Here is a 57,671-nt window from a genome sequence, read left to right as displayed (position 1 = left end):
GCTGCTGCTTTGGCCGATAACCATGCACGACATAGAGTGCGCCTAGCGCATTGTCCTGAAGTTTTAGAAACGCTTCCGATAGCGTTGCTTGTAAGCCGATAGGTGCCATTTCAAGCCGCTGCCCAGGGATCTCAAGCAAATCGATGAACTCGTCTTCTGGTGGGGCTTCGTCTTGCAGCGCTTCATCATGCTCCAGTAACCAGCGCGCAAGCTCAGCGGCCTTCAGCGCCAACACGGGTTTTTCTGCACTAGAGCGCTCAATAACCAGCCATACAGGATTCGTTTCCAATAGGCGCCGTGCCTGATCAGGCGTAATCATTCGATCTGTGCGCACTAAGTGGCGCTCCATTACCGCCGGCACCGATACCCGCGAAAGTGCCTGCATTAAAGGTTGCTGTAACGGATGTAAGCCGTAGCGCACCGTGCTAATAAAAAAGCCCTCGCAACCGGTAAGCTGACGAGATGTTAGGCAAGCAACCACCACAACGAGCATGCCAGGCAACATGACATGTGGCGAATGCGTTAGCTCAAGCAGCGCCATCAAGGCGGCAAGCGGTGCTTGCAATACAGCGCCCATCATTGCCGCCATGCCCAACATGGCATAAATACCGGGGTCTGCCGCTTTATCTGGCCATACCCAACCGCCCAGCATCCCCCCTAAAGCACCGGTGGCAGCGCCAACCACTAGCACGGGGCCGATAATGCCGATGGGAACACCACCTGCCACGGTGAATGCAGTAATCAATAACTTAGCAATCATCAATGCCAACAGTACGGTAATCGCTAGCTGATTATTCAACATAGCCGCAACGCTGTCGTAACCAATGCCTTGCACTTCAGGAAACCACCACGCAACAGCGCCTGTTATCACCCCAACAGCACCTAACCTAAGCCATAGCGGCCACTGCTGTAGGTACTGACTGCGCGAAATATGAATAAATAAGCCCGCCAGCAGGCCGATCACCAAACCAATAATAACCACCCAAGGCACGTTCATTAGCGAGCCAAGGGCAACTTCAGGAATGCGAAACGCCGGTTCATTGCCATACACCAATTGAGCGACCAATGCCCCCATGGTAGAGGCGAGTATCACCGGCATAAAGCTCATCAGGGTGTATTCCATCATCACCACTTCCATGGCGAAAATCACCCCTGCGATTGGCGTATTAAATGATGCGGATATACCTGCCGCCGTACCGCAAGCAACTAGCACCCGTAAACTGTTATTGGGCAAGCGAAGCTTGAGACCTAGACCACTGGATGCCGCTGCGCCCAGATGAATGGCAGGGCCTTCACGTCCTGCAGAGAGACCACCCAGTACAGACACAACGCCCACCCACCACTGGTTAAGCCAGTTGCGCATAGGGAAACGCCCCTGGTGATAGGTGAGACGCTCAATCACATGGCCAACACCTAACTTACGGGCGGCAGCCTTTTGGCGATAGAGCAGTGTGCCAATCAACGTCACCGCAATCATCGGCAACAGTGCACGAAGCCATGGTGCGAGTCCTTCAAAAGCCTCTGGGTTGCCTTCAGGCATATAAAGGGCAGCGCCGACCTCTAGCAATAAGCGAAAAGCCACCATCACCGCGCCTGTGATCACCCCTGACACTAACCCCAGCACACACAGCTGAGGCAGGGCATCAACATTCGCCAGTTGGCGACGAAAACTTTCTAAGGTGAAATCTGACCGGGAAAAACGTGCCACAACGTCCGTCCTTGCGCCTATTATTCGTTTTTACGCATCATGTTCGCATTAGTGAACATATGCCTGTTTCCCTATAGCGCTCTTACGCGCTTGCTCTCTTGTGTATCATAGCTAGCTACAGTTCAACAGCCTGAGGTATCTCATTAGGCTGTTAATTATTGTTGGGTCTGACTGTGCATAATGCGCAAGGAGTGGTTTGTGATTAAGGTTGGCATTGTAGGGGGTACCGGCTATACCGGCGTTGAGCTGTTACGGTTACTTGCCCAGCATCCTCATGTAAGCGTAGAAGCCATTACCTCGCGCTCGGAAGCAGGCGTGAAGGTATGCGACATGTATCCCAACCTGCGCGGCCACTATGACGCCCTCACGTTTAGCGAGCCAGATGCCAAGGCACTGGGTGCACTGGATGCGGTATTCTTTGCGACCCCCCATGGAGTCGCTCATGCACTAGCGGGCGAACTGCTCGACAATGGCACGCGAGTAATCGACTTATCGGCTGATTTTCGGCTGCGCGACGCCGCCGAATGGAGCCAGTGGTACGACCAACCTCATGGCGCCCCGGAACTGCTAAAAGAAGCCGTGTATGGCCTGCCAGAAATGCATCGAGAGAAAATCAAAAAGGCTCGCTTAATTGCCGTACCAGGCTGCTACCCAACGGCTGTTCAGCTGGGCTATCTGCCGCTTTTGGAAGCTGGTTTGATTGACCCAGGCCAGTTAATCGCTGACTGCAAATCAGGCGTTACCGGCGCAGGCCGCGGTGCCAAAGTTGCCTCGCTACTGGCCGAGGCCAGCGAATCGATGAAAGCCTACGGTGCGTCTGGACATCGCCATTTGCCTGAAATTCGTCAAGGCTTAAGCGATATGCAGCCAAACGCCGTGGGGCTTACCTTTGTGCCGCACTTAACGCCGATGATCCGCGGCATTCATGCCACGCTCTATAGTACGCTAACTGAAGAGCCAGGCGATTTACAGGCACTCTTTGAGCAGCGTTACGCCCACGAGCCGTTTGTTGACGTCATGCCAGCAGGCAGCCATCCGGAAACTCGCAGCGTCAAAGGCAATAATACCTGCCGTATCGCTGTTCACCGTCCTGGCAATGGCAATACTGTCGTCGTGCTCTCGGTCATTGATAACCTCGTTAAAGGCGCATCAGGCCAAGCGATTCAAAACCTCAACCTCATGTTTGGCTTTGACGAAAATATGGGTCTCAACGCCCCAGCGTTGATGCCTTGAATCACACCAAATACCAGCATGCAGAGGGCAGCTCAAAGAGGAGGTCATTTGCCAGGGAAGGCAAATGTAGCGTCCAAGGAAGGATTCAAAGCGCCTCCTCGGCGAGCTGCCCTCTGCTTGATACCCCAACACAATAGTTGACCATTTTGCTGGGAATTACCCATAATCACACTCCGATGCCGATTATTTGTTCTTAAAGCTCGCGGGAGGTACCCATGAGCGGTGCAGAAGCTTTTGTTCCAACGCCTCTATTATTGTCCGACAGTGCCCGGAAGCGTATTCAAGCACTCATGGCAGAAGAGGCTAACCCTGCGCTGAAACTCCGCGTTTATGTCACCGGTGGTGGCTGCTCGGGGTTCCAGTATGGGTTTGATTTTGCTGAAAACGTGGCCGAAGACGACACGTTAATTGAATTTGGCGATGCGATCCTCGTCGTCGATCCTCTCTCGTACCAATACCTGGTAGGTTCAACCATTGACTATGAAGAAGGGTTAGCAGGGGCCCGTTTTCGTGTTCAAAACCCCAATGCTACGACCACCTGCGGCTGTGGAGCTTCCTTCATGGTCTAACCAACGTTGGTAACAACCCCCTCCCCGTGACTTGACGCCTTGGTGGTTTCTCGCCAAGGTTAAAAGGTCAATAACGGTTGCAGACGGAATTTATAAGCGTAAATCTTCTATAAATCGCGTCGCTAACCAAATAAAACACGGGGAAACGAATGAATTACCTACTAAAAAAATCTGTGATTGCTACCACCCTTGCACTGGGGTTAGGCAGTACCACTGTCGCGTTTGCACAAACACCTTCTGTCAATGTGGCCACCGACCCAAGCTTTGTGCCGTTTGAAATGATGGATCCGGAAACCGGCGAAATGATCGGTTTTGACATGGATATCATCAACGCAATCGCCGAGCGCGCTGGCTTTGAAGTTAACCTCACCACGATGGAATTCGCCGGCATCATTCCCGCCGTCCAAACCGGTAGCCAGGAAATTGCCCTTGCAGGCATTACCATTACCGAAGAGCGCACCGAAGTTGTCGACTTCTCTGATCCCTACTACGACTCAGGTCTGCAAATTATCGTACGCGCCGACAACGAAGAAGTCTCTTCGCTTGAGGACCTAGCGGGGCTCACCGTTGCCACCAAAATCGGCTCTACCAGCTACGATTTCCTGCAACAGGAACTCGGTGAAGATGCCGACATTACTCCCTATCCAGGCACCGCCGATATGTACATGGCGCTGTTAGGGCGCAACGTGGATGCCGTACTGTACGATGCCCCTAACGTTGCCTACTTCTCACAGACCCGTGGCGAAGGCCGTACCAAAGTGGTTGGCCCGCTGTATGAAGGCCAGCAGTACGGCATCGTTTTCCATAAAGGTAGCGAGTGGGTAGAGCCTACCAACGAAGCACTTGCTTCCATGCGCGAAGACGGCACCTATGATGAAATCTATACCAAGTGGTTCGGCGAAGCTCCCAGCGCTGAATAACCTCGCTGTTCGCTATTGATAACGAACACTTTTCATCTCAGGGCCGGGCGGCTATTCCCCCCGGCCCTGTGTCGTTGTTTATTTTTCTGGAGATAACGCGTGGACGTTAACTTTCAGTTTGATTGGTCGGCCGCATTTGGGTCGATCCCCTATCTGTTACCAGGCATTCCTTGGACGCTGCTTATATCGTTCGGCGGCTTAGCAATCGGCTTCTTTATTGGCATATTCTTTGGCTTATTGCGTATTAGCCCAGTGCGCTGGCTACGCTGGCCAGCAGTTTTATACGTCGAAGTATTTCGTGGCACGCCCATTTTAGTGCAGGTTTTGTTTATCTTTTATGGCTTACCCCAATTGCTGGGAGGCCCGATCAACGCACTCGTTGCCGGCATTGCCGCGATCGCCATTAACTCAGGGGCTTATATCTCTGAAATTGTGCGCGGCGGCGTGCAGTCTATCGAACGTGGCCAGCGAGAAGCGTCACTTTCGCTAGGCTTATCTCGTACTCAAGCTTTTCGCTACGTAATTTGGCCCCAAGCCCTGCGGCGCATGATTCCTCCACTGGGTAACCAGGGCATCATCAGTATCAAAGATACCTCGCTATTTTCAGTCATCGGGGTCGGTGAATTAGTCCGCCAAGGGCAAATCTATATTGCCACTACCTTTACCGCACTTGAGGTCTATTTCATGGTGGCGCTGATGTACCTTGCCATCACCTGGACTCTCTCTTTGATTCTGCGCCAAATTGAGCGCAGAGGCCTCGCAGGACAATAAGGAACGTGCAATGACCTCTACCCAATCGCCAATTGTGCGTATGCAGCAGCTCAATAAGCATTTTGGCAGCCTGCACGTACTCAAAAATATTGATCTCGAAATTGTGCCTGGTGAAGTCGTCGTTATCATCGGTGCCAGTGGCTCAGGTAAATCAACGCTCATCCGCTGTATCAATGGCTTAGAAGAGTTTCAAGCTGGCTCTCTTGATGTTGATGGCAACCAATTACTGCCCAACGGTAAAAGTAGTAAGGCGCTGCAAACTATCCGTACTGAAGTCGGCATGGTGTTTCAGCAGTTCAACCTTTTTCCCCACTTGAGCGTGCGCGACAACGTTACTCTTGCCCCCATGAAAGTGCGGGGATGGAACCGTCAGGATGCCGAAGAGACCGCTGAACGACTGTTAGAGCGCGTTGGTATTGCCGACCAAGCAGCTAAGTACCCAAGCCAACTTTCAGGTGGGCAACAGCAGCGTGTGGCGTTAGCCCGGGCATTAGCCATGGAACCTCGTCTTATGCTGTTTGACGAGCCTACATCAGCGCTTGACCCTGAAATGATCGGCGAAGTACTGGACGCCATGCGTGAACTTGCCGAAGAAGGCATGACCATGGTGATTGTGACCCATGAAATGGGCTTTGCCCGCGAAGTGGCAGACCGTGTCATTTTTATCCATAAAGGCGAAATTACCGAACAAGGTCCCCCCGAGCAACTGTTCGATACGCCACAACATGAGCGAACACAATCCTTCCTTGCACGTGTTTTGAAGCATTAATGTCGCAATTAATCTGACTTTTTTGCTCATTTTTGCCCCGCTAAATGGCCTGTCACCGCGACAGGCCATTTTTTTTGCCTGTGGATACTATTTTTTACACGCTGGGGCATATCGCTCTACGATGCCTACCATGAGCGCTAATAAGGTCTTTTGAAGATACCAATCGCACTTGTTCACAGGTGCGGTAACAAACTCGGTATGGGCCGGTGGATAACCCGTTGTTTGCTATGCTTGTGTGTAAGTTGCACTTTCATCCACAGGAGTAACACCGTTTCTACGCAGGTACTCCGCCGTTTAATCATGTAAAAACTAACAATTTAAAAACCTGAAAAATAATGATTTATTACAGTTATCAACAGATTTTGTCCACACCAGTAGTTACAACATCAACAGAACTTCTCTTATATATTTTTATTTTGTTATTAATAATAGATGAATGCTTCGTTTAGGGTGTGGAAAAACCTGACGGTTACCCACAGGAGGTTTATACTGGCGGGCTTACTCAATCAGTGAACCAATACTGACTCACATCATCCGTGCCGAATGGCACAAGACGAGGTGCCTCTTGAACTACCCCGACCGCTTTGACGTGATTGTCATCGGCGGTGGCCATGCGGGAACTGAAGCCGCATTGGCCTCTGCTCGTATGGGTTGTCAAACCCTATTGCTAACCCACAACATCGAAACGCTCGGCCAAATGTCGTGCAATCCAGCGATTGGTGGGATTGGCAAAAGCCACCTGGTAAAAGAAATTGATGCACTCGGTGGTGCAATGGGGCTAGCCACGGACTTAGGCGGCATCCAGTTTCGGGTATTGAACGCTCGCAAAGGTCCAGCCGTTCGAGCAACACGTGCTCAGGCAGACCGAGTTCGCTATAAAGCTGCTATTCGGGGAATGTTGGAAAACCAACCAAACTTAACCATTTTTCAGCAAGCCGCTGGCGATCTGATTGTGGATAACAACACTGTTCGAGGCGTTGTGACCGAAACAGGCATCCGCTTCCATGCGGAGTCCGTTGTGCTGTCAACCGGTACGTTTTTGGGTGGCGTTATCCACATTGGGTTAGATCAAAGCCGCGGTGGCCGCGCCGGTGACCCGCCTTCCAACGCGCTAGCTGAACGCTTACGCGCACTGCCGTTTCGCGTTGATCGACTAAAAACCGGAACGCCTCCACGAATTGATGCCAAAACTGTTGATTTTACAGCGTTGGAAGAACAGCCAGGTGACACCCCCACGCCGGTCATGTCGTACCTTGGTTCACGGGAGATGCATCCACAGCAGGTGAGTTGCCACATAGCGCACACCAATGAGCGCACCCATGAAATCATCATGGCGAATCTTGATCGCTCGCCTATGTATTCCGGTGTGATCGAAGGCGTTGGTCCGCGATACTGCCCATCGATTGAGGACAAAGTTCACCGCTTTGCCGACAAATCAAGCCATCAGGTGTTTATCGAGCCTGAAGGATTGGATACCCATGAGCTCTATCCCAACGGAATCTCGACGTCGTTGCCTTTTGATGTTCAGCTACAAGTGGTTCGCTCAATTAAAGGCTTAGAAAACGCTCATATCACGCGGCCTGGTTACGCTATTGAGTACGACTTTTTTGACCCCCGAGATTTAAAACACTCCTTGGAAACTAAATTTATCCACAACCTGTTTTTCGCCGGACAAATAAACGGTACAACCGGCTACGAGGAGGCTGGAGCTCAAGGGCTGTTAGCAGGCTTGAATGCTGCTCGCCGCGCCAAACAGTTGGAAGCATGGCACCCTCGCCGTGATGAAGCTTATCTAGGCGTATTAGTGGATGATCTGATTACTATGGGCACCAAAGAGCCCTACCGCATGTTTACCTCGCGTGCGGAATACCGTCTGCTGCTACGCGAAGACAATGCTGATCTGCGCTTAACGGAAAAAGGGCGCGAGCTTGGCTTAGTTGATGACAAACGTTGGTCGTCATTTAGCCAGAAACGCGAAGCCATCGAGCGGGAAACAACACGCTTAGCTACTGTTTGGGTACAGCCCAATACGCCAGCTGCCGCTAAAATCGCTGAAAAAACCGGTCGGCCGCTTCCTCGAGAGTACTGTTTAAGTGACTTGTTGAAGCGCCCAGAGCTTAGCTATGCAGATATTACATCGCTGCCTGGTATCGAAAGCGGCGGTGTTGACGATGACGCAGTTGCTGAACAGGTACAAATTCAAGCGAAATACCAGGGGTATATCGACCGTCAACAGGATGAGATCGATAAGCTCAAACGCCATGAAGCGACACCGCTGCCAGCCGAACTGGATTATCAACGGGTAGAAGGGCTATCCAATGAGATCCGCCAAAAGCTCAGTGAAACGCGCCCCGAAACCCTGGCGCAAGCCGCTCGGATTTCCGGCGTGACCCCTGCAGCGGTCTCTATATTGCTAATACATTTGAAAAAACGTCGCTTAGTCAGTTCTAGCGAGGTCATTAACGGATGAGTCGATTAACGCCGTTGATCAACAGCTTGCCTGAAACCGTTGCTCCCCGACTGGAAGAAGGATTAGCAACATTAGGAGTCATTGTTACTCCCCAACAGCGCGAACAACTACTTGGTTTGCTCGCGCTGTTGCACAAGTGGAATCAGGCTTATAACCTCACCGCTGTACGCGATGTTGAAGAGATGGTTTCACGGCATGTATTAGATAGTGCTGCTGTTGCCCCTTATGTTCATGGACCACAGATCCTTGATGTAGGTGCTGGCCCCGGTTTGCCCGGCCTTGTGCTTGCTATCTTGAAGCCTGAACTGCAGGTAACGCTACTCGATAGCAATGGCAAAAAAGTTCGCTTCCAACGTCAAGCAGTGATGGAGTTAGCGCTGACAAACGTTACCCCTACCCAAGCACGTGTCGAGCAATTCAATGGCCAGACGTTTGATCAAGTGATTTCCCGAGCCTTTGCCAGCTTGGTAGACTTTATCTCGCTAACCCGAGCGCTACCGGCAGCTCATGGGCAGTGGCTTGCTATGAAAGGCCCTAGCGCTGATGATGAACTGCGGGAGTTGCCTAACTACGTTGAGCTCCAGGCGCGTCACCTACTGCGTGTTCCCTTCGAGACGGCCGAGCGGCAGCTGTTGATTCTGACCCCAAAAGGAGTTGAGTAGTGAGCCAGATCATTGCCCTGACCAACCAAAAAGGCGGTGTGGGCAAGTCCACTTCAGCCGTTAATCTCGCCGCCAGTTTGGCAGCACTTGACCGTCGTATCTTGCTGGTAGATTTAGACCCACAAGGGCATGCCAGCATGGGCAGTGGTATCGACAAGTACGCGCTTGAAAAAAGTGTACTTGATGTGCTGCTGGGAGAAACAACCGCAAGCGACGCCATCGTTAGCGATTTACCTGTAAAATATGACGTCCTTCCCGGTAATGGCGACTTAACAGCCGCGGAAGTAGAGCTGCTCGATAGTGACCAGCGCCAAAGTCGCTTGTCGTTAGCACTGCAGACGGTGGCAGATGACTATGATGTCGTCCTCATCGACTGCCCACCGTCGCTGAATATGCTTACCGTGAATGCGTTGACAGCCGCCAATGGGGTGCTTATTCCATTGCAGTGTGAATTCTATGCATTGGAAGGATTATCAGCGCTGCTGGATACCGTTGAGCAGATCAAACAGAGTGTTAATCCTGATCTAGCCGTTTCTGGCATTCTGCGTACTATGTACGACAAGCGCACCAGTTTGACGCGTGAAGTGGACAAACAGCTGAGAGATTTTTTTGGCGATGCGCTGTTAAAAACAACCATTCCACGCAATGTAAAGGTTGCTGAAGCACCAAGCCATGGCTTACCTGTTACTCAATACGCACGTTTTTCGCGGGGTAGCCAGGCTTATCGTGTGCTTGCAAAAGAGATGATTCGGCGGCTATCGCTGTAACGTAAAAAGTACGAGGGGAAGCGAATGACGCGTAAACGCGCGCTAGGACGTGGCCTGGATGCCCTGATTGGTGCGGGCGCCCGTCGTCGTGACAGTTTAGATCTTACCGGTGGCGTGACGCTGGATGGTGAAGACACGTTGCTGCCTGCAGCGTCAACGGAAGAAGCGGCGGCTGAGCGGCTAGAACGGTTACCTCTTGGCCAACTGAGCCGTGGGAAATATCAGCCACGTCGCGATATTCAACCCGAAGCATTGGAAGAGCTTGCCGATTCCATTCGCGCACAAGGGGTGATGCAACCTATTGTGGTTCGCCCAGTAGGTGAAGAGCGCTATGAAATTATCGCGGGTGAGCGCCGCTGGCGTGCTGCGCAGTTGGCCGAATTAGATGTTATCCCCGCCGTTATTCGCGATGTCAGTGATGAAGTAGCACTTGCCCTGGCGCTGATTGAAAATATTCAGCGCGAAAATCTTAATGCCATTGAAGAAGCACTTGCCTTAAAGCGCCTGGGCGATGAGTTTGAGCTTACCCAGCAGCAAATTGCTGATGCAGTCGGTAAGTCGCGCACTCAAGTCGCCAATTTATTGCGCTTGTTAGCGTTAGACCCTGAAGTGCAAACGCTGCTGGAACGCGGCGATTTAGATATGGGCCATGCGCGAGCCTTGCTATCGCTTAACAGCACCCAGCAGCGCCAAATTGCCCATGAAGTGGTCAATAATGATTTGACCGTTCGTGACACAGAAGCGTTGGTTAAAAAAGTTCAAGCTAACCAGACACCTGCCCAGACACCGCCGCGTACTGCCAAAACACCGGATGTTGCACGACTTGAAACACATCTGGGGGAATTGCTAGGCGCGCCCGTTTCCATTGATCACGGGCAAAAAGGGAAGGGGAAGGTGACAATCCGTTATACCAGTCTTGAAGAGCTCGACGGGATTTTGGCGCATATTAAATAGCAGGCTTACTAAAATAGACGCTTATTTTAACCCTTTGGTCGCAAGTCGACACTGAATCGCGCGAAATCGGCGCAACTTCGGTTGAAGGTGTGATAGCGCTTCCCTATAATCGCGCAAGATTTGTGCAGGTAACTGATGATTTATTGAGCAGCAAGCTGTAAGCGTGACTTATTAATTGTGCTGGGGAATCATGTGCTGAAGATCTATCTGAAGAATTATGCAGCGACTTGAGGCCCAACGGCGAAAAGCTTACTTCTTCAGGCTGACAGCAATTCAGTTGCTAATGACGTTAGTCGGTATGCTATTGGCTTTCCCTGTTGCTCATATGGCAGGCGCATTGTCGGTAGCTACAGGAGCATTAGTAGCGCTGTTGCCGCACATTTTTTTTATACAGCGAATGGGAATTTTCCGAACAAGGCATCGCGCTCCGCGCGCAATGGACCTATTTCGCGCCGAAGCAGGCAAGTTTGGTTTGACGGTGGCACTGTTTTCACTGGTGTTCGTTGTAGTGCCCCCCTCAAACCCCGCTTTCTTTTTTTGCGCTTACGTTGCGATTGTTCTGACGCATTGGTTAGCACCATGGCTAATGCTTGGAAATCGCACAACTAATTGAGGTGACATGTCTATGGCCGCAGGAAACGAAGTCTCAACGACTTACTATATCCAGCACCACTTGCAGAACCTAACCTTTGGCAAGCATCCAGAAAATGGTTGGTCGCTGGCACATTCGGCGGAAGAAGCCAGCGAGATGGGCTTTTGGGCTATCCATCTGGACACCATGGGCTGGTCGATTGCGATGGGCTTGTTGTTTATCTGGCTTTTCCGTAAAGCTGGTAAAATGGCAACCACTGGCGTACCTGGCGGACTGCAAAATGCCGTAGAGATGGTGTTTGAATTTGTTGAGGACATGATCAAAGGGGCCTTTAAAGGGCATAACCCGATTATTGCGCCGCTTGCATTAACGTTGTTCGTGTGGATTCTCTTCATGAACACGCTGAAAATTATCCCGGTCGACTACTTCCCCGTGTTGTTCAGTAAACTGGGCGTCGACTACATGAAGATTGTGCCAACTACCGATGTTAATGCCACATTGGGGCTAGCGCTGGGTGTGTTCGGTCTGATTCTTTATTACAGCTTCAAGGTGAAAGGCGTTGGTGGCTTTGCCAAAGAGCTTTCATTGACACCCTTTAACCATTGGGCCTTGGTTCCATTCAATTTGCTGCTTGAAATCGTTGCCCTACTTGTTAAACCGTTCAGCTTGGCGATGCGTCTTTTCGGCAACATGTTTGCCGGTGAAGTTATTTTTATCTTGATTGCTATGCTGCCGTTCTGGGCGATCTGGGTACTCGACGTGCCGTGGGCGATTTTCCACATCTTGATTGTCGTTCTTCAGGCATTCATTTTTACCGTATTGTCAGTAGTGTATTTAAGCGCTGCGCACGAGCATCACTAAGACGTGCTGCTTGTTAGAGATTAACCCTTAACATCAACCCTCAACCTTGACCTTTAACTTGAAAAACTAGGAGCATTACCATGGAACTAATCTACATTGCTGCCTCCATCATGATCGGCTTAGGCGCTTTGGGCACCGGTATCGGTTTCGCTATCCTCGGTGGCAAACTGATCGAATCTACTGCTCGTCAGCCGGAGCTTGGTGACCAACTTCAAACCAAAACCTTCCTGATGGCTGGTCTGCTGGATGCTGTACCGATGATCGGTGTTGGTATCGCGATGTACCTGATCTTCGTTGTTGCCGGTTAATGACAGCTTAGCCGGGCGGCAGTCCCGCTCGGTTTTGTTTCACTCCGGTCGCCACGAACTTGTCAGAGGTACATCCCTGTGAATATCAACATGACGCTTATCGGGCAGACGATCGCCTTCGCGATCTTTGTCTGGTTTTGCATAAAGTATGTGTGGCCTCCGATCAGCAACGCGCTTCACGAGCGTCAAAAGAAAATTGCTGATGGCTTAGACGCAGCTAGCCGTGCTACTCGCGATCTTGAGCTTGCTCAAGAGCGTGCAGAGCAGACACTGCGTGAAAGCAAGGAGCAGGCTTCTCAAATCCTCGAGCAAGCCAACAAGCGCTCTGCTCAAATGGTTGAAGAAGCACGCGAACAGGCCCGCGCCGAAGGCGAACGCCTCATGGTTAGTGCACGTTCTGAAATTGAGCAAGAAGTTAATCGTGCAAAAGACGAGCTTCGTGCCCAAGTTTCTCATCTTGCCATTATTGGTGCCGAGCGTGTGCTAGAAGCTTCGGTCGACGAGAAAGCACATCGCAAGTTACTTGATGAGCTTGCTGCTGAACTGTAAGGAGGTGACCCATGGCGGAATTACTTACCGTCGCTCGTCCTTACGCTAAGGCGGCGTTTGAATACGCGCGTGATCATAAGGCGCTTGATAGCTGGACCCAAGCGCTTAGTTTTTTAAGCGCTGCGGTAGCTGACAGCGATCTACGTCGTCTGTTGGGTAGTCCAAAACTTGAAAACGACAAAAAGGTAGCGCTGCTTTCGGATATGTTGCCCGAAGAGCAGGAAGACCTGTCGCGTTTTTTGGATACCCTGGCTGACCAAGGTCGCTTGTTAGCACTGCCCTTCATTGCTGAACAGTTCGAGTACTTACGTGCTGAACATGAACAGCGTGTTGATGTGACGGTGACGTCAGCTTATAAGCTGACTGCCGCACAGCAGACCAAGCTAGCGAACGCGCTTAAGAAACGTCTGAATCGCGAAATCTCCATTACTACTCAAGTGGACAAGACGCTTATTGGTGGTGTCATCCTACGTGCCGGCGATACCGTTATTGACGGTTCGGTACGTGGTCGATTGAACCGCCTTTCCGAAGCGCTGACCGCTTGAGTCTGAGGGACATGGCATGCAGCAACTGAATCCTTCCGAGATCAGCGACATCATCAAGCAGCGAATTGAGAAGCTTGACGTCGCATCCGAAGCCCGTAATCAGGGCACCATCGTCAGCGTTTCCGACGGTATCGTGAAAATTCACGGCCTCGAAGACGCGATGTTTGGTGAAATGATTGAATTCCCTAACAGCATTTTTGGCATGGTACTGAACCTGGAGCGTGACTCCGTTGGTGCCGTTGTCTTGGGTGACTACCTGCAACTTCAAGAAGGCATGACCGCTCAGTGTACGGGTCGTATCCTAGAAGTGCCGGTAGGTCCTGAGCTGGTAGGTCGTGTGGTCGATGCGCTGGGTAATGCCATCGACGGCAAAGGCGATATCAACGCCAAAATGACAGATGCGGTAGAAAAAGTAGCGCCTGGCGTTATTACCCGTCAGTCCGTTGACGAGCCGATCCAAACCGGTCTGAAATCCATCGACGCCATGGTGCCAATCGGTCGTGGTCAGCGTGAGCTGATCATCGGTGACCGTCAGATTGGTAAGTCAGCCATTGCTATCGATGCGATCATCAACCAAAAAGGCAAAGGCGTTACTTGTGTTTACGTGGCGATTGGTCAGAAGCAGTCGACCATTGCTAACGTGGTACGCAAGTTAGAAGAGCACGGCGCGCTGGAACACACCATCGTTGTCGCTGCTGGCGCTGCTGATCCTGCACCGATGCAGTTCTTGGCCGCCTATTCTGGTTGCACCATGGGTGAGTACTTCCGTGACCGTGGTGAAGACGCACTGATCGTTTATGACGATCTGTCCAAGCAGGCTGTGGCTTACCGTCAGGTATCACTACTGCTGCGTCGTCCGCCGGGTCGTGAGGCCTATCCTGGTGACGTTTTCTATCTCCACTCACGTCTGCTAGAGCGCGCTGCGCGCGTTAATGCTGATTACGTTGAGAAATTTACTAACGGTGAAGTAAAAGGCAAAACCGGTTCTTTGACCGCACTGCCGATTATCGAAACCCAAGGTGGAGACGTTTCTGCGTTCGTTCCGACCAACGTTATCTCGATCACCGATGGTCAGATCTTCCTGGAAACCAACCTGTTTAACTCCGGTATTCGTCCGGCGATTAACGCAGGTCTATCGGTTTCTCGTGTTGGTGGTGCTGCGCAGACCAAAATTATCAAGAAGCTGGGTGGCGGTGTTCGTCTGGCCTTGGCTCAGTACCGTGAGCTAGCGGCGTTCTCGCAGTTTGCTTCTGATCTAGATGAAGCGACCCGTAAGCAGCTTGAGCATGGTCAACGCGTTACCGAACTGATGAAGCAAAAGCAGTACTCGCCGATGTCAGTGGCGGAAATGGCGCTGTCTCTGTACGCCGCTAACGAAGGTCACTTGGATGATGTGAGCGTCGATAAAGTGTTGGACTTCGAACGTGCTCTGCACGATTACATGAAGTCTGAGCACAGCGATCTGCTCGATAAGATCAACCAGACCGGCGACTACAACGGCGAGATTCAGGACGGCTTGAAGTCAGGTCTCGAGAAGTTCAAGGCGACTCAGAGCTGGTAATGTCCGGCCCGCCTGTGGGCGGGCTTGCATGCTTTCTGAGAGCCACGAACGAAGGGTAGATCGCTATGGCAGCTGCAAAAGAGATACGCACCCAGATCGGGAGCATTAAAAATACGCAGAAGATTACCAGCGCCATGGAAATGGTAGCTGCATCTAAAATGCGTAAAGCACAAGATCTGATGAAGGCTGGCCAGCCGTATGCCAAGCAGATTCGTAATGTGGTAGGCCACATTGCCGACGCAAATCCTGAATACAAGCACGACTACATGGTCGAGCGTAATGAGGTGAAGCGCGTTGGTTACATTGTGGTATCTACTGACCGCGGTCTGTGTGGTGGCTTAAACGTCAACCTGTTTAAGGCAGTGGTGAAAGATGCCGTTGTCTGGAAACAGCAAGACGCTGAGCTAGACTTCTGCGCCCTCGGCTCTAAAGCCGGCGCCTTTTTCCGCAACTATGGAGGCAACCTGGTTGCTGCCAAGAGCGGATTAGGAGAGTCGCCGACTGTCGAAGGACTGATCGGTAGTATAAAGGTCATGTTAGAAGCGTACGACGCAGGACGTATTGACCGCTTGTTTGTGGTGTATAACGAATTTGTTAACACCATGACGCAACGGCCCGTCGTACGTCAGCTTCTTCCGTTGTCGTCCGATATGGGCGAAGACGCGGAGCATGACGAAGAAAACGCCCGTCCCGGAAGCTGGGACTACCTGTATGAACCGGATGCCAAGGCGTTGCTAGACAGCCTGTTGGTTCGATTCATCGAATCACAGGTGTATCAGGCGGTAGTCGAAAACGGTGCGTGCGAACAGGCCGCCCGAATGATCGCTATGAAGAGTGCCACTGATAACGCGGGCAACCTGATCGACGATCTGGAGATGGTATACAACAAGGCCCGTCAGGCCGCCATCACCCAGGAAATTTCCGAGATCGTCGGCGGCGCTTCAGCCGTATAACGCCTAAGGAGCTAGCTATCGCAAAGGTAGCTCCTGGCAGACAGGTTTCATTTGCAGGTTTTTGAGAGGAACCAAGATGAGCGGACGTATCGTACAAATCATCGGCGCGGTGATTGACGTAGAGTTTCCGCGGGACTCTGTGCCCAAGGTCTACGACGCGCTGAAGGTCTCTAATGCTGAGACCATCCTCGAAGTCCAGCAGCAGCTGGGCGACGGCGTGGTGCGCACCATTGCCATGGGCTCTACCGAGGGCTTGAAACGTGGCTTGGACGTGACCAACACAGGTACCGCGATTTCCGTACCCGTCGGTAAGGAAACGTTGGGCCGCATCATGAACGTGCTCGGTGAGCCGATTGATGAAGCTGGCCCGATTGGCGAGCAAGAACGCATGCCAATCCACCGTAAAGCACCAAGCTACGCTGACCAAGCAGCGTCCAATGAGCTGCTGGAAACCGGTATCAAGGTTATCGACCTCGTTTGCCCGTTCGCTAAGGGCGGTAAAGTTGGTCTATTCGGCGGTGCGGGTGTAGGTAAAACCGTTAACATGATGGAGCTTATCCGCAACATCGCCACCGAGCACAGCGGCTACTCTGTATTCGCCGGTGTAGGTGAGCGTACGCGTGAGGGTAACGACTTCTATCACGAAATGACTGAGTCCAACGTTATCGACAAGGTATCGCTGGTTTACGGTCAGATGAATGAGCCGCCCGGCAACCGTCTGCGTGTTGCGCTGACAGGCCTAACCATCGCTGAAAAATTCCGTGATGAAGGCCGCGACGTTCTGCTGTTCGTCGATAACATCTATCGTTACACCCTGGCCGGTACTGAAGTATCTGCTCTGTTGGGTCGTATGCCATCTGCGGTAGGTTACCAGCCGACGCTGGCTGAAGAGATGGGCGTTCTGCAAGAGCGTATCACCTCTACTAAGACGGGCTCTATCACGTCTGTACAGGCCGTATACGTACCTGCGGATGACTTGACCGACCCATCGCCGGCGACGACCTTCTCGCACTTGGACGCCACCGTTGTATTGGCACGTTCAATTGCAGAACTTGGTATTTATCCTGCGATTGACCCGCTGGACTCTACGTCACGTCAGCTAGATCCGCTGGTCGTTGGTGAAGAGCACTACAACGTAGCACGTGGTGTACAGAACGTTCTGCAGCGTTACAAAGAGCTGAAGGATATCATCGCGATCTTGGGTATGGACGAGTTATCTGATGAAGATAAGTTGGCTGTATCTCGTGCGCGTAAAATCCAGCGCTTCCTGTCGCAGCCGTTCTTCGTTGCTGAGGTATTCACTGGTTCGCCCGGTAAGTATGTTTCTTTGAAAGATACGATTCGTGGCTTCCAGGGCATTCTCGCGGGCGAGTACGACAACCTGCCGGAACAGGCCTTCTACATGGTAGGCTCCATCGACGAAGCTGTCGAAAAAGCCAACCAGATGAAGAAGTAATCCCGTCCATTAGGGGGATTCGCTATGGCGAATAGCTTCACTTGCAATATCGTCAGCGCTGAAGATTCCATCTTTACAGGTACTGTTGAGATGGTGGTAGCTGCAGGTATTATGGGTGACCTCGGTATTTTGCCGGGGCACACCCCGCTGCTGACCGAGCTTCAGCCCGGTCCGGTACGCGTGATACACGATGGTGGCAAGGAAGAGAACTTCTTTGTCTCCGGTGGCTTCATGGAAGTACAACCGACCATTGTTACGATCCTGGCAGATGCAGCGACGCGTGCTAGTGACCTCGACGAGGCCGCTGCTGAAGAAGCGCGTCAGCAGGCGTTGAAAGCCTTTAATGAGAAGTCATCGGAGCTGGATTATACCCGTGCTGCCGCTGAACTTGCCGAAGCCGTTGCACAGCTGAGAACGATTCAGCAGCTGCGCAAAAAGGCGGGTAAAGGCTAAGACACGCGCTAGCGTGCATAAAGCGCTCCTTGAACCCGAGAGGGTTTAAGGAGCGTTTTTTTTGTCTGGTACTATGAAAAAGCGTATTCAGTGTCTGGACGCTCATCTGTAACACCTCATCTGCACACTGTGCGTCTGCACAAAGGGAGATAGCGATGTCATTGAACGATGAAGCCTTGCAGGAATTAAAAACCGAACTGCTCGACGAGTTGGCCAAGGAAGCGCCCAGTAAATCATTACTATCTTTGCGTTTGGCCGAAACCCGCTCGGCAGATATTGGTGAGGTAATTGAAGAGCTAATCGAAGACGATGAAGCGCTTTCGGCAGCGCTTGCCCTACTTGATATTCTTTCGACTGAGCGTGCTGCCAATGTCCTGGGTTATTTACCAGGAGAGAGCCAGCTTGAGGTCGTCGGTAAGCTGTCGGACACCCAGGTACTGAAGCTTCTTGAAGAGATGGGCTCCGATGAACGGGCGGATTTATTTAATCTCTTAGATGAGGACCGTCGAGAAGCGTTGTTACGCCGTATGGCTCATCAAGAGCGTGAAGATCTTAAACGCCTGGCAAGTTACGAAGAAGGTACGGCTGGCGCCATCATGACCTCTGACTATGTCGCCATAGCCAGTGGCATGACGGTGTCACAAGCCATGATGCGGGTTCGCCAAACGGCCCCAGATGCGGAAACGGTGTATCAGCTTTATGTACTCGACAGTAGTGGCCAGTTAATAGGCACTATGTCGCTGCGCCAACTGATGGTGGCACGCCCCGGGGCGTTAGTTGATGACATTATGATTAAAGACGTTATCAGCACACCGGTCGATGCAGAGCAAGAAGAGGTGGCGCGCATTGTGGCTCGCTATGACCTGCTGGCATTGCCTGTGTTGGATGCTGATGGCCGTATGGTAGGCATCGTCACCCACGATGACGCCATGGACGTTGCTGAGTCGGAAGCCACCGAGGATATCCATAAAGGGATGTCTATCGGCCAGTTAGAGGATGGTGTTAGCCGTGTGCCGCTATGGAGTCTTTACCGCAAGCGTGTTACCTGGCTGGTCCTGCTGGTATTTGCCAATCTTTTTTCAGGCGCTGGCATTGCTTACTTTGAGGACACGATTGCAGCCCAAGTTGCGCTGGTGTTTTTCCTGCCGCTACTGATTGGTAGTGGTGGTAACGCGGGAGCTCAGGCAGCGACGCTAATGGTACGCGGTATGGCAACTGGCGATATTGGCGTGAAAGACTGGAGTAAGATGTTAGGCCGTGAACTGCTGGTCGCTGGCTCTTTGGGCCTTACCATGGCAATTGCAGTCGCACCTATCGGGATTTTCCGTGGTGGTGAAGCGGTAGCCATCATTGTGGCGTTAAGCATGGTGACCATTGTTCTGTTTGGTAGCATGATCGGCATGTGCCTACCGTTTGTACTAGAGCGCTTTAAGGTCGATCCTGCCACTGCTTCAGCCCCGTTGGTAACCACGTTAATTGATGCCTCTGGGGTATTGATTTACTTCACCATTGCCACCGCCATATTAGCAAACGTATAGCTTGTGTTTATTAACGCATGGCACTGCTGGCTGCGCGGGTAATAAACATAACTTCTACGTGACCCAGCCACTCAATATCGCTGGCGAGCGCCTTTAGTTGGCTGGCTAGGCACTGGGGAGGCTGGTGTACGGAATCGCCAATAATCAGCGATACCGACACTTTATCGTCCAAGTAGTGGAGTTGCAGCTCGGTTAATGTGCGCCAGACAGGGTGCATATACCAGCGCTCATTCAGCGCGGCTTCTACTTCGGGCCGCAGTGGCAGGCCGGGAAGGCGACTGGGATCGCCTTCTCCGGCATCATCTTCGGGGTCAATGTGAAAAATAACATCGGTGAGCAACGGAAACTCATGCCGTAAGCGTCGACTTACTTCGTTGCCGATTTCATGGGCTTCAGACACGGTGATTTTTGGCCCGACCACCACATGTAAATCGACCATAACCCAGCCTGCCGACTGGCGAGTTCGTAAGTCATGGACACTGTCGACTCCCGGAACGCTTTGAGCAACATCATGCATTTGCCGTTGAACGCTTTCAGGTAGTGCGGTATCGACTAATTCTCTGGCTGACTCCCAAAGTAAATCCCAACCTACTTTGCCAACTAATAAGCCAACAATGATGGCGGCAACGGCATCTAGCCAGCCTAAACCAAACTGCGCACCAATTAATGCAACCAACACCACTGCAGTGGAGAGTGCATCGCTGCGCGAATGCCAAGCGTTTGCTTCCAGCAGCTTAGATTTAACGCGTTTAGCAACGCGCATGGTATAGCGAAAAATCCACTCTTTACTGAACAAGGCGATGACGGTAATCACAATAGCCACCAAGCCTGGAGCCTTAACCTCAGTACCACTAAACAAACGATCAAGGCTAGACCAGGCGATACCACCCGCCACAAAGATCAGTACGCTACCCAACAGTAACGTGGTTAGGGTTTCGATACGGCCATGACCATAATGGTGATCATCGTCGGGTTCCTGGCGGCCGTAGTGAATAGCGGCTAGCACAAAGCCGTCGGTCACAAGATCTGAAAGTGAATGGATACCATCGGCAATCAACGCTGCCGAGCCTACCCAAAAGCCGACTACAACTTTAACAATGCTCAACAAGCCATCCAGCCAAGCGCCAATATAGGTAACACGCTTGGCTTCTCGGCTATCTAGCTCATGCTTGGGAACCACTGGAGATTCTACGGTCTGAGTCATGAGGGACCTTGCTGGGGCACATGCTTCCAATAGCTGACTATTGTAGCGCACAGTGCCTTAGCGCTATAGCTTCTTGTGCGTTTGCCCCTATGCTGGATGCGGACAATGAATTAAGGGATGTGTATCCTTAGCGCCATTGCGAGCGCATGAATGTCACAAAGCACATAAATATCATTAATAGTTAAGCACGGGATAACCCATGGATTGGTTACAGGTAGTTGTGTTAGCGGTAGTTCAGGGGCTCACAGAATTTTTACCCATATCGAGTTCGGCTCATCTGATATTGGTACCTGTTTTGACTGCTTGGGAAGACCAGGGGCTAGCCTTTGATGTGGCGCTGCATCTTGGCAGTTTAAGCGCCGTTGTGATCTATTTTCGGCACGAAATTGGCAGAATGATCGCTAGCAGCTTGGCCGCACTTCGCGGCCAAGTGGTTAATGATGATGCGATGTTGGCGTTTTGGGTCGTTATTGCCACCTTGCCAGTGTGTATTATCGGGTTTCTGCTTCACGATGTGATCTCAGGTTACATGCGCTCTACGCTGATCATTGGTGCCAGTTTGATTGTTTTTGGTCTGCTGCTTGGTTACGCAGACTGGAAAAAACGCGGCACGCGTAGCGAATACCAAATGACGTTAAAAGATGTGCTTATCATTGGCGGCGCTCAAGTATTGGCACTCATTCCAGGCACCTCGCGCTCAGGCATCACTATTACAGCGGCATTAATGGTGGGGATGAGCCGAGAGGGCGCAGCGCGGTTTTCATTTCTACTGTCAATTCCTGTGATTGTGCTGGCGGGGGGGCTTGAGGCAATAAACTTACTGAAGGACCCTCAGTTAATTGATATACCGGCCATGTTGGTGGGTACTTTACTCTCGGGTATTAGCGCCTATGTGTGTATCCACTACTTCCTGGTTGTGATTAAAAAGCTAGGCATGCAGCCATTTGTAGTATATCGGGTGCTGTTTGGGGCTTGGTTGCTATGGTTTTTCCACTTCTAGTTGTTTCAGTGATAGAGGTTTTCCATTGTTAACCCAGTGCGTTTTATTCAAGGAAAAATAAAATGAAGATTAATTCTCGGTGGTTAAAATGTTCGGGATTATTGCTCATTGCTGCTGGGGCATTAATGGGGTGTTCAGAAAATGATCGGCCTTTAGATACCCCTGTTCGCTTTGAAGGCGGTATTTTTGGGACGTTTTATCAAGTCACCATTGCGGACCCGCTAACCCAAGGCGAGGCGAATGCACTGGAAGAAGGTTTCCTAGCGGAGCTCAACGACGTTGATCAAGCGATGTCGACTTACCGTGATGACGCCGAGCTTGTGGTGTTTAATGATGCTCCCCTTAATGAATGGCAACCGCTGTCTAACGAGTTAATTGAAGTACTTGCGATTAGCCACTCGGTATCAGAAGCAAGCAACGGCGCGTTTGATATTACCGTTGGCGATGTGGTCAATTTATGGAGTTTTGGCCCTGAGGCACGTCCTGAAGAGGTGCCTTCAGACGCGGAGCTTAGCGAACGCATGGCCACAATTGGCTACGATGCAGTTGAAGTCGATACTCAGCTTATGCAGGCGCGACGCTCCCGTGATGTGTTTGCTGACTTATCGGGTGTGGCTAAGGGACATGGCACTGACCGCGTTGGGGCATACCTGGATCAGCAGGGGATTGAAAACTATCTGGTCAATATTGGTGGCGAATTAATTGCCCGTGGATACCGTGACTTAGAAGAACAAAGCCCTTGGCGTGTTGGGATTGAGGTACCCCATAACGGCGTACCAGAAGCGCAGCATGTTATTCCTCTTGAAAATATGTCGGTTGCAACATCGGGGGATTATCGCAACTATTTTGAAGTCGATGGTGAGCGTTTCTCCCACACTATCGATCCTCGCACCGGTCGGCCGGTTAAGCATCAATTAGCGTCCGTGTCGGTTTTTCACCCCTCTAATGCATGGGCCGACGCGTGGTCCACGGCTATCTCAGTCGCAGGTAGCGAAGAAGGGATGCAGATGGCAATTGAGAATAATCTCAATGTATTGATGTTAGTGAAAGAGAACGATCATTGGCGAAGCGTGGCCAGCCCCGCCTTCGTGGAATACTTCGATGAAGCGCTTATCGATGAACTGGGTATTGAAGCCTGGGAAGCTCCCGCCGCCAACCGCTAAACCGTTACAGGTGACTAAAATGCAAGACCTTGATGTCGTTATCCTTGCCGCTGGAAAAGGCACACGTATGCGTTCACAAATACCCAAAGTGCTGCATACGCTGGCAGGCAAATCGATGGTGCAACATGTGTTAGATACTGCCAATGGTCTTACGCCTACTCGCACGCATGTCGTGATTGGCCACGGTGCTGACCAACTACGCGAAGCGCTGGCAGAGAGCAATGTAACGTTTGCGGTTCAGGAAGAGCAAAAAGGTACCGGCCATGCGGTTGCCCAAGCGCAGTCTCAATTAGGTAATGGAAACGTGTTGGTTCTGTATGGCGATGTGCCTATGATCCGCCGTGAATCACTGATAGCACTTCTCAGCCACGTTGATGAGCAGCACATGGGGCTGCTAACCGTTACGTTGGAAGATCCGTCTGGTTACGGACGTATTGTGCGCAATGATGACGGTGAGGCAGTGGCTATTATTGAGCAAAAAGATGCCAGTGCCGACCAGTTGGCCATTACCGAATGCAATACCGGCATCATGGCGATGACCAGTGCTCAGCTTAAGCGGTGGCTACCACAGCTTTCTGCCGAAAATGCCCAGGGCGAGTACTATCTAACGGATGTGATTGCGATGGCGGCAAACGAAGGCATTAAAGTGTGTACTGCCCAGCCAGCCAGTGCCGTTGAAGTGGAAGGCGTGAATAACCGCTCACAAATGGCGCGTTTAGAGCGCGCTTATCAACTGCAGCAAGCCGAGACGTTAATGGCCCAAGGCGTTGCGTTGGCCGACCCGGAAAGAATTGATATACGCGGTAAGCTCACCTGTGGTCATGATGTGTTTATCGACGTGGGCTGTGTGTTTGAAGGTGACGTAGAGCTGGGTGAAGGGGTGCGGATTGGACCTTACTGCGTGATTAAAAACAGCACGATTGGCGCTGAAAGCGTTATCGACAGCCATAGTGTGATCGACACAACCGTCGCTGCTGGTTTGAACCAAGTTGGCCCCTTTGCACGGCTACGCCCTGGCACACGCCTAGCAGTCAAAGCCAAGGTAGGAAACTTTGTTGAGACCAAGAATGCTGATGTTGGTGAAGGAAGTAAAATTAATCACTTAAGCTATGTTGGTGATGCCCGCTTAGGTCGTGATGTGAATGTTGGTGCAGGCACCATTACGTGTAATTATGATGGTGTAAATAAACATCGCACCGAGATTGGTGATAACGCTTTTATAGGTTCTAACAGCGCCTTAGTGGCACCAGTGACGGTGGGTAAAGGAGCGACTGTAGGTGCAGGCTCCACCATTTGCAAAGATGTAGCAGAGCATGCGTTGGCGGTTACTCGCAGCAAGCAACTAGAAAAAGCGGGTTGGCCGCGCCCCGTTAAAAAAAGCTAACTAGGTTATTTTCTAACTGAATTGTGAGCTTCTAACAGTGCTTTACAAGATGCGGCTATTTGCCGCATCTTTACCTTGATCGCTGCGTTGCAGCACGTAATTAGTGTGCTTATCATCGTGGCGGTCTTTCTTAACCCTGCCAGGATCACTTTACTATGAAACCACCTAACGTCCTTGCAATGCGGCAGTCTACTTGCCGGTTTGCTTGGTTGTTGATCGCGCTATGTTTGTTTGCTTTTCCCACCCTCTCCTATGCCTCTTCTGGTTCTTTAGATCTTACCGCTTCGTTTGCAGGTATTGCCTCTGTTGTCATCTTCGTTCTTGCCTATGCCTTGGTAATGAGCGAAGAATTGATTCATATGCGCAAATCTAAACCAGTCCTGGTGGCCGCTGGGCTTATCTGGGCCCTGGTGGCGTGGGTCTATGTACAAGCGGGCATGCCGCAAGAAGCGGAAGCTGCTTTTAAAGAAACGCTGCTTGAATATACCGAGCTCTTGCTGTTCTTACTGGTAGCGATGACCTATATCAATGCCATGGAAGAGCGTCGTATCTTTGATGCCCTGCGGGCATGGCTAGTTCGCAGAGGCTTCAGCTATCGTAGCCTGTTTTGGATTACCGGCTGTCTTGCCTTTGGTATTTCTGCCATTGCCAACAACATGACCACGGCGATGTTGATGTGCGCGGTTGTGTTGAAGGTAGCCGAAGGTGATAAAAAGTTTATTAGTCTGTGCTGTGTCAACGTGGTGGTAGCATCAAACGCAGGCGGCGCGTTCAGCCCGTTTGGTGATATCACCACGTTGATGGTGTGGCAGGCGGGTCAGGTACCATTTGGTGGTTTCTTTGCGCTATTGATGCCAGCCATCGTCAACTTTATGGTGCCAGCGGTGATTATGAATTTCTTCATCGTTAATCGTCAGCCTGCATCGCTCAAAGAGAATGTTTGGCTTAAACGTGGGGCGCGGCGCATTATCGCGCTGTTTTTGATTACTGTGGCGATCTCAGTGCTGTGTCACTCGGTGCTTTATTTGCCCCCGGCAATGGGCATGATGTTTGGCCTTGGCCTGCTGCAGTTCTTTGGTTACTACCTACGCCGCAGCTTGCCGCGTTCCCTGGAGCGCAAACGTGAGCGTTACTCACGTCGCGGCGATTGGAAGAAGCTTGAGCAGCTGGGCAGTGTGGTGCCTTTTGATATCTTCAGCCGTATTGCCCGCTCAGAGTGGGACACATTGTTATTCTTCTATGGGGTCGTGATGTGTGTTGGCGGCCTGGGTTTCATGGGCTATTTAAGTCTATTGTCAGAAACCCTTTACGGTAGCTGGAACCCGGTGTGGGCTAACGTCGTGCTGGGGATGATTTCAGCGGTCGTTGATAACATCCCAGTGATGTTTGCGGTACTTTCCATGGCACCGGATATGTCGGAAGGCAACTGGTTGCTGATTACCTTAACCGCCGGTGTGGGCGGTAGTCTGCTTTCGATGGGATCTGCAGCGGGAGTAGCGTTAATGGGCCAAGCTCGGGGCATTTATACCTTTATGGGGCACATCCGCTGGGCACCCGCTATTTTGCTGGGCTATGCCGCCAGCATTGTGGTTCATCTATGGATTAATGCAGCGCTGTTTTAAATGAGCGGTTAATTCAGATAGGTAAAACAAACGCCCCTTATCAATTGATAAGGGGCGTTTTGGTAAAGGCTATCGGTGGACTTGGCCAGTTAGGCTTCGAGACTATAAATCGTGCCCGGTAATGACTTTGCAAATATCGGCAAAGCTACTAGCAGTTGGCACTGTTGAAGAGGTGACCTGCACCGTGGCTTTATTGCCCATGGCGTGTTGTATATCGGTGGCAGAAATAATGCCGCGCACGCTTAATGGTTGATTTTGTTTATGCTCAGTAATCAACAGGTGCTGTTCTGTAAAACGCTCCATGGAGAGCACAAGGTCTTCAATCGTTAATGAGTTAAGTTGCTCAAAGGGCATTGCACTAAGCTTTTGCCAGGGCGTCATAATCATATCGGCTGTAATTTCTGTACGATCAAGGTTTCTCTGCTGCATCGCCAAGTTAATACGCCGTGTTCCGATGACTTCTTTGGCGGTGAGCACACCAATGCAGTGGTTCGCTTTGTCGAGCACAAACAACAGGCGAACACCACCATGGCGCATTTTTAAATGGGCATCGTCGATGGGCATATCAGCGGATACTGACTGAGGCGTGACCTGAGTAAAATCTGTTAGCACCGACAGCGCAGGGCTTTCAGGTGTTAACTGCTTTGCTGTTGGTGTGATAAGCAGTGGCGTTTCACCGAACTGGATAAGGGGTTTGGGGGAGTGGACAAGCATATTCATTCAGGGAATCTCCGTTATGTGAATCGATAGGTCGTTAACGGCATTGCCTATCTTGTACTTTCACACTTGCACGGAATTCTTATGGGAATCTTAACAGCTCTCTTATGGCTGATTATTTTTTGGCTGGCGTTGTGATAGGGCATCCCGGATAAAGGATGCGCGGACGCGCAGCCCACCATCTGGCGCGTCATCAAGTTGCAGGCTGCCTTGATGGCGTTTGACCAAGCGCTCGACAATCGATAGCCCCAATCCCGCGCCAGCACTAGTCCCTGCACGTTGGAAACGCTCCATCACCCGGCTGCGTTGCGCTGCAGGGATACCGGGCCCTTGATCATCAACAGTGACGATAACGTCTGTTGTCGATGCCTCAAGTGTGACCGTGATAGTACCTTGCGCAGGCGAGTGTTGAATGGCATTACCGACTAGATTTTGCACCAGGGTTTCGATAGCGCCGGGTTCTTCTTCTATTGCCCAGTTAGCTGAGTCATCCGCGTCCAGTAATAGATGTTGATGTCGCTCTGCGGCTAGCGGAGAGAGCTTTGCCAACGTTTCGCGCGTTTCATGTAATACATCGGAACAGCGATACTCGGGTAATGGTTCTTCTTCGGGGTCTAGGCGTGCCAGGGTTAATAGCTGTGAGACTAGCCGCGTTGAACGGGCTACTCCATTGCGTAAGTGGTGCAGGGCTTCCTCTCGGTCATCGGCGTTATCAGCAGTGAGCGCATTTTGCGCATGCAAATCAAGTACTGCCAAGGGAGTGCGTAGCTCATGAGCCGCATCGGCAATAAAGCGTTTTTCGCGAATACGCAGTTGGCGGAGCCGTTCCAACAGCCGGTTTATGGCGCCAGAAATGGTCTCCAGCTCTAGGGGAAGTGGGTGAAGCGTCAGCGGTTTTAGATGGTGGGGATCGCGGGCGCGGATTTGCTCTGCCATTCGCGATAAAGGAGCGAGTCCCCAGCCGATCGACCACCAAAGTAATAGTGTCAGTAACGGTAGGCCAATAAGATCAGGTAATAAGGTGCGTAGTGCCACTGTACTGATCAGTTCACTCCGCGCGTCTTCTCGCTCGCCCACCACCACACGTTTGTCTGTGCCAGTAATTTCTAGAACGTAGATACGCCAGTCATGCTGGTTTACCGACAGCGTTGAATAACCTGGAGGTTGCTGGGTAAGCGGTGTGTCGGGGGCGCTGGCGGAACGCAGCAAAAGGCGGTCGCCTTCCCAAAGCTGAAACGCCAGCTTGCTTTCATAGCGATGGCCTGCAAAACGGTTATCGGAGTGCTCGGCACGTAGCAGCGCGCCCTCCACGCTATTTAATAAAAGCGTACGGTCGCTATCAGGCAGTGGTGCCTGTAGTAGCCCTTCTAGCAAACGGGCATTTTGTGCCAGGCTAGCATCATGAAGTTCTTCAATCTCATGGGCAGCATAGCGATAGCTAATAAAGCCAATCACTAACATGCTCGTGCCAAACACAAGCAGCGCAAGCCCCAAGGTGCGCTGTCGAATAGAACTCATAGGCTTGCCTTGGGCAATTTAACCATTACGACTTATCCATAACATAGCCGATCCCTCTTACGGTGCGGATGACTTCAGGAAACAGCTTTCGCCGTAAATGGTGAATATGCACTTCGATAGCATTGCTTTCGACATCTTCCTCCCAGCCATAGACTAATCGCGTTAAGGTATCGCGGGTGAACACGCGACCTGGGTGGCTCATAAATTCCTGCAGTAGCGTCAGCTCACGGCGCGAAAGCGTGATCATTTGATGCTGATAACTCACCTGTAAGGTCTGTGGATCCAGGCTAATTCCACGACAGGCGAGCAAGCCGCTGGTTTGTCCTTGGCTACGGCGCAACAAAGCACGTAAACGTGCTTTTAATTCTGCTACTTCGAAAGGTTTAGTAAGGTAGTCATCGGCACCCGCATCCAACCCTTCGATACGGTTATCCATCGCATCACGGGCAGTCAGAACCAAAATCGGCAGCTGACTGCCATGCTGACGAATAGCGCGCAGCACTTCCATGCCATCAATCGTCGGCAAACCAAGATCTAGGATAACCGCATCAAAGGGTTCATTTTTAAGCGCGTGGAGCGCGTTATTGCCATCGGCTAAATGATCTACCGTATAGTGCTCAGGTTTTAGCGCCATACGAATCCCCAACGCCAAACTCGGGTCGTCCTCAACCAGTAAAATGCGCATATCGATGGATGACTCCTTTCATTCACGGCGGGCTACTCAGGAACGTAACATGACACGTCATTCTTCTTTCGGCCACCGCTCCTTAGCCTGCGTAGTAAAGCAGTGCCCACCTGAACAACGGCGTGAAGCATTACTGCATTTGGCTGCGGTGTATGACCCTGCGCAGCAATCTGCATTACAACATGCCTTATCAACCATAAAAGCTAGCTGTGACGCTGTTTGGCAGGGCCTTTGGATAGCCACCCAAGCGGGCCATATCGAATCCGCCGCTTGGGTGCAGCCACTGGCTAATCAAATGGCAAAGCTTTGGTTGCCCAGACAACATAATTCGGCAACTGATGCGTTGTTGAAAGCTTTGCAGGGCTGGGTAAACGAACAACCGATAGCGCTATGTCATGTGGCGTTAACCGACGATGCGCCCCACTGGGAAACGCCCCTAGTCGCCCACAACATGCGGGTACTTGCCACTCTGGAACACCTTCTATGGCAGTGCCAAACTGTTCAGCCACTCGCTAACTTGCTAACCCTAAGCCCCTTTGCTGAATTGTCTCCCACGCAACAGCGGGCACTGGTAGCGAACGTCAGTGAAGGCTCGTTAGACTGCCCAGGGCTTCGTGAAGCGCTCACCATTGACACCTTGCTTGCTGGATTTTATGACCAAGCGCCGCAGGCTCCAGAGCACTGGTATCAAGTGCGGCATCAGGGGGAAACCGTTGGCGTGCTATTACTTGCTCCTAACCATACGACCCAGCGTTGGTCATTGCAGTTGATGGGGCTGTTGCCTGAGTGGCGTGGCGGGGGAATGGGCAAGGCAATGATTCAACAAGCGCAGGCGTTGGCTAGCCAGTCGGGAGCCAGGGACATTACGCTGAGCGTTGATGCGCAGAATATCCCCGCAAAGCGTATATATGCTCAGGCAGGGTTTACGCGTTATGCTCAGCAGCGTTTACTGGCCTGGTGTTAACTAGGCGATCGTTGGCACCTTTTTTAAACTGCTGAATAAAGCTCAGAGTACGGCATAGGTTGAATTGCCGCGCTTAGTAGCATTTTCTTACGCTTAGCGTTCTCGGTATACTAATGCGATATGCACGTCTTGGCGTCTCGGTTGCCGCAGGTTGATGATGTCGCTGCCGCGCGCAGGGGTTAAGCACAAAACGTTTTATGACAAAACTCAAGAGGTGGTGAGAGTGAAATCTAAGCTGATCATGAGCGGGCTGGCGGCCCTAGGCGTCATGGCAGGCACATCCGGTGCTTATGCCCAAGACGCAGCACGTGACGCAATCGCTGAGCGCCTAGCGCCGGTCGGTCAACTTTGCTTGCAAGGCCAAGACTGTGGTACCGCAGCAGCACCGGCCGCCGCTAGTGGCGGTGGTGAAATTGATGGCGCTGGTATCTATAACCGTATTTGTATGGCGTGCCACGAAACTGGCGCTGCTGGCGCTCCGGTGCGTGCTGATGAAGCCGCATGGGCTGAACGTACTGAGCAAGGCTTTGCCACGTTATTAGAGCATGCCATCAACGGTATTGGTGCAATGCCTGCTCGAGGCGGCAACCCCAACCTTTCTGACGAAGAGATGGAAGCGGCGGTAGCTTACATGGTTGAGCCTGTCATGGAAGTTCCCGAGCTAGGGGGCGGTGAAGAAGAAGCGTCTGCTGAGGCGACTGAAGAGGGTGCCAGCGACGATACGGCCGTGACAGAGGATAGCGGTGCCGGTGAAGAGGCAACTGACGCTGCAGCTAGTGAAGAAGAAGCAGCTAGCGAAGAGACAGCAGTTGCCAGTGAAGAAGAAGCTTCTAGTGGTGGCAGCGGTTTAGATGGTGAAGCGCTTTACGCCAGTGCTGGCTGTGTGGCTTGCCATGCTGCCGGTGTAGCGGGCGCGCCCAAGCTAGGTGATGCCGAAGCGTGGGGCCCGCGTATCGAGCAGGGTACCGATGCGCTCTATCAAAGTGTATTTAACGGCAAAGGCGTGATGCCGCCACGTGGTGGTAGTAGTGCCTCTGACGAAGAGATCATGGCCGTTGTTGATTACATGGTCTCAGCCGTGCAATAAGCAATTTTGTAATAATGGCTGTTAAATTTATCCACAGGCGGTTTTTGAAACCCCCTGTGGATATTTTTTTGTGTTTTGTTTTTTCTTACTTGCCGTTAACCCAACAGAGAACGTAGCCCGGCAATCGCGTTTTGCCCGCGTGCCTGCTTTTTCTCGGGGTCTTCTTTATCGGCGCGTCCCTCCCACTCCAAATCATCAGCGGGCAGTTCGTCTAAAAAGCGGCTGGGCTGGCAATCCATCAGTTCACCATACGCTTTACGCTGGCGGGCTAGCGTCAGTGTTAGTGTGCGTCTTGCCCGGGTGATACCGACATAAGCTAAGCGGCGCTCTTCTTCTACCGTCTCCATTTCAATAGCGTTACGGTGGGGCAGCAAGTCTTCCTCTAAGCCCATCAAATACACATGGGGAAACTCGAGCCCTTTAGAGGCATGCATAGTGAGTAGTTGCACACGATCGGAGTCGTCTTCTTCGGCCTGTTGCTCAAGAATATCCCGCAGTACAAGGCGCGAAATAGCAGCTTCAACGCCATCGGTTTCCGTCGCAGTGGAATCATCAGCATCTTCGGGATCGCGGTTTAGCGACTTTTCTAGCTGATCGATCAAAATCCATACGTTGGCCATGCGTCGCTCAGCGACAGTCGGAGCACTGGCGTTTTGGTACAGCCAGGCTTCGTAATCCATATCGCGTAGCATATCGCGAATGGCCGCGATGGCATCGTCTTGATCCATACGCTTACGCACGCCATCAATAAAGTGGGTAAAGCGAGAAAGCCGCTCCACGGCCCGAGTTGGCAGCGTTTGCTCTAACCCCAGTTCGTGGCAGGCAGCAAACAGCGAAATAGAGCGTTCTGTTGCATAGTTGGCCAGCTTTTCCAGCGTGCCGGGGCCGATTTCACGGCGGGGCACGTTCACAATGCGTAAAAAGGCATTGTCATCGGCGGGGTTAATTAACAGCCGCAGATAGGCCATGGTGTCCTTGATCTCGTTGCGAGAGAAAAACGACGTACCACCGGAAAGCTTGTAGGGAATTTGGTAGTGCTGCAGCTTGAGCTCTAATAAACGTGCCTGAAAATTACCCCGGTAGAGCACTGCAAAATCTCGCCATTCGGCCTTCTCTTTAATGCGCCGAGTCAGAATTTCGCTGGCTACCCGCTCAGACTCCGCCTCTTCATGGCGGTTGACGATGACTCGGATAGGTGCGCCATCGCCCATATCCGACCATAGGGTTTTATCGTAAACGTGCGGGTTATTGGCAATTAACGTGTTGGCCGCGCGCAGAATAGTGCCGGTCGAGCGGTAATTCTGCTCCAGCTTAACCACTTTCAGGCGTGGAAAGTCTTCGCCAAGGGTCACTAGGTTTTCGGGCCGTGCGCCGCGCCACGCGTAGATCGACTGATCGTCGTCACCGACCACGGTAAAGGTAGCCCGCTCCGCCATCAGCAGTTTCACCAACAGGTACTGGGAAACGTTAGTGTCCTGGTACTCATCCACTAGCATGTAGTGGATTTTGTTCCGCCAGCGGGCCAGTGCTTCTGGATCGCGTTGCAGGAGCACCACCGGTAGCAGAATTAGGTCGTCGAAATCCACCGCGTTATAGGCTTTCAAGTGGCGAACGTAAGCTTCATAAACCCGTGCGGCAAAGTGCTCGTCATCATCCGCGGCAAACGAAAGCGCATCACTGGGCAGCACTAAATCGTTCTTCCACGTGGATATTTTGGCTTGCACGGCATTGATCTGCTCAGCGTCTACCTGAGCATCTTTGTTCATCAAATCGCGCAGCAGTGCTTTGGCATCTTCCGGGTCGAACAACGAAAAGCCCGGCTTGTAGCCCAGCGTTTTCAGCTCGCCGCGGATAATATTCAGGCCCAGATTGTGAAACGTCGATACCGTTAGCCCGTGGCCCTCTTTGCCCTTCAGCATTTGCCCAACGCGCTCTTTCATCTCCCGGGCGGCCTTATTGGTAAAGGTAACCGCCGCTATTTTGCGCGCGCTCATGCCGCATTCTTGCACCAGATAGGCAATTTTGGTGGTAATAACGCTGGTTTTACCAGACCCGGCGCCCGCCAAGACCAAACAGGGGCCATCGATATAGCGCACCGCTTCCTGCTGGCGCGGGTTTAGCCCTTTAATGCGGCTAAGAATGCTCTTTGGCGGTTGGGGCGTCATGGTGAAGGGTGACCTCTACAAGTGTTTCTTGGCAAATTCCATTACAATCAGCGGCGCTGGGCGAACGCACAATGAGTTAATAATAGGCAGGTGGTAATGTTTGAAGTAGCGCTATTTGAACCGCGTATGGCACCCAACACGGGTAACATTATGCGCTTGGTGGCTAACAATGGCTGCCGATTACATTTAATTGAACCGCTGGGCTTTGATCTCGAAGAGAAAAAGCTGCGGCGCGCCGGGCTAGATTACCGCGATCTCAACAATGTTACCCGCCATGCCGATTTTACGGCGTTTCAAGCGGCGATGCAGGGGCGCACACTATGGGCGATTACTACCAAAGGCACCCGCGCTCACAGTGACGCGACCTTCGCCCCGGGCGACGTATTGCTGTTCGGTTCAGAAACCGCGGGGCTTTCACCCCAGGTACACGCTGCGCTGCCTGAAGAACACAAGCTGCGTATCCCCATGCAGCCCAATAACCGTAGCTTGAACCTTTCCAATGCGGTGGCCATCGTTAGCTATGAGGCGTGGCGCCAGCAAGGCTATGCTGGCGCATTAGGCAGTGAGCAATAGGTTCAGCGACTAGCCCGTGATGCCGTATCGGTCGCGATAAGCGCGCACGGCCTCGGCGTAAGCCAGCATTTCGCCGCCAGCATGCTCTTCAAGGTAAGTAAGCACTTGCTCTAAGGTGACAATACTGACAACCGGCATGCCGTACTGAGCCTGAACCTCCTGGATAGCGCTTTGCTCACCCTGGCCGCGCTCTTGGCGATCTAGCGCGATAATGACGCCGCCCGCGCGGGCACCGCTTTGCTCAATCAGGCTCATCACTTCACGGATCGCCGTACCGGCCGTAATGACGTCATCAATGATCAAAATATCGCCGGCCAGTGGTGCGCCGACAATATTGCCGCCTTCACCATGGGTTTTGGCTTCTTTACGATTAAACGCGTAGGGCATATCGCGGTCGTGGTGGTCGGCTAAAGCCGCGGCGGTGACCGCCGCCAAGGGAATCCCTTTATAGGCTGGGCCAAACAGCACATCCGCCTGCAGGCCGCTATCGACAATCGCTTGGGCGTAAAATCGGCCTAACTTGGCCAAGGCACGGCCGGTTTGAAACAGGCCGGCATTAAAAAAGTAAGGGCTTACTCGCCCCGACTTTAGCGTGAACTCGCCAAACTTGAGCACGCCCTGCTCAATAGCGAAGGCAATGAAATCGCGCTGATAGGGTTGTAGAGTGGTGGCCACGGTGGTTTTCTCTTGTCGATAGGAATGAAAGTAATAGGAATCTAAGTAAACGCAACAATAAAACGGGGTTAAATAGCAAGATTTGGTTTGTCTATTTACCCAAACGTCTAAACGTCGGGTATCATACAGCAGCGACGCAAAAGGGACGATTTATGAAAATTGCCAGCATCAATGTCAATGGTATACGTGATGCCGTCGACCGTGGCTTCCTGGACTGGCTGGCTCAGCAGGATGCCGACGTGATCTGCGTGCAGAACATCAAGGCAAAAAGTTTTGAACTGGACGACTATATTCTCTATCCGGAAGGCTACGAAGGCTACTTTCTGGATGCAGAAGAAGATGGTTTCTCCGGTGTGGCACTTTATTGCCGCAAAATTCCCAAGGCGATTATGTACGGCCTTGGGTTCCCTCAGTGCGATCACGAAGGGCGCTTTCTGCAGGCGGATTATGACCGCTTCAGTATCGCCACTTTCTTGATGCCTGATGGAAGTGATCAAAAAGCCAAACAGGCGTTTATGGAGCAGTATCAAGAGTACCTGACGAAGATGTCGCGCAAACGCCGTGAATACATCATCTGTGGTACTTGGCATATTGCCCATAAAACCATTGATTTGGCCAACTGGTCGGACAATCAGCTTACCTCTGGTTTCCGCCCTGAAGAGCGTGCCTGGATGGATCAGGTGCTTGGCCCAACCGGCTTTATCGACACCTTCCGCGAAATTAATCGCGACGCGGGTGAATATACCTGGTGGCCAAAGCTCGACCAAGACGTGCCCCGTGAGCGCCAAGAAGGCTGGCGGATCGACTACCAACTAGTCGGCCCCAACTTCCGTCGCCATGTGGTCGACGCGTGGATTGATTACGATGCGACCTTCTCTGAGTTCGCACCGCTGATCGTTGAGTATGACTTAGCGCTGTAAGCGCTCACTTTCCCGCGTCGCGTTACCCGTCTCAGCAACAGGCCAGCGTTTAAGCTGGCCTGTTTGCGTAAGCGCGTAAGTTATTCGCCAAGTAACGCCTTAGCCACGAATACCCAGTGCTTCGCGCTGTTTTTCGCGTAGCTCGGAGCCCGCTTTCTCCGCCAGATCAAGCATCGCATTCAGCTCAGTACGGTTGAACGCGCCCGACTCTGCAGTACCCTGCACCTCGATCAGCTCGCCGCTTTCAGTCATCACCACGTTCAGATCGGTGTCGGCTTTGCTATCTTCCGGGTAGTCCAGATCTAGTACCGGCACGCCTTTATAAATACCCACCGAAATCGCGCTAACCAGCTGTTTAAAGGGGTCACCTTTAATCTTCTTCTCACGCTGCAGATAGCGAATGGCATCCACCAGCGCCACGCAGCCACCGGTAATCGACGCGGTACGGGTGCCGCCGTCGGCCTGGATTACATCGCAATCCACGGTAATGGTGAATTCACCCAACTTCTTCAAGTTCACTGACGCGCGCAGGCTACGGCCGATCAAGCGCTGAATTTCTAGCGTCCGGCCACCCTGTTTACCGCGCGTCGCTTCACGGCCACTGCGGGTATGAGTGGCACGGGGCAGCATGCCGTACTCAGCGGTGATCCAACCCTGATTTTTACCACGCAGCCAGCGCGGTACGCCCGCTTCTACGCTCGCATTACACAGCACCTTGGTATCGCCAAACTCGACCAGTACCGAACCTTCTGCATGGCGGGTGTAATCGCGGGTTATGCGAATTTCACGAAGCTGGTCGGCTTCACGACCGCTAGGGCGAACAACATCAGGACGCATAGCACCTCACATCAATTTAACAGTGGGAAAGCCCACTATTGTACACGTCTGTGAGTACGCTGATTCGCTTAACATCTAGCGTTAGTCGAGACGTCCTGCGTATAGCTTCTTGAAAGCGGCATAACGCGACGTGTGCAGCTCGTGCATTGCTATATCAGGCTCTAATACGTGTTCACCTGGGGTGAGGCCATTGGCAACGCTAAGAACCTCACCATTGGCCTGGGCAGCCAGGGCCGCCACGGCTACCCCAAGGAGTACGGGTTCCGGCGCATCCGCGAGTACAACCCGACAACCGGTACCGTCGGCATAGAGCTTGCGCAGCAGTGGTGAACGTCCATGGCCACCGCTGAGGTGCAGGGTATCGATGGCATAACCATGGGCATTCATACGTTCTATGATGGCGCGGGTGCCGTAAACCAGTGAGGTGGCTGCCGCCCAATAGACCTTGATGAAGCTCTCGCGAGGCGTATCAAGGGTCAAACCCGTGATGGTGCCGCGAATGTCTGGATCCGCCAAGGGCGAGCGGTTGCCAATAAAGTCAGGGCAAACATGGGTATCAGGAGCTGGGTCGCCGGATGCCAAGCGCTCGAGCAGCGTTTCCGATAACGCGCCGTGAAGGTCGTCGCCAAATTCACTGCTGGCTGAAAATAGTGCTGCGAGGTGATCCAGAAGAGCACCGGTAATGCTTTGCCCCCCTTCGTTGGCGACAAAACCATCGCATAGCGCCCCCGGATAGGGACCCCACACACCGGGTACCTCGCGGCGTTCTGGCAGGGCGCCGATATGACAGGTGGAGGTGCCGCCAATCACGGCAAGGCGGCGTTCGGGAGCATCCGTGAGGCTTCTGCCTAGTGTGCCAAGCGCACCGGCATAGGCATCAATCATGCCCACTGCGAAGGTACATTGAGTCGTTAGCCCCAAGTCATTGGCGGCTTCTTCGGTCAACTGCCCAAGTGCTACGCCCACCGGAAGGGCTTGTTCAGGCAGGCGAGCGCACTCGATTACATCCTGCATATCAATCTGTTTTAGAAAGTCGTGGTCCCAGCCATGACCAGGGCGAGGGTCAAACGTCCACTTGCAGGAGAGCATGCAGACCGAGCGCTTAACAGAACCGGTGCACTTAAAGCCAAGCCAGTCGCCTAGATCACCCGCGTAGCCAATCTGGGCGTAAAGCTCGGGCCGGTGCCGCTTCAACCACATGAGCTTAGGCATCTGCATCTCGGGAGACATGACGCCACCCAGGTTACGTAGCGGCGCTGCGTGGGTAGCCGTGCACTCAGCGGCTTCTGCGGTGGCTCGGTGATCCATCCATACAATGATATTCCATGCTTCATCACCTGGAGAGAGCGCTAGCGGCTTATCCTGCTTATCAAGGAGCACCAACGAACAGGTGGCGCTTACTGACATACTGGTGATGGAATCGGACGTCACACCGGCTGACTCGCGGGCGCGCTGGGTTGCACTGCATACCGCGCGCCAGATATCCGTTGAACTCTGCTCCACGTGATGCTCGGCAGGGCGATGCATTGCAATCGATGTTTTTGCTTCGGCTAGCATCACACCACCTGAGGTGAAAATGCCCGCCCGGGCGCTGCCAGTACCAATATCGATGCCTAGAACGTGTTCTTGATGACTCATGGGAAAACCTTACTCAAGACTGTTTGATAAATGGCATACGCAGTGCCATTACAATAATTAGAAAAGCCCCCCATACTGCGGTGGCCAGATGCTGGCTGGCGCCCATCAGGTTCATTCCCGAGGCGATTACCTGCAGGCTCATCAAGCCCAACACCAGTGGCAGTACGCGGCCAAAACCACCAAAGGGGTTCGCCCCAGCCAGGAAACAGGCCAGCACCGTAATCAGTAGGTAACTCTCGCCATGGCCGACACGTACAGAGTTAAAGCGGGCGAGCATCACCATGCCTGCTAACCCTGCCAGAATGCCGGAAATCGTGTAGACGGTGATCAGCACGCGCTTGACGTTAATGCCTGAGTACTCCGTCGCGCGAGGGTTGGAGCCCAGCATATAAATTGAAAAGCCAGTGCGGGTGAAATGCATGATGTAGATCAATCCTGCGGCAGCGGCGAGAAAGATCAGCATGGGGATGGGAATGCCTAAAAAGCTGCCGCTGCCGATGGTTTGAAATACCTCTGGCATGCCTGAAATACCGCCACCGCGGGTTAAAAACTCACCTACCCCTTGGAGAAAAATCATCGCGCCTAGCGAGACTAAAATAGGATGTGCGCCAACATAGGCAACGATAACGCCAATCAAAAAGCCTGCTGCCGCGCCAACGGCAAGCCCGGCGATAATCGCCATGGGAACGCTTAGTATGCCCATGCCCGCCAGTAACCCCTGTACCAGCCAGGCAGTCATTAACCCTGCGATATTGGCGGTAAAGGTCACTGAGAGATTCAAGCCGCCAGAAATAATCGGCAGTAGCATTGCCAGTGAAAGTAGCCCCAGCTCGGGTAACTGCATCGACATCGAGCCAAAATTGGTGGCGGTCAGAAAACCCGGTGCCAGTAGCGAGAAGAGCCCAATACTGCCGATGAGCAGAGCCGTCATGGCGATGACTTCGATGGTATCGCCTCCCAGGCGGAGCCCGGCCATGGAGTGTTGCTTATTCAGGCGCTTATTCATACGTTCCTCGCCTTGGTAGTGCGGGGCAACAGGTTGCCAAGGTTGCTGGTGGTGATCGCAATCAAGATGATCAGCCCGACAATCATGCGGAAGGCATAGGGAGTAACACCCAGCAGGTTTAAGCCGTTTTGGACAACGGCGAGAAGCAGTACCCCGAGCACGGCACCGAGCACTGAGCCGCGCCCGCCACCCAGGGTCGCGCCGCCGAGTACAACCGCCGCTAGAATCGGTAATTCCTGGCCGATCAAGGCGTTGGGCACAACCTCTTGTACGATATGCGCTTGCATCAGACCCGCCATTCCCGCGCATAGCCCCAGCCAGCCGTAGGCAAAGGCATGAATTTTCCAGGCGCTAACGCCAGAGCGGCGAGCTGACTCAGGGCTTGAACCGAAACCGTAGAGAGCACGCCCAAAACCGGTACGTGCCAACATGAACCAAGTAAAGATCACCATCACCACCATCACTGCTGCAGGTAAGTAGAGCGTGGCTGATCCGCGTTCGGCAGGTAGATCAAGCAGCGGAACGGAGTAGTAGAGCCAATCGGGAATATCGTAGATGGAGACTCCGCTGGTGAAGTACATCAAAAGGCCGAAAAACAGGTTAAAGGTGCCGATGGTGACGATGATCGACACGATTCGGAAGCGATGGATCAGCAGCGCATTGAAGAGTCCCAGCAGCATGCCAACCAACATAGAAAGTAGGAGGCCAAGTAACCAGTTACCCCCACCCAGGTAATTCATCAGCAGTGACAACACCACGTACTGCACCACGGATGCCGCCACTGCTAAGGAAATATCTATCCCCCCCGCAATCAGAACGACGACCAGACCAACCGCAAAGATGATATTGACTGACTGATTGTTAAGCAGGTCGAACAGGTTTTGAAAGCTGAGAAAGCTGTCAGTGGCTAGTGCCAACACCACGCACAGCAACATGAGAATACAAAAGAGCGTCCCCTCTGTGCTGAGCCTTCTGCTTAGCAGTCGTTTATGCATTGATGATCGCCTCCAGCGCTTCTTCCGTAGTCTCCGCAGGTATGACCTCGGAGTAGATGCGCCCCTCGCGCAGTACAAGCGCCCGGTCAGCGTTCATCCAGATTTCCCCCGCCTCATCCGAAATCAGAATGATGGCCATGCCCTGATCGGCAAGATCCCTAATGATGTCGAAAATACCGGCTTTAGCGCCGACATCGACGCCGATAGTGGGGCAATCAAGAATGAGAACGTCGGGTTCAGTGGCCAGCCATTTAGCGAGCGCGATGCGTTGTTGGTTGCCACCGGAAAGTGAAGAGACCGCCAGCTCGGCGTCACTCACCTTGGTTTTAAGCTGTTCTATCCAGTGAGCGGTCAGCGCCTTGATACGTTGAGGGGAAAGAAAAAAGCGCGGTTTTTCCAGACTTGGTAGTACGGTCACTGCGGTGTTCATAGCGATGGACTGGTTTTGCACCAAGCCAAGATTGAGTCGATCTTCAGAGAGATAGGCAATTCGATGGCGCACGGCATCGCGGTTGGAGTGTAGTGTCAGCGGCTGCCCCTCTTTTAGCAACTGCCCTGAAGTGGGTTGTGTCATCCCGAAAATTGTATGAGCTATTTCGGTACGCCCTGCACCCAGCAAACCCGTCAGACCGAGAATTTCACCGCGATGCAGGGTGAAAGAGATGTTTTCAAACTCCCCTTCACGACTTAAGTTTTTAAGCTCCAGTACCGGGGCGCCTTTGCGTGTTTCAGCACGAGGAGTCTGTTCAAGTTCAAGCCCGGTCATCAAGGTTGAAAGCCGTGCTTGGGTCATCCCTTCGGTGGGGTAGGTGCCGACCAGCTCCCCGTTGCGGAGCACAGTGACGCGTTGGCATACCTCCAACACTTCCACCAGCCGGTGGCTGACCAATACAATGGAAATGCCTTTCGCCGCCAGCGAGCGGGTAATGCCCAGCAGCGTCTGCACCTCTTTATAGGTAAGCGAGGCAGTGGGCTCATCCATAAAAATAATACTGGCCCCAGCACGTAACACGCGACAAATCGCCACCAGTTGACGATGGGCAATTGAGAGATCTTCAACACGGGCCATGGGATCTAGGTCGAGGCCAAACTGCTGAATGATCTCACGGGATTGGGTCAGTGCAGCTTTATAGGAAATAGGTCGCCAAGGCTTAGCAACGTAATCATCAAAGACGATATTTTCAGCGACGGTTAAGTGCGGAAACAGCGCAAGGTCTTGCCAGATAACATGAATACCCCGGCTGCGTGCCTCCTTCGGACTAATGGCAGAGAGAGTTTCATCGCCAAACGTGAACTCTATGCCGGGTTCAGGCTTGTAAACACCGTTGATAATTTTAATGAGCGTACTTTTGCCACAACCGTTTTCACCCGCAAGGCAAAGCACCTCACCCCGGCGAAGTTCGAATTCGACATCGTTGAGGACGCGGCTTTGTCCGAAAACTTTGCTGACGTGACGCGCTCGAATCGCGATATCGCCCATTGGAGGCTCCTTTCTTAACATCACTGCCGCGCTCTTCAGGAGCGCGGCAGTCTCTACACGATCAAGCAGGGCGGTTTTACAGGCCGAGTTCTGCCAACTCATCTACGCTATCTTTGCTCAGCTTGAGTGGCTGTGAGGCAAAGATGGTTTTGCCGTCCAGGGTAACTTCACCCAGTATCGGCAAGTCGGCACCATCGGTAATCTCTTCGCCGTTATAGAGCATCTCGCCAAGGGCAACGAATGCTTTGCCTGCCTCCAAAGGACTCCACTGGAAACCACCAGTAATCACGCCTTCATGCACTAAGCGACGGCCCTGACCCGGAGAGAAAAGGCCCATGACCGCTACGTCCCCTTCCAGACCACGCTCTTTCACGGCCCGCGCCGCGCCGATGGTTCCCTGGCTGCCAAACGACATGATTCCGGCTAAGTCTTCGTGGGCACGCAGTAAGTCCAGGGTGGTGTTGCGGCTATCGTCGACGCTTTCGGCAACGCCGAAACGATCAGCAGCTTGGGTCAAGCCCGAGCAGTTATCATCAAGCCAGTTCACGGCCGCATCGGCCCAGGCGTTGTGCGCGGGCACGCTGAGGCCGCCGACGTAAACAGCATAAGAGCCTTCGCAGCCGGTAGTGTCAGCCAATAGCTTGGCGTGCTCTTCACCTAACTGCTGCGCTGAAATCATTTCAAAGTCGTAGTCGATGTTGATCGATTCAGGGCTTTCATGAGTCAGGACGATAATTCCCTGATCACGTGCCCGTTCCAATACCGGCTCAAGAACCTCACGATCATTCGGGACAACACCGATGACATCAACGCCACGGCTGATTAGATCTTCTATTGCGCGTACCTGCAGGGCGGGGTCAGCACTGGTGGGACCCACCATATAGGCTTCTACGCCAAGCTCTTCACCCATTTGTTCAATGCCCATTTCCATAGCATTGAACCAAGGGATGCCACCGACCTTGGCGACCACGGCAATTGTAGGAGACTCCTGAGCCATTGCGCCGGTGCTGCCGATAATGCCTGTTAGCGTAGCTGCGGTAAGAAGTGCTTTGTATTTCATTGTGATTTCCTGCTTGCTGTTGGCTGACCCAATCAGTGGAATAGAGTGCATTGAAGCGCTTTAATAATGCTGCTGTACGTTGCGCCATGGTCAAATGAAACGGCGCAGGCTCTTCATAGCGTCACAATACATAGGGATTTAATGCATAAAAACGTTACACAGTGCTGGATACGTTGAGTGGTACCTAAGCGATGCGTCATCGCTATTGTCATTTAATCAACAATGCACAATCGGTTGTGCATAGCGTAGGATTGATCTAATGCATCATCACGTCAATGCTACTTTTATCTAATTGCAAGGAGCTGCCACGTGGTTAGCAATTCTTCATCCAAGCGGCTGACTATTTACGACTTGGCGAGGTTGGCAGAAACATCGCCCAGTACTGTCAGTGCCGTGCTCAACGGCACATGGCAGCGCCGACGTATCAGTAAGAAGCTTGCCAGCAAAATTCTTTCGCTCGCCCAGTCGGAGGGCTACTCGGCCAACATGCAGGCCCGTGCTTTGCGGCGCGAGCGCTCAGGTATCATTGGCATGATCCTGCCGCTGTACGACAACCGCTATTTCAGTTCGATAGCCCAACACTTCGAATCGGAAGCGCGTCGGCGGGGGCTGTTTGCGATTGTTTCGTGTACGAATCGAGATCCCAAGCAAGAGTGTGAAGCCGCCCGTATGATGCTTGCTTACCGTGTCGAGTGCCTTGTATGCACCGGGGCAACGGATCCAGATACGATTGCGCAGATGTGTGCCGAGAGCGGCGTGCAAAGCATTAATCTCGACCTTCCTGGCAGTAAAGCACCATCGGTGATTTCCAATAACCGTGAAGGCGCGCGACAGCTTACCCACGCCATCCTCAACCGCCTTGCCAAAGAGAAGCGCAGTGATGACCCTGTGCTATTTATTGGCGGTCGTGATGAGGATCACAATACCCGCGAGCGTATTGCCGGCTTCAAGCAAGCCAGAGCGGAAATGGGGCTGGCGACGGCGGAAGAGAATATCCTCCCCTGCGATTATGCTGCCTATAAGTCCCAGGCTGCGCTGGAAACATACATGCGGAATTGTTCTACTCTGCCCAGTGCTATGTTCGTCAACTCGACGATTTCTCTTGAGGGCGTCGTTCGTGGGTTGCAGCTAAATGGCTATTATCTAGATGACATTATTTTTGGATGTTTTGACTGGGATCCGCTTGCCGCTGCCTTTCATCCGCGCTTGATGATGGTTCGGCAAAATGTAATTGAGATGATTGACTGCGTCTTCGAACTGATTGATACCCCGCCGCAGGACCCCAGTCTGCTCATAGAGGTTCAGCCAGAAATAATAGGTGTTTGATGCGCGCTCTCGCAAAGCATTTACTTAATCAAATGAATAGGCTAGCCATTTAGGGCGAAGCTTTATACACCATTATTCACTACCAGGATGAAACATGGCCATTTCCAGCCACGTACACAGCATGACTGCCTTTGCCCGCACCGAGCAGGCTGCCCCGTTTGGCACTCTGCAGGTAGAAATCCGCTCGGTGAATCAGCGCTATCTGGAACCGCACTTTCGCCTGCCCGACGCTCTACGCGAGCTAGAACCGGTGCTGCGCGATGCCTTACGCACGCGTCTAGCACGTGGCAAAGTAGAGTGCAGTCTGCGTTTTGAAGCCGCCGAAGCCAATCAAGCCCCTGCGGTTAACGCCCAGCGCTTAAAAGAAATAGCCGATGCCCTGGCCGCCATTCAGCAACAGGTGCCCAGTGCCGTGCCGCCCACCACGCTGGCGTTGCTTAACCAACCCGGCGTTATGGAAACCCAGCATCTAGATCAAGACGCCATCAAAGCCGCCGCCAAAACGCTATTTGATCAAGCACTGAACGAGTTGATCGACGCCCGTGCCCGCGAAGGCGAAAAACTCGCTGAGATGATTACCACTCGCCTAACGGCTGTGAGCGAACAAGTGGCCACCGTGCGCAGCCTGCTGCCGCAAATTTTAGAGCGCCAGCGCGCCCAACTGCTGGAACGCTTAGAAGTCGCCAAAACCGAACTCGACCCGCAACGCCTGGAGGCCGAACTGGTACTGGTCGCGCAGAAAGCCGATGTAGACGAAGAACTGGACCGCCTCACCGCACATATAGCAGAAGTGAGCCACCAGCTCGCTCAGAAAGGCCCCAAAGGCCGCCGGTTGGACTTCCTAATGCAGGAACTCAACCGCGAAGCCAACACGCTGTCGTCAAAATCCGTGGTGGCGGAGACGACGCGTTGTGCAGTGGAGTTGAAGGTGCTGATTGAGCAGATGCGGGAGCAAATTCAGAATATAGAGTGATGAGCATGAGTCGAGCGACACCCTGGAGTGCAAGCGAGGTAGAGGCAACCGTTGCCACCTACCGGCAGATGCTAGTAGCGGAACTAAGCGGGCAAAGTTATAACAAGCGCGCACTTAATCGTGCGTTGATGACACAGCTTGATGGCCGCTCGGCCAGCGCCATAGAGTTCAAGCACTGCAATATCAGTGCAGTGTTGCGGGATGCCAACTGCCCCTATGTCGATGGCTACAAGCCGCGCAGCAATTATCAACAAAGCCTGGTTGAGTTTGTCGAGGAGCTGTTGCTGCGAAGCGAGCTCGTTGATCGTGCAGCGCGCTTGGCCGCCGACCTCCCAGTGGTTGATACCACTGGCATCGTAGACGAGCGCATCATCGTCGAACCTCCTAGAACGACACCGCCGCAACAAGGCGTTCGGGAATTCCACGCCGACTATTCAGTGCGCCCGTCGCAAAAACGCGACTACTTGGCGCGGGAAACTCGCAACCGCGAGCTGGGGCTTGCGGGCGAGCATCTGGTGATGCGCTTCGAGCAGCACCGCCTGACACAAGCTGGTCAGGAAAAGCTCGCTGCGTGTGTCGAGCATGTTGCGGTGACTCAGGGTGACGGCCTGGGGTTCGATATACGCTCCTTCGAGCCCGACGGCCGCGACCGGCTGATCGAGGTCAAGACCACCGCCTTTGCCAAGGAGAGCGCGTTTTTCATCACCCCCAACGAGCTCGACTGCTCGCGTGCCCATTCGAATCACTACCACTTGTTCCGGCTGTTCAATTTTCGCAAGGGGCCGAAGCTCTTTTTCTTGAAAGGCGATCTTCGCGAACAGCTCTGGCTTGAACCGGACAGCTATCGGGCGGGGGTGCGTTGATGGCTTGAAATCGGGAGCGGTTTCAAGAAATCAAAATATCTGCCGCTGAGAGTGTTCGTGGTGAAATGCCAGCACCGGAAGCGATGATGCTGGCGTTTATTAGATATCGCACTAGGCATTTGTTTGGAAAAGACAGGTGAGATTACGTTTCGACTTCCAGTGCCTCTGCGGTACCCAACTGGCGCTTAGCATCGACGAAATAATTCTTACCACCCCAAATTTCGCTACTGCCGATTACATAGACCCGTTCTTTGGCCCGTGTTAACGCCACATTTAAGATGTTTGGTGTGCTTGAGGCCCAATCGGCTGCGCCAGGCTTAGCCTTTGAAAGGCCCAATACCAGAATCACGTTGCGCTCTTCCTTGCCTTGAAAGGTATGTACCGTGCCAATGTGGGTCTTCAACCACGCCTTAAGCTCTTCCTTGCTTTTAAAACAGGGCGCTGAAAGCTGTTCTGAGAGGTATTTCTTTAGTCTGTTGGCCACTTCCTTGAAGGGGGAAATGATATAAAACTCAGGTGGCCGCAGCGGATTCTGTTGAATATGGTCCATTAATAAGTCGTAGACGGCGTCTGCTTGACTAGGCACAAAATGACGGCCATCTACCTCGCCTTCGATATCGATCCAAACACTGCCGTTTGGCCCTGAGGCAAGGTCGGAATTGCCGTGCAGCATTTTATCGTTATAGGCAATTTTATTGGCAATGCTGAACATTGGTTCCTGACAGCGGCGGTGCACGCGAAGTGGGCTACCGACCCAAAGTGAATCCGTAATTTGACGCGTGCCATACGGATTAACTCGGTCGGCAAGAATTTGCACAGATACTGTGGTAGGCGACCAATCGAGCCCTTCATCGCCCAGCGCTTTATTGGCCATGGCCTCGACCAACGGTGCCGGTACCGTAAATACTGGCTCGATCTGTAGTGGATCCCCGACAACCACGGCTCGTTTTGCGCGCCAAAGCGCACCCACCGCTTGCTGAGGAGTAGCTTGACCAGCCTCGTCGATGAAAAGCCAGCCAATATCACTCTCTTCAAGTATCTGAAACTGCCGCGCGACCGACGCAAAGGTGGAGGAAACGACCGGTACAAACATGAACAGCATCTGCCACAACGCCTTCGCTGTATCGCGATTTTCTACTTTGCTATTCAACATTGGCATTAACGACTTGATCGTGGGCCAAAGGTTGTTGCCTCCCGTATAGGTAGCAACCAACCAGGCTTCATGCAACTCAAATGCTCGTGCAGTCAGTTCGCTACGCGCTTTATTTAGCGCTTGGCCATGGCCAAACGATGTACGTTGTATATCTGGCGTCTCCAGGTTTATCTCCCTGTCGGGCAATAGCACATCGCTATATTTGTCGACCAATGAAGCATACGCTTGCTGCTCGTCATCAAATCTTAACTTCAGCGACTCCAGGCGCTGCTTACTGACCGCTGCCTGATGTTCAGCGCGGCTAAAACGTAATTCGATTTGCTTGATAGTAGAATGCTTTTTAGCGCGGGCGGCTATCGCCCAAAAGGGCAAGCGCTTAGCTCGCTTGTTGCTTAACCAAAGGGCTACACGAGCTGCGAATCTTTTGTGAACGTCAGCATGACGGCGTGAAATTTCAACCTGAGCCTTGAGTCGCTGAAGCTGCTGCAAACGTGCAAGCTCACTATGGATAGTCTGCACATGCTGTTCGGCTGCACTGAACGAACTCTGGGCGTCCTTAAACAGCTGTTTAGGGTTACACTTACTGGCTCGAGCATTTAGTGCCGGGATAAACGTCAAGTAACTTGATGCTGCATTTTTCGCTATGCAACCATCAATTTTTTTATAAAAAACGTGTTCGCCGAAACGTTTGCGATTTCTGTTGTTGCCTAGCGCTGTTGCTATCAGGCCCCAACATTCTTCTTCAGGCGCTAGAGGGAAGATATGTACCTGTCCGTTTTTTGTTTTGTGTTTGGCGGCTAGTTTCTGCGCGACAGGTTTCAGGTATTCCAGACTTTTAAATGACTCCCCTATCGCCTTTATTTGTGGCAGCTCTTGGGTGACATTCTCGACCGCCGCGTTATTGCTTGAGACCACCACCATCTCGAAGCCTGTCAACGCCGGAATCAGCGTTTTGATTTCCCTTTTTTCATCTTGAATGTAGGCGCAAATGGGTTTTCCAAATGCCGCTTCTGGAGAGGATAACGACGCTAGTATTTCAGCGCGCTTGACCACGTTGCGCGCCACCAGATCACGCAGCATGGTGGTCTTCCCGGTTCCTGGCGGACCGTTGACGGAATAAAGTCCTGTCTCTTTAAGCTCATGGTCGATGGTATTGATCGCAAACTGCTGCATCAGACTCATCGACTGCTTGTCTTCACCGGGCCAGCGGCCATTGGGTATGCGCTTAGGAGCCACCATCTCCATCAGCGCAGCTTGTCCCTCTGGCAGCAGCAAATCCGGTTGTTTCTCCCCATTGCCTTCTAAATAACGCGCCAGCGGCGAGCCCGGTGCAAGACCGGCGCTTTTTAGCGTGTTTATGACCCGCTCGATATCGCGGATGAAAAAGCTATTCAAAATGGCAATTTCATCGGAGGTATCGACTTCCTTATCCAGGTCGGGTTCTCGGGGTTCTTGCTGAATGATCGGGCCACGCACTTCCGACTGCAGCATTATTGGTAACTCAGTCGCGAGGAGGTGAAGCGATTCCGCCGTTAAGCAAGGTCGTTGCGCATGCTGCCAAGCCTCGATAGCCCTCTTGTCCTCCAGTTTGAACATTTGAACGTACATGGCAGGCGCGCCCGGTCGCTCGGTGGAGAACGACGTCCAATCGGCCATGGCTTTGAGCATCTCGATTAGCTCAAACGTGGTGAGCATCCTAGGTAGCCCATGCTCGCGTTTGACATTATCAGCCACGTTCACGATCGTTGTGAGCCGATCTCTGAATTGCTGTGTTGCTCCTTCGAACGCCTGCATGGTCATCGCATCTAGCCGCCCCTGTATGACCTCGCCCAACGCCCAGGGCGCCGTCGAGAACTTAAAGCTATCAGGTTGGATACGGCCATACTCGTCGACCATCACCGTCATTGAACAGGTTTGGCCTTCGTCAGCGTCACGCTCTTGCGGCCCATCAGCGCTTTCCGGATAGCATTCACGGGCAATACGAAATATCTCGCTGCGGTAAAACACCCCGAGATAAAGTTTGAACTTGTAGGGTGTGTCCGGGTTATGCGAACCGCGCGCCCGAGATAGCTGCGACCGATCAAGCCATGGTAAGCAAGCGGGCCTGTTTTCAAGATCATGCTGCGGGTACTTAATGACGCCATCATAACCTGCGCCCAGCTCTGTCAAATCCGGCGAGACAAAAAACTCGACCTTGTGCCAGAACGACAGTATGCGCTCGGCCTGCGTGGTTGAAGCTGTAGGGTGGGATGTCATGCCGTTGCCTTCTTCCTTGTACGTTTTACAGGCGCTTTCGCCGCCCGTTCTTCCTTAATACGTTTCAGCAGTGCTTCTGCGCTGTTCTTGCCGCTGGTTAGCTCGGGGTTCTCTTTACGCCACTGCTCGGTCAACTCGCCGCGAAACGCTTTAGCGAGGATGGATTGAGTGAGGTTATTCACCCGAGCCAGCGCCTGATTGACCTGCTGCTCAATGCGGTCGGCGTGAGCGAAGAGCTGGTCGACGCGGCGGACGATTTCGGTTTGTTCCTGCATTGGTGGAGTGGGAACCGGAATTTTCTTGAGGTCTTTCTGATTAATTTTGGGAAGTACCGAGCGACTTCCGGCATTTGATGCCCAGTCAGTGAAGAGAGAACTCAACATCCAACGATACAGGTAATTAGTTTCCAACTTACTACTGATTGGATACATGTCAGCACTACAAAGACCATCAAATGGTGCCACTGTGACCTTACATAGGTAGGGCCGAATTTTTGAATATAATATTTGGCCTCTATAAAACCGATGCTTTGAACTGGTGACGCCATCTATTGAAACTGTTTGATATTCTGATATAGAACCTGTTCCAGACTCTATATGATTCGGCGCAATGTGAATGGCCTCTGGGTCACTAGAAGGATCTACAAGATTGGAGGCAATATTCGCTACCTTTTCAAAACTTAGCCAAGTCCATTGGTCGGGAAGTGGCGCAAGTTCCCTATCACGAAATTCAGTTAAGCTCTTTATTGAAGGTTCAAGTAGTTCCAAATTCGAATTGTTACCACGCCACTCCTCCGTCAACCGCCCACTTACCGCTGCCGCGAGCACGGATTGACGAAAGCGTTTGAGGATCTCGGGAATGCGCTCAAGGCGGGCTTTGGTGTTTTCCACTTGGGCCAGCAGGGTGTCTAGCTTGTCGGCAATGGCTTTTTGTTCGGCGAGGGAAGGCAACAAAAACTCGAAGTTTTGAACATCTGATGACTTCGCTGCTGGGTAGAGGGCACCCTGGACGACACCGCTGATTTGATCGACGAATTCTTTTGAGCGAACCAACGCAAATATATAGCGGCTATCTACAAGGGTCGGCTTAATGACTTCAAACCCTGTAGACGCAATTTGTTTGTGATATTCTGGAGTGACCAGAGCCACAGCATTAAGGTTTGGTCTGGTGAGCGATACCAGAACATCACCATCTTCGATAATTTTCCTGGCCCTGCTAGGCGCTTCCCTCCCGTCGATCACTTGAGGGGCTGAGATCTTTTTTAGGCTCCTGTCGATGCTGCCTATATCAACATAGGTAAAGCTTTCATCAGATTCAGGTTTTCGCTGCATGCCTTTGATGGCGATGTCTGAGATTTTGGCTCGAATCCAGCCACTGGGTATTGTTTGGCTTGGCATTACTTAACCTCACCCATCATTTCTTTCAACAACATCCGCTGCCCATCCGCTTCTTCCTCAGCCCCCAATTCACGCATCAAGCTATCCAACTCACTCATCGCCTGCACCAGCTCGCTCATCGCTTCACCGGCCAGCACGCTGGGTTCGGGCAGGTCAGCGGCATCCACGCTGTCCTTGTCCTTGAGCCAGCTGATATCCAGCGAGTCGCCTTTGGTGTCGCGAATCCACTCGCGGCTGAAGCAGCGCCAGCGGGATTTGGCGAGGCGGTCGTCACTCACCCCCTGGTTTTCTTCCGAGGCCTCGGCATCGACGGCGATCTCGTCGGCGTTGAACGACCACTCGCCTTCCTGTCGCGGGCTCTGGCCGTTGGGGTCGTCGCCATACACTGCCTCGAACGGTTTCAAATGCTGCTCACCAAAAGGCGTGCGCTTGCCGAAGCTCGGCATATTGGTGCGCAGGTCATACACCCAGACGTTCTCGGTGCAGCCTTCTTCCTGATACTTGTCTGCCACGCTGCCTTTGGTGACCTTTCCTTTTGTAAAAAATAGCACGTTGGTCTTCACGCCCTGGGCGTAGAAGATACCGGTGGGCAGGCGGAGAATGGTGTGCAGGTTACATTTGTCCATCAGATCGCGGCGCACGTCGGTGCCCACGCCCGCTTCGAACAGCACGTTATCCGGCAGTACCACGGCAGCGCGGCCACCCGGCTTTAGATTGCGGTAAATATGCTGCAGAAAGGCAAGCTGCTTGTTGTTGGTTTTAAACGTCAGGTCGTCGCGGGTAATGCTGGCGTCGCCGCCTTTGCTGGTGCCGAAGGGCGGGTTGGCCAGTATCACATCGGCCTTTTTCAGGTGTATGCCCGCTTGGCCCAGGGCGTTGCCGAGATGCACCACGCCTTCGTCGTCGCCTTCCATGCCGTGTAGCAGGCAGTTCATAAGCGCCAAGCGGCGGGTGCCGGGCACCAGTTCAATGCCCACAAAGGCTTTGTTCTGTTGGAATATTTGCTGCTGGGCATCCAGGTCTGCCAAGTCGTCGGTGTGCTCTTTGATGTACTGATCGGCAGCGGTTAAAAAGCCCGCGGTGCCCGCTGCGGGGTCTTGAATAAGCTCGCCGGGCTGGGGCTTTAGGCAGCGCACCATGCTGTTGATCAGCGCCCGGGGCGTGAAGTATTGGCCCGCGCCGGATTTGGTTTCGTTGGCGTTCTTCTCCAACAGGCCTTCGTATAAATCGCCCAGGCCATCTTGCTGGGCGCTGAACCAATCGATTTGATCAAGTGCCACGACCATCTGTCTTAAGTGCCGCGGCTCCCGCAGGCGGGTTTGTGCATCGGCGTAAACCGCTGTTATCAATGGGTCGTTATGTATTTGATTACCTTGGCTGTCCTTACCCGTCGATAAAGCGAGCAAAATTCGTTTATACGTTTCGAGCAGGCTCTGACCATCTTTGTTGTTCAGATCTGTCCAGCGACACCCTTCCGGCAGCGGGTGCTTCTTCAGGGTGCCCGCTTCGGTATTCTCATGCACCATCTTGATAAACAGCAGCAGCACTAGCTCGGTGACGTAGTCGGAGTAGTTGATGCCGTCATCGCGCAGTACGTCACACAGATTCCAGAGTTTTTGAACGATGTCGTTATTGGTCATGAGGTTCCTAGGGTGATAAAAAGCGATTGAGACGCTGACATGAATAGAAAGGGCCGAAATCTTTGCACGTTACCGAGCACATGTTAAGAAAAGCTGGGTTTCTATACATGTGGCGGCTAGTTATAAAAATGAAATAGCCGCATCACGCACTTTTGGGCGGCCACATCGCTTCATTCAACTCCTCTAACACGCTGTCCAACTGCTCCCCAAGCACTTTATCCAGTTGCTTAGCGCCGCCTTGGAAGGCAGGGAGCTGGTTGACGGTGTCCCGGTCGAGAATCACTTCTTTGGTAAGCTGTTTGGCCAGCTTACCCAGCCACTTGCGTTGGTTGGGCGTCCAGTCGTGCTGGGTGTAGAGGAGATCCATGGCGTCAGCCACGCGCTGTTCAAATGGTTTTAACGGCTCGCCCAGGGCGGCGCGGCGGATATGGCCGATGATGCTGGCGGCAATATCCTGGTTGGTGTGGTTGCGCACGGCGCTTTGCAGATTGGCTTCCGAGTAGCCGTGGTTATCCAGCAGCACTTTAACGTCTTTTAACTGCTGGCGGGTAAGGTCGCGAGGCTGGTTAACCACCACGGCCAGGGCGGCGGATTGGTTGATCTGCTCTTTGATAAACGCATTGAAGCTATCCAGGTAATCTTCCGGGCGTTTATGAACGCCGTAGCTCTGGCTACGCTCGCGAATCTCATCGTCGTGGTCGGAAATCACTGGCATACGTTCGCTGCCCACCAGCTGTTTTACCTCGGCTAGCTGGTGTATCAAGCCGCTATGCTGGCGAAGAAACGCGGATGCCTGCCTTGGGCCCAGCTTATGTAAATGCTCGTGGAGCTTATTTGGCTCCACGCCCCATAGGCTATGTAGGTCATCAAGCTTTTGCTTTAGCGCGGGTTTGTTTTCTGCTTTGGTCTCGGCTTTGCGTAGTACACGCATTACTTTTTGGCTGAGCTGGCTGAGCACGACATCAGCCTGGCTTTCGCCCTGCTGTTCGCCGGGGCTATTTAGCGCATTTTCCAACTGGTGCTCATCGGTCAGCTCATCTACCAACTGCTCAAGGCTGATATTAGGGTCTCGCACCAGCGGCTTCATGGTGTTGACCTCCGCCAGGGCGGCGTAGATATCCACCGGGTCGTAGATGGTGAACACCGTTTTGCCAATCTCGTCACAGCGGCGGGTGGCGCGGCCAATCATCTGTTCAAAAAGAATCCGCGAGCGCACCTGACGCATAAATATCAAGTGGCAGATTTTTGGCACGTCGATACCGGTGGTGAGTAGATCCACGGTAATCGCAATATTGGGGTAGCGTTCGTTTTTATAGCGACGGATCAGTTGGTCGACCTTATCGCTTTTGCCGGTGATTTTAGCCACCGCTGCCTGGTGATAGTTGCCGTTATATTTTGCTTTAAAGGCATCATCCAATAGCCGTTTGACCATGTCAGCGTGAAGGTCGGTGGCGCAGAAAATCAGCGTTTTTTCATCGCCAAACGGATCTAGCTCTTCGGCCAGCTGCTCGCAGATCACGCGGTTGAAGTTTTCGTTGATGACCTGGCGATTGAAGGCGTCGACGTCAAAGCGCAGCTCGTCTTCAAGCTCAGTGGTATCGACTTCGCCGGTTTGGGTGTTGATGACCTCGATGGGCTTACCTTTCTCAAACAGGATGCCTTCTTGCGTCAACAGGGTTTCATATCGGATGGGCGGCTCATGGTCGATCAGCCAGTCGTCTGCCACCGCTTCTCGGTAAGAGTAGGTGTACACTGGTTTGCCGAAAATCTCGCTGGTGTGCTTGGCTGGGGTGGCGGTAAGCGCGATTTTGATTGCATCGAAGTAATCAAGCACCCGGCGATAGCTGGAGAGGTACTGGCTGGCGTCACGGGTGGCCAGCTCGCCTTCGGTCATTTCCTGATCTAGCGTGTAGCCGCGGTGGGCTTCGTCGATAATGATGCAGTCGAATTGATCAATCGGCGGTGGCTGGTCGCTCATGAAAATGCGCTTCACCATGGCCTGCACGGTGGCGACCTGCACGCGAGTTTCGGCTTCTGCTGCCATATCGCCCAGTTCTGCCACGTTGTAGATTTTGCTCAGGGTTTGGTTCTGCTCCAGTGGCGCTTCGTTGAAGGCATCAATCGCTTGGTCGCCAAGGGCGGTGCGGTCGACCAGAAACAGAATGCGGTGAAAACGCTCGGTTTTAAGAAACCGGTACATCAGGCCAATAATGGTGCGGGTTTTGCCGGTGCCGGTGGCCATGGCTAGCAGGGCAGAGCGGGTGCCGCGAGCCAATGCATGTTCAGTCGCCAGAATCGCCTTTTGCTGGTACTCCCTGAGCCGGAGGTAACCGAAAGGCTCTTGTTTGAGCAGCTTGTCGGCGTTTTCTCGATCGCGTTCCAGTAGATTTAATAGGCCGCCGGGAGTATGAAAGCGGGGTAAGGCGCGGCGGGTGTTGCTGGGTTCTCGTGTATCTCGAAACCAGGTGCCCGACTGTTCTGCCAGCTGTGGCAGGTAAGGGCGTCCGTTGCAGGAGTACACGAAAGGTACTTTAAAGTGCCCTTCATCATCCGCGGGCCATGCAATGGTTCGCCCGGCAAGCTCCCAGGCACCGACCATCGGTGGCTCAACGCTTAGGCCTTTGCTGTAGCGCTCGGATTGATCAATCTTGCCCGCTACATTGATGTTCTCTTTTTTAGCTTCGACCACGGCAATTGGCGTTAAGCCACAAAAAAGCACGTAGTCGGCTCGTTCCTTTGGGCCATTGGTTTGATGCACTGGCTGAGTAGGCCATTCAGCAATAGCGCGGTAGATACCTTTCTCGGGGCGAGCGCCTTTTTGATAGGTAATCTCTTGGCTGTCGGCTTCCCAGCCCGCTTCATTGAGCTGCTGATCAATCAGTATTCGCGTTAACTCTTCACTCAGCACTAATGTGTCGCTGGCGGCTTTGGTTTTACTGGCTACCTGCTGGCGCTGCTGATTAACGCTGCTTTCGCCCTGTGCGGTGAGTTGCGTTTGTAAGGCGCGAATTTTGGTTTCGTAAGCCTGTTGTTGCTGGGCTAGTGCCTGTTCGTGGCTGTGCGCCTGTTTTGCTAGGGCGCGGGATTCTTCATCCATGGCTAAGGCCAGCGCCTCGTATTCTTGCTTTTCTTGCTCGACCAGTTGGCTGAGCTGCTGGCTACTATCCAACGCTTTATTGGCGTGTTGAAGCTCGTGGCGGAGTTTTTCAATATCGGCCTGAAGCTGGCGCGACTGTGCGCTGGGGTCCGTGGGTGGCACAAAGGGACCAGGCTTGAAGGTGGTGCCTGCCTTGCTAAAGGAGCGGTGGAACCAGATGGCCAGTTCACGGGCAAGCTTCAGGCCATCCATGGCTTCTTTGTGGCGGGTGCGAAACTGATGAGTGGCTTTGTTACCCTCGATGCGCAGGGTGTGAAACAGTTCTTTGACCTGGGGCTCAAGGCGCAGCTCGCGATTTAAACGGTAGAGTAAGTCGGCTTGGCTGGTTTGGTTGTCAAACGCTACCCCGGACATCGCCGCCATATGCTGGGCGAGCGCTTCCCCCAACTGGCGCAACTTAATTAATGTGGTGTTAGGGTCGCTGGCAAAGGCGCGTTCGGCAGAGGCCGTTAGTTCGACAAATAGCGCATCATGCTCTGCTAAAAAGCCAAAGTTGCTGGGAGGATAGGGTGTTGTCATTACATTTACTCTCCACGTCTTGGCAGTTTGGCTTTGTCGCGAATGCTTTATTACAGCCCATACTAATAAAATAGAGTGTGCTTAGCTAAGTCTACTTTTGGGGATGGCGACAGTGGTGTTCGGTTTACGTTTTCGAATGCTAACGTTCACTCCTTGCTCAATTCCGACTGCTGAAGCTGTTCAACCGCCTTTGCGCGCTCGCGCTCTAACTCGCGCTTGAGTTCATCTTCAGAGGGCAGATACGGCAGGTACTTCGCCGCAAACAGCTGTTTTTGCTCGGCCAGCACTGAGTACTTCACGACCGCCTCGCTTTTTTCGCTGCATAGCACTAAGCCGATGGTGGGGTTATCGTCGCTGCCTTTGCGTTGCTCATCGTATAAGCGCACGTAGGTATCCATCTGGCCGATATCCTGATGCTTGAGCTTGCCGAGTTTTAGATCCACCAGCAAAAAGCACTTCAGTTTGAAGTTGTAAAACACCAAATCGATATAGAAATCTTCGTCGTCAAAGCGAATGCGCTGCTGGCGCTCCACAAAGGCAAAACCTTTACCCAGTTCCAGTAAAAACTGCTGCAGGTTACTGATAATGGCCTGTTCTAGCTGGCTTTCCTGATAGGTTTTATCCTGTAGGTTAAGGAAATCAAGAATGTAGGGATCACGCAGGTAATCTTTGGCGGTTTCCGCCAACGGTCGGGTGTTTTGTTGAGCTTCAGCTTCTACCAGTGATTTGTCTTGACTGGCCAGGAGGCGCTCGTAGTAGAGGGTATTAATCTGGCGTTCTAGAGCTCTCGCACTCCAGCTTTGGTTGATGGCTTCTTGCAAATACCCGTCGCGGGCTTGGGCATTTTCTATTCGCAGCAGGGTGCGATAGTGAGTCCAGCTCAATTCGGTACCCACTGCGTTCCGTTTTGGAAAGCTTTGATAAAACTGGCGCATATTGCGTAGATTGCGAACATCAAAGCCTTTACCCAGCCGCTCGGTGAGCTGTTGCGAAAGCTGCTGGAGCTGCTGTTTGCCGTATTCGGCGCGGCTACTGCCTTGCTGCTCATGCTCGACAATCAGACGGCCTATTTCCCAGTAGCTTTGTACCATGGCCGTATTTACGGCTTAGCGCACCTCCAGTTTTTGTTGGAGAACGGAGGGTTGGCGACGGCGAAATCGAAGGGTTTCAACTGGCCGTTAGTGTCCTTCCACTGAGGGGCACTCAGCGTGCTGTCTTGCGCACATAGTCTTTGTACTGGCTGGCATCCATACCGCCGCGCAGTTCATCGCAGCTTGCCCAAAGGGATGAGTAGAGCTCGTTCTTCTTAATGGCCATTTGGGATCCTTACATTACTGGCATGACTGCGCCGAACTAGCAGCCACACGCTGAAAAATATCGTGTACTTTGCAATCAAACAGCACATAAAGCTAATGGGGTGCATCAGTATCAGCTTGGTGCTTCGAAAATTGGTGCTGATTATAACTTTTTGGGCGAGCGATAACGCTTGTATGCGGGACGTATTCCTCGCCATTTATCTTCTTTAAACAGTCATCGTTAACTGAGTAAAAGCTCCTTGTTCTCTTGCCACGCTTGATTCAATCGCTGGGTGATCAGCTCAATCGTGCTGGCTTTCACACCAAGGTCTTTGGCCACGGTTGGGAAAGTGCTCATAACGTCTACGATCTCATGAACATACGGCTGAGCCTGTTTCCAGTTGGCAAAGCCTGCATGTCTAGCTAGCTGCTGAATGGCTTTTAGAGGCGGCTGCTTACCGTAGCCTATGTAAGCAGTCGCGTGTTCTGCATAAGGGTGAGGGCTAAACGTTACGTCATAGAAAGGCGCTGGTTTCCATTCGCCTCGGTCGTCCTGCAAAAACGCCCAATTTTTACTGTGGTCATCCTGATTGCAGGCAAACAGGTTAAACAGGGCGCGTCGGAACTGAAGTTGGCCGACGGCGGGGGATTTACACAGCTGGCGGCTGGCTTTGATAAGGTCGGCGTAATCAAGACTAGGAGTTCGAAAGTCGGCATCCAGCAGACCACAGGCGCTATGCATATGCAGACGCCCTGCTGT

At 52.7% G+C, this 57,671-nt stretch carries 49 protein-coding genes (2 of these 49 running past the window's edge); 30 read left to right on the top strand and 19 right to left on the bottom strand.

The window, feature by feature from the left end:
- Positions 1-1,708 carry the 5' portion of a chloride channel protein gene (locus tag IR195_RS20345; protein ID WP_206048461.1) on the bottom strand. 80 nt of this gene lie to the left of the window's left edge, so 1,708 of the gene's 1,788 nt are visible here — the first part of the coding sequence; it begins with the start codon at positions 1,706-1,708; its stop codon lies beyond the left edge, outside the window.
- 198 nt (positions 1,709-1,906) lie between these two features.
- On the opposite strand from IR195_RS20345, the gene argC reads away from it, so the two are divergent.
- The 19 genes from argC to mgtE all read left to right on the top strand — a co-directional run bounded on the left by argC (position 1,907) and on the right by mgtE (position 19,639).
- Entirely contained in the window at positions 1,907-2,941 is a 1,035-nt protein-coding gene (gene argC / locus IR195_RS20340) for an N-acetyl-gamma-glutamyl-phosphate reductase (protein WP_206048460.1), read from the top strand.
- Between the two features lie 215 nt (positions 2,942-3,156).
- Positions 3,157-3,510, top strand: coding sequence for an iron-sulfur cluster insertion protein ErpA (erpA, locus tag IR195_RS20335; RefSeq protein ID WP_083007796.1), 354 nt, complete (start codon positions 3,157-3,159; stop codon positions 3,508-3,510).
- A gap of 149 nt (positions 3,511-3,659) precedes the next feature.
- Positions 3,660-4,430, top strand: coding sequence for a transporter substrate-binding domain-containing protein (locus tag IR195_RS20330; RefSeq protein WP_125753310.1), 771 nt, complete (start codon positions 3,660-3,662; stop codon positions 4,428-4,430).
- Between the two features lie 99 nt (positions 4,431-4,529).
- Positions 4,530-5,201: an amino acid ABC transporter permease gene (locus IR195_RS20325; protein ID WP_120386006.1), complete on the top strand. Its 672-nt coding sequence runs from the start codon at positions 4,530-4,532 to the stop codon at positions 5,199-5,201.
- Positions 5,202-5,211: 10 nt separating this feature from the next.
- On the top strand, positions 5,212-5,970 hold the full coding sequence (locus IR195_RS20320) for an amino acid ABC transporter ATP-binding protein (protein ID WP_125753307.1): 759 nt from the start codon (positions 5,212-5,214) through the stop codon (positions 5,968-5,970).
- A gap of 565 nt (positions 5,971-6,535) precedes the next feature.
- A complete protein-coding gene (mnmG, locus tag IR195_RS20315; protein WP_206048459.1) occupies positions 6,536-8,440 on the top strand; it encodes a tRNA uridine-5-carboxymethylaminomethyl(34) synthesis enzyme MnmG in 1,905 nt (634 codons plus the stop codon).
- Positions 8,437-9,102, top strand: a complete 666-nt coding sequence (gene rsmG, locus IR195_RS20310) for a 16S rRNA (guanine(527)-N(7))-methyltransferase RsmG (protein WP_206048458.1) — start codon at positions 8,437-8,439, stop codon at positions 9,100-9,102. Before mnmG ends, rsmG begins: the two co-directional genes overlap by 4 nt.
- Positions 9,102-9,869 carry a ParA family protein gene (locus tag IR195_RS20305; RefSeq protein WP_125753298.1) on the top strand — a complete coding sequence of 256 codons (768 nt, stop codon included), beginning with the start codon at positions 9,102-9,104 and terminating at the stop codon, positions 9,867-9,869. The genes rsmG and IR195_RS20305 overlap by 1 nt, the downstream gene beginning before the upstream one ends.
- Positions 9,870-9,893: 24 nt before the next feature.
- Positions 9,894-10,823 carry a ParB/RepB/Spo0J family partition protein gene (locus tag IR195_RS20300; RefSeq protein ID WP_146942219.1) on the top strand — a complete coding sequence of 310 codons (930 nt, stop codon included), beginning with the start codon at positions 9,894-9,896 and terminating at the stop codon, positions 10,821-10,823.
- 217 nt (positions 10,824-11,040) lie between these two features.
- Positions 11,041-11,436, top strand: coding sequence for an ATP synthase subunit I (locus IR195_RS20295; protein WP_125753292.1), 396 nt, complete (start codon positions 11,041-11,043; stop codon positions 11,434-11,436).
- Between the two features lie 12 nt (positions 11,437-11,448).
- Positions 11,449-12,276 carry a F0F1 ATP synthase subunit A gene (atpB, locus tag IR195_RS20290; RefSeq protein ID WP_206048457.1) on the top strand — a complete coding sequence of 276 codons (828 nt, stop codon included), beginning with the start codon at positions 11,449-11,451 and terminating at the stop codon, positions 12,274-12,276.
- A gap of 80 nt (positions 12,277-12,356) precedes the next feature.
- Positions 12,357-12,584 (top strand): F0F1 ATP synthase subunit C, encoded by a 228-nt coding sequence (gene atpE, locus IR195_RS20285; protein WP_038479860.1) that lies wholly within the window; start codon positions 12,357-12,359, stop codon positions 12,582-12,584.
- Between the two features lie 78 nt (positions 12,585-12,662).
- Positions 12,663-13,133, top strand: a complete 471-nt coding sequence (locus tag IR195_RS20280) for a F0F1 ATP synthase subunit B (RefSeq protein WP_038479857.1) — start codon at positions 12,663-12,665, stop codon at positions 13,131-13,133.
- 11 nt (positions 13,134-13,144) lie between these two features.
- On the top strand, positions 13,145-13,678 hold the full coding sequence (locus IR195_RS20275; RefSeq protein ID WP_206048456.1) for a F0F1 ATP synthase subunit delta: 534 nt from the start codon (positions 13,145-13,147) through the stop codon (positions 13,676-13,678).
- A gap of 16 nt (positions 13,679-13,694) precedes the next feature.
- A complete protein-coding gene (gene atpA, locus IR195_RS20270; protein WP_125753284.1) occupies positions 13,695-15,239 on the top strand; it encodes a F0F1 ATP synthase subunit alpha in 1,545 nt (514 codons plus the stop codon).
- A 65-nt stretch (positions 15,240-15,304) separates the two neighbouring features.
- Positions 15,305-16,192 (top strand): F0F1 ATP synthase subunit gamma, encoded by an 888-nt coding sequence (gene atpG, locus IR195_RS20265; protein WP_125753281.1) that lies wholly within the window; start codon positions 15,305-15,307, stop codon positions 16,190-16,192.
- 76 nt (positions 16,193-16,268) lie between these two features.
- Entirely contained in the window at positions 16,269-17,648 is a 1,380-nt protein-coding gene (atpD, locus tag IR195_RS20260; protein WP_038479845.1) for a F0F1 ATP synthase subunit beta, read from the top strand.
- Between the two features lie 24 nt (positions 17,649-17,672).
- Complete coding sequence (locus IR195_RS20255; protein WP_125753279.1) at positions 17,673-18,101, top strand: F0F1 ATP synthase subunit epsilon; 429 nt, start codon at positions 17,673-17,675, stop codon at positions 18,099-18,101.
- A gap of 155 nt (positions 18,102-18,256) precedes the next feature.
- A complete protein-coding gene (gene mgtE / locus IR195_RS20250; RefSeq protein ID WP_125753276.1) occupies positions 18,257-19,639 on the top strand; it encodes a magnesium transporter in 1,383 nt (460 codons plus the stop codon).
- Positions 19,640-19,649: 10 nt separating this feature from the next.
- Here the strand turns inward: mgtE and IR195_RS20245 are convergent, their stop codons facing one another.
- Complete coding sequence (locus IR195_RS20245) at positions 19,650-20,843, bottom strand: cation diffusion facilitator family transporter (protein WP_146942221.1); 1,194 nt, start codon at positions 20,841-20,843, stop codon at positions 19,650-19,652.
- Between the two features lie 199 nt (positions 20,844-21,042).
- On the opposite strand from IR195_RS20245, the gene IR195_RS20240 reads away from it, so the two are divergent.
- The 4 genes from IR195_RS20240 (at position 21,043) to nhaD (ending at position 26,012) form a co-directional block, all read left to right on the top strand.
- Positions 21,043-21,843 (top strand): undecaprenyl-diphosphate phosphatase, encoded by an 801-nt coding sequence (locus IR195_RS20240; protein WP_125753270.1) that lies wholly within the window; start codon positions 21,043-21,045, stop codon positions 21,841-21,843.
- Between the two features lie 62 nt (positions 21,844-21,905).
- The gene (locus IR195_RS20235; protein ID WP_125753267.1) at positions 21,906-23,006 is read left to right on the top strand and encodes an FAD:protein FMN transferase; all 1,101 of its coding nucleotides are present in this window, start codon (positions 21,906-21,908) and stop codon (positions 23,004-23,006) included.
- A gap of 19 nt (positions 23,007-23,025) precedes the next feature.
- A complete protein-coding gene (gene glmU / locus IR195_RS20230; protein ID WP_125753264.1) occupies positions 23,026-24,390 on the top strand; it encodes a bifunctional UDP-N-acetylglucosamine diphosphorylase/glucosamine-1-phosphate N-acetyltransferase GlmU in 1,365 nt (454 codons plus the stop codon).
- 155 nt (positions 24,391-24,545) lie between these two features.
- On the top strand, positions 24,546-26,012 hold the full coding sequence (nhaD, locus tag IR195_RS20225) for a sodium:proton antiporter NhaD (protein ID WP_125753261.1): 1,467 nt from the start codon (positions 24,546-24,548) through the stop codon (positions 26,010-26,012).
- A 102-nt stretch (positions 26,013-26,114) separates the two neighbouring features.
- Here nhaD and IR195_RS20220 read toward each other — a convergent pair whose 3' ends face one another.
- From IR195_RS20220 to IR195_RS20210, 3 genes are all read right to left on the bottom strand, one after another.
- Positions 26,115-26,732, bottom strand: coding sequence for a CBS domain-containing protein (locus IR195_RS20220; protein ID WP_125753258.1), 618 nt, complete (start codon positions 26,730-26,732; stop codon positions 26,115-26,117).
- A gap of 102 nt (positions 26,733-26,834) precedes the next feature.
- Entirely contained in the window at positions 26,835-28,247 is a 1,413-nt protein-coding gene (locus IR195_RS20215) for an ATP-binding protein (protein ID WP_206048455.1), read from the bottom strand.
- Positions 28,248-28,272: 25 nt separating this feature from the next.
- Complete coding sequence (locus tag IR195_RS20210; RefSeq protein ID WP_125753252.1) at positions 28,273-28,932, bottom strand: response regulator transcription factor; 660 nt, start codon at positions 28,930-28,932, stop codon at positions 28,273-28,275.
- A gap of 49 nt (positions 28,933-28,981) precedes the next feature.
- Between IR195_RS20210 and IR195_RS20205 the strand changes: the two genes are divergently transcribed.
- The gene (locus IR195_RS20205; protein WP_206048454.1) at positions 28,982-29,896 is read left to right on the top strand and encodes a GNAT family N-acetyltransferase; all 915 of its coding nucleotides are present in this window, start codon (positions 28,982-28,984) and stop codon (positions 29,894-29,896) included.
- Between the two features lie 223 nt (positions 29,897-30,119).
- Positions 30,120-30,983, top strand: coding sequence for a c-type cytochrome (locus IR195_RS20200; protein ID WP_125753247.1), 864 nt, complete (start codon positions 30,120-30,122; stop codon positions 30,981-30,983).
- A gap of 95 nt (positions 30,984-31,078) precedes the next feature.
- Here the strand turns inward: IR195_RS20200 and rep are convergent, their stop codons facing one another.
- On the bottom strand, positions 31,079-33,148 hold the full coding sequence (rep, locus tag IR195_RS20195) for a DNA helicase Rep (RefSeq protein WP_146942228.1): 2,070 nt from the start codon (positions 33,146-33,148) through the stop codon (positions 31,079-31,081).
- A 96-nt stretch (positions 33,149-33,244) separates the two neighbouring features.
- Here rep and IR195_RS20190 point away from each other — a divergent pair, with 96 nt between their 5' ends.
- On the top strand, positions 33,245-33,721 hold the full coding sequence (locus IR195_RS20190; RefSeq protein ID WP_125753242.1) for a tRNA (cytidine(34)-2'-O)-methyltransferase: 477 nt from the start codon (positions 33,245-33,247) through the stop codon (positions 33,719-33,721).
- A 9-nt stretch (positions 33,722-33,730) separates the two neighbouring features.
- Here IR195_RS20190 and pyrE read toward each other — a convergent pair whose 3' ends face one another.
- Positions 33,731-34,396, bottom strand: coding sequence for an orotate phosphoribosyltransferase (gene pyrE / locus IR195_RS20185; RefSeq protein WP_083007769.1), 666 nt, complete (start codon positions 34,394-34,396; stop codon positions 33,731-33,733).
- A gap of 152 nt (positions 34,397-34,548) precedes the next feature.
- Between pyrE and IR195_RS20180 the strand changes: the two genes are divergently transcribed.
- Complete coding sequence (locus tag IR195_RS20180; protein WP_125753236.1) at positions 34,549-35,316, top strand: exodeoxyribonuclease III; 768 nt, start codon at positions 34,549-34,551, stop codon at positions 35,314-35,316.
- 99 nt (positions 35,317-35,415) lie between these two features.
- Here IR195_RS20180 and rph read toward each other — a convergent pair whose 3' ends face one another.
- From rph to IR195_RS20150, 6 genes are all read right to left on the bottom strand, one after another.
- Positions 35,416-36,153, bottom strand: a complete 738-nt coding sequence (gene rph / locus IR195_RS20175; protein ID WP_038479800.1) for a ribonuclease PH — start codon at positions 36,151-36,153, stop codon at positions 35,416-35,418.
- An 81-nt stretch (positions 36,154-36,234) separates the two neighbouring features.
- Positions 36,235-37,791, bottom strand: a complete 1,557-nt coding sequence (locus tag IR195_RS20170; protein ID WP_206048453.1) for an FGGY family pentulose kinase — start codon at positions 37,789-37,791, stop codon at positions 36,235-36,237.
- 13 nt (positions 37,792-37,804) lie between these two features.
- Positions 37,805-38,797, bottom strand: coding sequence for an ABC transporter permease (locus IR195_RS20165; protein WP_125753227.1), 993 nt, complete (start codon positions 38,795-38,797; stop codon positions 37,805-37,807).
- Complete coding sequence (locus tag IR195_RS20160) at positions 38,794-39,792, bottom strand: ABC transporter permease (RefSeq protein ID WP_206048452.1); 999 nt, start codon at positions 39,790-39,792, stop codon at positions 38,794-38,796. The genes IR195_RS20165 and IR195_RS20160 overlap by 4 nt, the downstream gene beginning before the upstream one ends.
- Positions 39,785-41,272 (bottom strand): sugar ABC transporter ATP-binding protein, encoded by a 1,488-nt coding sequence (locus IR195_RS20155; protein ID WP_206048451.1) that lies wholly within the window; start codon positions 41,270-41,272, stop codon positions 39,785-39,787. Before IR195_RS20155 ends, IR195_RS20160 begins: the two co-directional genes overlap by 8 nt.
- Positions 41,273-41,348: 76 nt before the next feature.
- Complete coding sequence (locus IR195_RS20150; RefSeq protein WP_164517129.1) at positions 41,349-42,332, bottom strand: substrate-binding domain-containing protein; 984 nt, start codon at positions 42,330-42,332, stop codon at positions 41,349-41,351.
- A gap of 309 nt (positions 42,333-42,641) precedes the next feature.
- Between IR195_RS20150 and IR195_RS20145 the strand changes: the two genes are divergently transcribed.
- The 3 genes from IR195_RS20145 (at position 42,642) to IR195_RS20505 (ending at position 45,494) form a co-directional block, all read left to right on the top strand.
- A complete protein-coding gene (locus tag IR195_RS20145) occupies positions 42,642-43,658 on the top strand; it encodes a substrate-binding domain-containing protein (RefSeq protein WP_206048450.1) in 1,017 nt (338 codons plus the stop codon).
- A 94-nt stretch (positions 43,659-43,752) separates the two neighbouring features.
- Positions 43,753-44,631, top strand: a complete 879-nt coding sequence (locus IR195_RS20140; RefSeq protein ID WP_206048449.1) for a YicC/YloC family endoribonuclease — start codon at positions 43,753-43,755, stop codon at positions 44,629-44,631.
- Between the two features lie 5 nt (positions 44,632-44,636).
- Complete coding sequence (locus IR195_RS20505; protein WP_241006774.1) at positions 44,637-45,494, top strand: protein NO VEIN domain-containing protein; 858 nt, start codon at positions 44,637-44,639, stop codon at positions 45,492-45,494.
- A gap of 142 nt (positions 45,495-45,636) precedes the next feature.
- Here the strand turns inward: IR195_RS20505 and IR195_RS20125 are convergent, their stop codons facing one another.
- The 6 genes from IR195_RS20125 to IR195_RS20090 form a co-directional block, all read right to left on the bottom strand.
- Positions 45,637-48,903, bottom strand: coding sequence for a DEAD/DEAH box helicase (locus IR195_RS20125; RefSeq protein ID WP_206048446.1), 3,267 nt, complete (start codon positions 48,901-48,903; stop codon positions 45,637-45,639).
- Positions 48,900-50,300 carry a restriction endonuclease subunit S gene (locus IR195_RS20120; protein ID WP_241006773.1) on the bottom strand — a complete coding sequence of 467 codons (1,401 nt, stop codon included), beginning with the start codon at positions 50,298-50,300 and terminating at the stop codon, positions 48,900-48,902. Before IR195_RS20120 ends, IR195_RS20125 begins: the two co-directional genes overlap by 4 nt.
- The gene (locus tag IR195_RS20115; RefSeq protein WP_206048445.1) at positions 50,300-51,940 is read right to left on the bottom strand and encodes a class I SAM-dependent DNA methyltransferase; all 1,641 of its coding nucleotides are present in this window, start codon (positions 51,938-51,940) and stop codon (positions 50,300-50,302) included. Before IR195_RS20115 ends, IR195_RS20120 begins: the two co-directional genes overlap by 1 nt.
- A 142-nt stretch (positions 51,941-52,082) precedes the next feature.
- On the bottom strand, positions 52,083-55,616 hold the full coding sequence (hsdR, locus tag IR195_RS20110; protein ID WP_206048444.1) for a type I restriction-modification system endonuclease: 3,534 nt from the start codon (positions 55,614-55,616) through the stop codon (positions 52,083-52,085).
- Between the two features lie 146 nt (positions 55,617-55,762).
- Positions 55,763-56,707 carry a PDDEXK nuclease domain-containing protein gene (locus IR195_RS20105; protein WP_206048443.1) on the bottom strand — a complete coding sequence of 315 codons (945 nt, stop codon included), beginning with the start codon at positions 56,705-56,707 and terminating at the stop codon, positions 55,763-55,765.
- Positions 56,708-57,152: 445 nt separating this feature from the next.
- Positions 57,153-57,671 carry the final stretch of a type II toxin-antitoxin system HipA family toxin gene (locus IR195_RS20090; protein WP_206048442.1) on the bottom strand. The gene runs 771 nt beyond the window's last position, so 519 of the gene's 1,290 nt are visible here — the last part of the coding sequence; its start codon lies off the right edge, out of view; its stop codon occupies positions 57,153-57,155.

The organism is Vreelandella venusta (genome assembly GCF_015689495.1).
In the GTDB taxonomy this organism is placed as follows: domain Bacteria; phylum Pseudomonadota; class Gammaproteobacteria; order Pseudomonadales; family Halomonadaceae; genus Vreelandella; species Vreelandella venusta.
Note: the sequence above shows the minus strand (reverse complement) of the source record. Positions and strands in the feature narration are given on the sequence as shown.

What these genes read in the sequence shown, in the direction of transcription:
- IR195_RS20105 (WP_206048443.1), bottom strand. Translation starts at nt 56,707, where the DNA reads ATGGTACAAAGCTACTGGGAAATAGGCCGTCTGATTGTCGAGCATGAG.
- IR195_RS20205 (WP_206048454.1), top strand. Translation starts at nt 28,982, where the DNA reads ATGACACGTCATTCTTCTTTCGGCCACCGCTCCTTAGCCTGCGTAGTA.
- IR195_RS20245 (WP_146942221.1), bottom strand. Translation starts at nt 20,843, where the DNA reads ATGACTCAGACCGTAGAATCTCCAGTGGTTCCCAAGCATGAGCTAGAT.
- nhaD (WP_125753261.1), top strand. Translation starts at nt 24,546, where the DNA reads ATGAAACCACCTAACGTCCTTGCAATGCGGCAGTCTACTTGCCGGTTT.
- rph (WP_038479800.1), bottom strand. Translation starts at nt 36,153, where the DNA reads ATGCGTCCTGATGTTGTTCGCCCTAGCGGTCGTGAAGCCGACCAGCTT.
- IR195_RS20220 (WP_125753258.1), bottom strand. Translation starts at nt 26,732, where the DNA reads ATGAATATGCTTGTCCACTCCCCCAAACCCCTTATCCAGTTCGGTGAA.
- IR195_RS20330 (WP_125753310.1), top strand. Translation starts at nt 3,660, where the DNA reads ATGAATTACCTACTAAAAAAATCTGTGATTGCTACCACCCTTGCACTG.
- IR195_RS20160 (WP_206048452.1), bottom strand. Translation starts at nt 39,792, where the DNA reads ATGCATAAACGACTGCTAAGCAGAAGGCTCAGCACAGAGGGGACGCTC.
- IR195_RS20155 (WP_206048451.1), bottom strand. Translation starts at nt 41,272, where the DNA reads ATGGGCGATATCGCGATTCGAGCGCGTCACGTCAGCAAAGTTTTCGGA.
- atpE (WP_038479860.1), top strand. Translation starts at nt 12,357, where the DNA reads ATGGAACTAATCTACATTGCTGCCTCCATCATGATCGGCTTAGGCGCT.
- mgtE (WP_125753276.1), top strand. Translation starts at nt 18,257, where the DNA reads ATGTCATTGAACGATGAAGCCTTGCAGGAATTAAAAACCGAACTGCTC.
- rep (WP_146942228.1), bottom strand. Translation starts at nt 33,148, where the DNA reads ATGACGCCCCAACCGCCAAAGAGCATTCTTAGCCGCATTAAAGGGCTA.
- IR195_RS20295 (WP_125753292.1), top strand. Translation starts at nt 11,041, where the DNA reads ATGCAGCGACTTGAGGCCCAACGGCGAAAAGCTTACTTCTTCAGGCTG.
- IR195_RS20300 (WP_146942219.1), top strand. Translation starts at nt 9,894, where the DNA reads ATGACGCGTAAACGCGCGCTAGGACGTGGCCTGGATGCCCTGATTGGT.
- IR195_RS20190 (WP_125753242.1), top strand. Translation starts at nt 33,245, where the DNA reads ATGTTTGAAGTAGCGCTATTTGAACCGCGTATGGCACCCAACACGGGT.
- IR195_RS20255 (WP_125753279.1), top strand. Translation starts at nt 17,673, where the DNA reads ATGGCGAATAGCTTCACTTGCAATATCGTCAGCGCTGAAGATTCCATC.
- glmU (WP_125753264.1), top strand. Translation starts at nt 23,026, where the DNA reads ATGCAAGACCTTGATGTCGTTATCCTTGCCGCTGGAAAAGGCACACGT.
- IR195_RS20275 (WP_206048456.1), top strand. Translation starts at nt 13,145, where the DNA reads ATGGCGGAATTACTTACCGTCGCTCGTCCTTACGCTAAGGCGGCGTTT.
- IR195_RS20215 (WP_206048455.1), bottom strand. Translation starts at nt 28,247, where the DNA reads ATGAGTTCTATTCGACAGCGCACCTTGGGGCTTGCGCTGCTTGTGTTT.
- IR195_RS20150 (WP_164517129.1), bottom strand. Translation starts at nt 42,332, where the DNA reads ATGAAATACAAAGCACTTCTTACCGCAGCTACGCTAACAGGCATTATC.
- IR195_RS20320 (WP_125753307.1), top strand. Translation starts at nt 5,212, where the DNA reads ATGACCTCTACCCAATCGCCAATTGTGCGTATGCAGCAGCTCAATAAG.
- IR195_RS20240 (WP_125753270.1), top strand. Translation starts at nt 21,043, where the DNA reads ATGGATTGGTTACAGGTAGTTGTGTTAGCGGTAGTTCAGGGGCTCACA.
- atpG (WP_125753281.1), top strand. Translation starts at nt 15,305, where the DNA reads ATGGCAGCTGCAAAAGAGATACGCACCCAGATCGGGAGCATTAAAAAT.
- hsdR (WP_206048444.1), bottom strand. Translation starts at nt 55,616, where the DNA reads ATGACAACACCCTATCCTCCCAGCAACTTTGGCTTTTTAGCAGAGCAT.
- IR195_RS20120 (WP_241006773.1), bottom strand. Translation starts at nt 50,300, where the DNA reads ATGCCAAGCCAAACAATACCCAGTGGCTGGATTCGAGCCAAAATCTCA.
- IR195_RS20505 (WP_241006774.1), top strand. Translation starts at nt 44,637, where the DNA reads ATGAGTCGAGCGACACCCTGGAGTGCAAGCGAGGTAGAGGCAACCGTT.
- erpA (WP_083007796.1), top strand. Translation starts at nt 3,157, where the DNA reads ATGAGCGGTGCAGAAGCTTTTGTTCCAACGCCTCTATTATTGTCCGAC.
- atpA (WP_125753284.1), top strand. Translation starts at nt 13,695, where the DNA reads ATGCAGCAACTGAATCCTTCCGAGATCAGCGACATCATCAAGCAGCGA.
- atpD (WP_038479845.1), top strand. Translation starts at nt 16,269, where the DNA reads ATGAGCGGACGTATCGTACAAATCATCGGCGCGGTGATTGACGTAGAG.
- IR195_RS20140 (WP_206048449.1), top strand. Translation starts at nt 43,753, where the DNA reads ATGGCCATTTCCAGCCACGTACACAGCATGACTGCCTTTGCCCGCACC.
- IR195_RS20180 (WP_125753236.1), top strand. Translation starts at nt 34,549, where the DNA reads ATGAAAATTGCCAGCATCAATGTCAATGGTATACGTGATGCCGTCGAC.
- rsmG (WP_206048458.1), top strand. Translation starts at nt 8,437, where the DNA reads ATGAGTCGATTAACGCCGTTGATCAACAGCTTGCCTGAAACCGTTGCT.
- IR195_RS20210 (WP_125753252.1), bottom strand. Translation starts at nt 28,932, where the DNA reads ATGCGCATTTTACTGGTTGAGGACGACCCGAGTTTGGCGTTGGGGATT.
- IR195_RS20115 (WP_206048445.1), bottom strand. Translation starts at nt 51,940, where the DNA reads ATGACCAATAACGACATCGTTCAAAAACTCTGGAATCTGTGTGACGTA.
- atpB (WP_206048457.1), top strand. Translation starts at nt 11,449, where the DNA reads ATGGCCGCAGGAAACGAAGTCTCAACGACTTACTATATCCAGCACCAC.
- IR195_RS20235 (WP_125753267.1), top strand. Translation starts at nt 21,906, where the DNA reads ATGAAGATTAATTCTCGGTGGTTAAAATGTTCGGGATTATTGCTCATT.
- IR195_RS20170 (WP_206048453.1), bottom strand. Translation starts at nt 37,791, where the DNA reads ATGAGTCATCAAGAACACGTTCTAGGCATCGATATTGGTACTGGCAGC.
- IR195_RS20125 (WP_206048446.1), bottom strand. Translation starts at nt 48,903, where the DNA reads ATGACATCCCACCCTACAGCTTCAACCACGCAGGCCGAGCGCATACTG.
- IR195_RS20165 (WP_125753227.1), bottom strand. Translation starts at nt 38,797, where the DNA reads ATGAATAAGCGCCTGAATAAGCAACACTCCATGGCCGGGCTCCGCCTG.